50 protein-coding genes (1 of these 50 running past the window's edge) are annotated in these 57,671 nt (G+C 34.8%); 26 read left to right on the forward strand and 24 right to left on the reverse strand.

Features of this window, described 5'->3' with window-relative positions; all coding sequences use genetic code 11:
- Window positions 1–1,045 precede the first annotated feature (1,045 nt).
- From ybeY to CF599_RS04015, 5 genes are all read left to right on the forward strand, one after another.
- Window positions 1,046–1,465: an rRNA maturation RNase YbeY gene (gene ybeY / locus CF599_RS03995; RefSeq protein ID WP_121964756.1), complete on the forward strand. Its 420-nt coding sequence runs from the start codon at window positions 1,046–1,048 to the stop codon at window positions 1,463–1,465.
- Window positions 1,466–1,505: 40 nt separating this feature from the next.
- Entirely contained in the window at window positions 1,506–3,383 is a 1,878-nt protein-coding gene (gene mnmG, locus CF599_RS04000; protein WP_173835511.1) for a tRNA uridine-5-carboxymethylaminomethyl(34) synthesis enzyme MnmG, read from the forward strand.
- 546 nt (window positions 3,384–3,929) lie between these two features.
- Window positions 3,930–4,778 (forward strand): bifunctional 2-polyprenyl-6-hydroxyphenol methylase/3-demethylubiquinol 3-O-methyltransferase UbiG, encoded by an 849-nt coding sequence (locus CF599_RS04005; RefSeq protein ID WP_121964757.1) that lies wholly within the window; start codon window positions 3,930–3,932, stop codon window positions 4,776–4,778.
- A 268-nt stretch (window positions 4,779–5,046) separates the two neighbouring features.
- Window positions 5,047–5,637, forward strand: a complete 591-nt coding sequence (locus CF599_RS04010) for an OmpH family outer membrane protein (protein WP_121964758.1) — start codon at window positions 5,047–5,049, stop codon at window positions 5,635–5,637.
- Window positions 5,638–5,731: 94 nt separating this feature from the next.
- Entirely contained in the window at window positions 5,732–8,011 is a 2,280-nt protein-coding gene (locus tag CF599_RS04015; protein ID WP_121964759.1) for a helix-turn-helix domain-containing protein, read from the forward strand.
- Window positions 8,012–8,052: 41 nt separating this feature from the next.
- On the opposite strand, the gene CF599_RS04020 is transcribed toward CF599_RS04015, so the two are convergent.
- Window positions 8,053–9,201, reverse strand: coding sequence for a DNA polymerase III subunit delta' (locus tag CF599_RS04020; RefSeq protein ID WP_121964760.1), 1,149 nt, complete (start codon window positions 9,199–9,201; stop codon window positions 8,053–8,055).
- A gap of 503 nt (window positions 9,202–9,704) precedes the next feature.
- On the opposite strand from CF599_RS04020, the gene pgk reads away from it, so the two are divergent.
- From pgk to CF599_RS04035, 3 genes are read left to right on the forward strand one after another with little or no spacing between them, the layout of a single operon-like run.
- On the forward strand, window positions 9,705–10,895 hold the full coding sequence (gene pgk / locus CF599_RS04025) for a phosphoglycerate kinase (RefSeq protein ID WP_121964761.1): 1,191 nt from the start codon (window positions 9,705–9,707) through the stop codon (window positions 10,893–10,895).
- Window positions 10,896–10,951: 56 nt separating this feature from the next.
- Window positions 10,952–12,469: a lytic transglycosylase domain-containing protein gene (locus CF599_RS04030; RefSeq protein WP_121964762.1), complete on the forward strand. Its 1,518-nt coding sequence runs from the start codon at window positions 10,952–10,954 to the stop codon at window positions 12,467–12,469.
- 23 nt (window positions 12,470–12,492) lie between these two features.
- On the forward strand, window positions 12,493–13,476 hold the full coding sequence (locus tag CF599_RS04035; RefSeq protein ID WP_254050232.1) for a DUF4837 family protein: 984 nt from the start codon (window positions 12,493–12,495) through the stop codon (window positions 13,474–13,476).
- 73 nt (window positions 13,477–13,549) lie between these two features.
- On the opposite strand, the gene CF599_RS04040 is transcribed toward CF599_RS04035, so the two are convergent.
- The 8 genes from CF599_RS04040 to CF599_RS04075 form a co-directional block, all read right to left on the reverse strand.
- Entirely contained in the window at window positions 13,550–15,532 is a 1,983-nt protein-coding gene (locus CF599_RS04040; protein WP_121964763.1) for a KUP/HAK/KT family potassium transporter, read from the reverse strand.
- A 98-nt stretch (window positions 15,533–15,630) separates the two neighbouring features.
- The gene (locus CF599_RS04045; protein ID WP_254050233.1) at window positions 15,631–16,647 is read right to left on the reverse strand and encodes a tyrosine-protein phosphatase; all 1,017 of its coding nucleotides are present in this window, start codon (window positions 16,645–16,647) and stop codon (window positions 15,631–15,633) included.
- A gap of 145 nt (window positions 16,648–16,792) precedes the next feature.
- The gene (gene rnpA, locus CF599_RS04050; RefSeq protein WP_121964764.1) at window positions 16,793–17,200 is read right to left on the reverse strand and encodes a ribonuclease P protein component; all 408 of its coding nucleotides are present in this window, start codon (window positions 17,198–17,200) and stop codon (window positions 16,793–16,795) included.
- A gap of 120 nt (window positions 17,201–17,320) precedes the next feature.
- Window positions 17,321–19,216, reverse strand: coding sequence for a M1 family metallopeptidase (locus CF599_RS04055; protein ID WP_254050234.1), 1,896 nt, complete (start codon window positions 19,214–19,216; stop codon window positions 17,321–17,323).
- A gap of 69 nt (window positions 19,217–19,285) precedes the next feature.
- Window positions 19,286–20,899: a S8 family peptidase gene (locus CF599_RS04060; protein ID WP_121964766.1), complete on the reverse strand. Its 1,614-nt coding sequence runs from the start codon at window positions 20,897–20,899 to the stop codon at window positions 19,286–19,288.
- A gap of 76 nt (window positions 20,900–20,975) precedes the next feature.
- Window positions 20,976–21,836, reverse strand: a complete 861-nt coding sequence (locus tag CF599_RS04065; RefSeq protein ID WP_121964767.1) for an MBL fold metallo-hydrolase — start codon at window positions 21,834–21,836, stop codon at window positions 20,976–20,978.
- A gap of 111 nt (window positions 21,837–21,947) precedes the next feature.
- Complete coding sequence (locus tag CF599_RS04070; RefSeq protein ID WP_121964768.1) at window positions 21,948–23,084, reverse strand: DUF6266 family protein; 1,137 nt, start codon at window positions 23,082–23,084, stop codon at window positions 21,948–21,950.
- 903 nt (window positions 23,085–23,987) lie between these two features.
- Window positions 23,988–24,473 (reverse strand): hypothetical protein, encoded by a 486-nt coding sequence (locus tag CF599_RS04075; protein ID WP_121964769.1) that lies wholly within the window; start codon window positions 24,471–24,473, stop codon window positions 23,988–23,990.
- Window positions 24,474–25,131: 658 nt separating this feature from the next.
- Here CF599_RS04075 and CF599_RS04080 point away from each other — a divergent pair.
- The 4 genes from CF599_RS04080 (at window position 25,132) to sufD (ending at window position 29,193) form a co-directional block, all read left to right on the forward strand.
- Window positions 25,132–25,461, forward strand: coding sequence for an iron-sulfur cluster assembly accessory protein (locus CF599_RS04080; RefSeq protein ID WP_121964770.1), 330 nt, complete (start codon window positions 25,132–25,134; stop codon window positions 25,459–25,461).
- 106 nt (window positions 25,462–25,567) lie between these two features.
- Window positions 25,568–27,016 (forward strand): Fe-S cluster assembly protein SufB, encoded by a 1,449-nt coding sequence (gene sufB / locus CF599_RS04085; protein ID WP_121964771.1) that lies wholly within the window; start codon window positions 25,568–25,570, stop codon window positions 27,014–27,016.
- A gap of 61 nt (window positions 27,017–27,077) precedes the next feature.
- On the forward strand, window positions 27,078–27,830 hold the full coding sequence (sufC, locus tag CF599_RS04090; protein WP_121964772.1) for a Fe-S cluster assembly ATPase SufC: 753 nt from the start codon (window positions 27,078–27,080) through the stop codon (window positions 27,828–27,830).
- A gap of 43 nt (window positions 27,831–27,873) precedes the next feature.
- Window positions 27,874–29,193, forward strand: a complete 1,320-nt coding sequence (gene sufD, locus CF599_RS04095; protein ID WP_121964773.1) for a Fe-S cluster assembly protein SufD — start codon at window positions 27,874–27,876, stop codon at window positions 29,191–29,193.
- Between the two features lie 610 nt (window positions 29,194–29,803).
- Here the strand turns inward: sufD and CF599_RS04100 are convergent.
- Both CF599_RS04100 and CF599_RS04105 read right to left on the reverse strand, forming a co-directional pair.
- Window positions 29,804–31,498, reverse strand: a complete 1,695-nt coding sequence (locus CF599_RS04100; protein WP_121964774.1) for a ribonucleoside-diphosphate reductase subunit alpha — start codon at window positions 31,496–31,498, stop codon at window positions 29,804–29,806.
- 32 nt (window positions 31,499–31,530) lie between these two features.
- Window positions 31,531–32,508: a ribonucleotide-diphosphate reductase subunit beta gene (locus CF599_RS04105; RefSeq protein WP_121964775.1), complete on the reverse strand. Its 978-nt coding sequence runs from the start codon at window positions 32,506–32,508 to the stop codon at window positions 31,531–31,533.
- Between the two features lie 558 nt (window positions 32,509–33,066).
- Between CF599_RS04105 and CF599_RS04110 the strand changes: the two genes are divergently transcribed.
- Window positions 33,067–33,660: a hypothetical protein gene (locus CF599_RS04110; RefSeq protein ID WP_121964776.1), complete on the forward strand. Its 594-nt coding sequence runs from the start codon at window positions 33,067–33,069 to the stop codon at window positions 33,658–33,660.
- Window positions 33,661–33,680: 20 nt separating this feature from the next.
- Here CF599_RS04110 and CF599_RS04115 read toward each other — a convergent pair whose 3' ends face one another.
- From CF599_RS04115 to CF599_RS04130, 4 genes are read right to left on the reverse strand one after another with little or no spacing between them, the layout of a single operon-like run.
- Window positions 33,681–34,721 (reverse strand): hemin-degrading factor, encoded by a 1,041-nt coding sequence (locus CF599_RS04115; RefSeq protein WP_121964777.1) that lies wholly within the window; start codon window positions 34,719–34,721, stop codon window positions 33,681–33,683.
- 10 nt (window positions 34,722–34,731) lie between these two features.
- A complete protein-coding gene (locus CF599_RS04120; RefSeq protein WP_121964778.1) occupies window positions 34,732–35,508 on the reverse strand; it encodes a heme ABC transporter ATP-binding protein in 777 nt (258 codons plus the stop codon).
- Window positions 35,509–35,511: 3 nt separating this feature from the next.
- Window positions 35,512–36,543, reverse strand: coding sequence for an iron ABC transporter permease (locus CF599_RS04125; protein WP_121964779.1), 1,032 nt, complete (start codon window positions 36,541–36,543; stop codon window positions 35,512–35,514).
- Window positions 36,544–36,550: 7 nt separating this feature from the next.
- Window positions 36,551–37,408, reverse strand: coding sequence for a hemin ABC transporter substrate-binding protein (locus CF599_RS04130; protein ID WP_121964780.1), 858 nt, complete (start codon window positions 37,406–37,408; stop codon window positions 36,551–36,553).
- A 188-nt stretch (window positions 37,409–37,596) separates the two neighbouring features.
- Between CF599_RS04130 and CF599_RS04135 the strand changes: the two genes are divergently transcribed.
- The 5 genes from CF599_RS04135 to CF599_RS04155 are packed head-to-tail and all read left to right on the forward strand — an operon-like array spanning window position 37,597 to window position 41,015.
- Entirely contained in the window at window positions 37,597–38,811 is a 1,215-nt protein-coding gene (locus CF599_RS04135; RefSeq protein ID WP_121964868.1) for an aminotransferase class V-fold PLP-dependent enzyme, read from the forward strand.
- A 20-nt stretch (window positions 38,812–38,831) separates the two neighbouring features.
- A complete protein-coding gene (locus CF599_RS04140; RefSeq protein WP_121964781.1) occupies window positions 38,832–39,254 on the forward strand; it encodes a SufE family protein in 423 nt (140 codons plus the stop codon).
- An 11-nt stretch (window positions 39,255–39,265) separates the two neighbouring features.
- Window positions 39,266–39,586 (forward strand): iron-sulfur cluster assembly protein, encoded by a 321-nt coding sequence (locus CF599_RS04145; protein WP_121964782.1) that lies wholly within the window; start codon window positions 39,266–39,268, stop codon window positions 39,584–39,586.
- Between the two features lie 2 nt (window positions 39,587–39,588).
- Window positions 39,589–40,104, forward strand: a complete 516-nt coding sequence (locus CF599_RS04150; protein WP_121964783.1) for a DUF2480 family protein — start codon at window positions 39,589–39,591, stop codon at window positions 40,102–40,104.
- Window positions 40,105–40,160: 56 nt separating this feature from the next.
- Window positions 40,161–41,015, forward strand: a complete 855-nt coding sequence (locus tag CF599_RS04155; RefSeq protein ID WP_121964784.1) for a DUF3078 domain-containing protein — start codon at window positions 40,161–40,163, stop codon at window positions 41,013–41,015.
- A 56-nt stretch (window positions 41,016–41,071) separates the two neighbouring features.
- Here CF599_RS04155 and asnA read toward each other — a convergent pair whose 3' ends face one another.
- Window positions 41,072–42,076 (reverse strand): aspartate--ammonia ligase, encoded by a 1,005-nt coding sequence (gene asnA, locus CF599_RS04160; protein WP_121964785.1) that lies wholly within the window; start codon window positions 42,074–42,076, stop codon window positions 41,072–41,074.
- 263 nt (window positions 42,077–42,339) lie between these two features.
- Window positions 42,340–43,572, reverse strand: a complete 1,233-nt coding sequence (gene hflX, locus CF599_RS04165; protein ID WP_121964786.1) for a GTPase HflX — start codon at window positions 43,570–43,572, stop codon at window positions 42,340–42,342.
- 239 nt (window positions 43,573–43,811) lie between these two features.
- Between hflX and CF599_RS04170 the strand changes: the two genes are divergently transcribed.
- Window positions 43,812–45,221, forward strand: a complete 1,410-nt coding sequence (locus CF599_RS04170) for a hypothetical protein (protein ID WP_121964787.1) — start codon at window positions 43,812–43,814, stop codon at window positions 45,219–45,221.
- 1,108 nt (window positions 45,222–46,329) lie between these two features.
- On the opposite strand, the gene CF599_RS04175 is transcribed toward CF599_RS04170, so the two are convergent.
- The 3 genes from CF599_RS04175 to CF599_RS04185 form a co-directional block, all read right to left on the reverse strand.
- A complete protein-coding gene (locus tag CF599_RS04175) occupies window positions 46,330–47,118 on the reverse strand; it encodes a S1/P1 nuclease (RefSeq protein WP_121964788.1) in 789 nt (262 codons plus the stop codon).
- Window positions 47,119–47,124: 6 nt separating this feature from the next.
- On the reverse strand, window positions 47,125–47,637 hold the full coding sequence (locus tag CF599_RS04180) for an acyl-CoA thioesterase (protein WP_121964789.1): 513 nt from the start codon (window positions 47,635–47,637) through the stop codon (window positions 47,125–47,127).
- 79 nt (window positions 47,638–47,716) lie between these two features.
- Entirely contained in the window at window positions 47,717–48,661 is a 945-nt protein-coding gene (locus CF599_RS04185) for an SPOR domain-containing protein (protein ID WP_121964790.1), read from the reverse strand.
- 227 nt (window positions 48,662–48,888) lie between these two features.
- On the opposite strand from CF599_RS04185, the gene CF599_RS04190 reads away from it, so the two are divergent.
- Window positions 48,889–49,977, forward strand: coding sequence for a DNA-processing protein DprA (locus CF599_RS04190; RefSeq protein ID WP_121964869.1), 1,089 nt, complete (start codon window positions 48,889–48,891; stop codon window positions 49,975–49,977).
- Window positions 49,978–50,046: 69 nt separating this feature from the next.
- Here the strand turns inward: CF599_RS04190 and trpS are convergent, their stop codons facing one another.
- Window positions 50,047–51,024 (reverse strand): tryptophan--tRNA ligase, encoded by a 978-nt coding sequence (gene trpS, locus CF599_RS04195; RefSeq protein ID WP_121964791.1) that lies wholly within the window; start codon window positions 51,022–51,024, stop codon window positions 50,047–50,049.
- Window positions 51,025–51,161: 137 nt separating this feature from the next.
- Here trpS and CF599_RS04200 point away from each other — a divergent pair, with 137 nt between their 5' ends.
- The gene (locus CF599_RS04200; protein WP_121964792.1) at window positions 51,162–51,929 is read left to right on the forward strand and encodes a 1-acyl-sn-glycerol-3-phosphate acyltransferase; all 768 of its coding nucleotides are present in this window, start codon (window positions 51,162–51,164) and stop codon (window positions 51,927–51,929) included.
- A gap of 212 nt (window positions 51,930–52,141) precedes the next feature.
- On the opposite strand, the gene CF599_RS04205 is transcribed toward CF599_RS04200, so the two are convergent.
- Window positions 52,142–53,023 carry a hypothetical protein gene (locus CF599_RS04205; RefSeq protein WP_121964793.1) on the reverse strand — a complete coding sequence of 294 codons (882 nt, stop codon included), beginning with the start codon at window positions 53,021–53,023 and terminating at the stop codon, window positions 52,142–52,144.
- Window positions 53,024–53,513: 490 nt separating this feature from the next.
- Here CF599_RS04205 and CF599_RS04215 point away from each other — a divergent pair, with 490 nt between their 5' ends.
- Window positions 53,514–53,798, forward strand: a complete 285-nt coding sequence (locus CF599_RS04215; RefSeq protein ID WP_121964795.1) for a hypothetical protein — start codon at window positions 53,514–53,516, stop codon at window positions 53,796–53,798.
- Between the two features lie 75 nt (window positions 53,799–53,873).
- On the opposite strand, the gene recA is transcribed toward CF599_RS04215, so the two are convergent.
- Window positions 53,874–54,878, reverse strand: a complete 1,005-nt coding sequence (gene recA / locus CF599_RS04220) for a recombinase RecA (protein WP_121964796.1) — start codon at window positions 54,876–54,878, stop codon at window positions 53,874–53,876.
- 244 nt (window positions 54,879–55,122) lie between these two features.
- On the opposite strand from recA, the gene def reads away from it, so the two are divergent.
- The 4 genes from def to CF599_RS04240 all read left to right on the forward strand — a co-directional run bounded on the left by def (window position 55,123) and on the right by CF599_RS04240 (window position 57,335).
- A complete protein-coding gene (def, locus tag CF599_RS04225; RefSeq protein WP_121964797.1) occupies window positions 55,123–55,701 on the forward strand; it encodes a peptide deformylase in 579 nt (192 codons plus the stop codon).
- A 304-nt stretch (window positions 55,702–56,005) separates the two neighbouring features.
- On the forward strand, window positions 56,006–56,425 hold the full coding sequence (locus tag CF599_RS04230) for a lipocalin family protein (protein ID WP_121964798.1): 420 nt from the start codon (window positions 56,006–56,008) through the stop codon (window positions 56,423–56,425).
- Window positions 56,426–56,449: 24 nt separating this feature from the next.
- Window positions 56,450–56,869 (forward strand): lipocalin family protein, encoded by a 420-nt coding sequence (locus tag CF599_RS04235; RefSeq protein ID WP_121964799.1) that lies wholly within the window; start codon window positions 56,450–56,452, stop codon window positions 56,867–56,869.
- An 88-nt stretch (window positions 56,870–56,957) separates the two neighbouring features.
- On the forward strand, window positions 56,958–57,335 hold the full coding sequence (locus CF599_RS04240) for a VOC family protein (RefSeq protein ID WP_121964800.1): 378 nt from the start codon (window positions 56,958–56,960) through the stop codon (window positions 57,333–57,335).
- A 79-nt stretch (window positions 57,336–57,414) separates the two neighbouring features.
- Here the strand turns inward: CF599_RS04240 and CF599_RS04245 are convergent, their stop codons facing one another.
- Window positions 57,415–57,671, reverse strand: the 3' end of a protein-coding gene (locus tag CF599_RS04245; RefSeq protein ID WP_121964801.1) for a hypothetical protein. Its footprint extends 1,009 nt past the window's final position; 257 of the gene's 1,266 nt are visible here — the last part of the coding sequence; its start codon lies off the right edge, out of view; it ends in the stop codon at window positions 57,415–57,417.

The following is a 57,671-nucleotide window of genomic DNA, read 5'->3' on the forward strand; positions in this document are numbered from 1 at the left end:
AAGTTACATTTGTCATAGAGAGAGTGTTTTTTGGTGTGCAACTCAAAGATAATTTGAGATCCTTAATTTACTCTCTTTTTTTTTGCCTTTTTTTAAGCGTTTAGGACGCTATTGATTCATAAAAGTAAAATGTTCCTCGTGGAACATTTTGTTGTAACACCACTTTTTTTAGTTTACTTTATTTTCTTTTCGTAGTTTTTTACTGAAAAGTTTTTTTCGGTGGATTTTATCGTACCTCTTTAGTTTTTCAGAAAATAAACATCTTTTAGAACCCTCTGAGATTTTCATATTTTTTTTTGAATGGGACTTAGTCCGTTTTATCGAAATTATAGCAAGGAGATTAGTTTCTGAAAAAATGTGTGTTTTAATGTTTTTTTTTGTAATCGAAGTGTATGCCGTAGTTGTTCTATTTTGAAAAATCTTTTACACAAAATCTTTTAACGGAATTGTAATAGGGGTAAATCGTTTATACTTCTAGGTTTTTGTGATTAATCAAAGTACGCATCGTAATTGTTCTATTTAGAAAAATATCCTACATAGAATATTTTAAAGGAATAACGCAAGGAGTAATTAATAGTTCTCGATTTGTCTTTTTGTGGTTTAGCTCTCAGTTGTTGATCAAAGGATCTCTTATGATTGTTGTATTTTAAAAAATGTTTCACGTGAAATATTTTAGGGAAGTAGTGGAGGGGTATGGAAATTATTATTTTATAGTTTTCTCGTTTGTTAGTGTAAAGGGAAATGATTTGTGTAACTTTGGCATTCTAATTTTATCTGATTCCTTTACTAGTGGTGATTTTTATTGAAACTTCGCTTTGTGGTTTTGATATTTGAATTTCACTTCGTAGATGCGTAGAATATTGAAAGCTCACGGGGTTGTATTAACTACGACTAAGTATTTTGGTGCGTATTTAAAGGAGTTAAAGCTAATTCATTAGCTATCTGAGTTTTTAATTCGTAAGATTGATATTTTAAGGGCTTTTTAAGTTTATTTTTTATTTTTCCGTGTACCTTTGCAGCAATTATTTTTTAATAGAGAAAAAGAATGATATTTTTTAACTATGAAACTGATTTTCAATTAGTTGATATAACTAAATATGAAGATTGGATAGAAGAGATAGTAACTTCAGAAGGATTAATCTCTGGTGATATCAGTTATATATTTTGTGATGATGAGTTTTTACATGAAATAAATGTAAAATATTTAGATCATGATACATTAACAGATATTATTAGTTTTGATTACTGTGAAGGTAAAATAGTTTCAGGAGATATTTTCTTGTCTGTAGAAAGAGTTCGTGAGAACGCCAAGGAATTTAATGTTGATTTTGATGTTGAGTTACTGAGAGTTATGGCTCATGGTGTGTTACACTACTGTGGATATAAAGACAAATCACCAGAAGACGAGCGTTTAATGCGCTGTAAAGAAGAGGAGAAAATGGCTATGTTCCACGTGGAACAATAGTATTTTCTTAGTAATTTAATTTAATGTTTCACGTGGAACAATGAGTATATTCGCTGATAAATATGATGTAATAGTAGTAGGAGGAGGGCACGCTGGTTCAGAAGCTGCTGCTGCTGCTGCAAATATGGGTTCAAAAACTTTATTGATAACAATGAGTTTGCAGAACATCGCCCAGATGTCTTGTAATCCAGCAATGGGAGGAATCGCTAAGGGGCAAATCGTTAGAGAGATTGACGCTTTAGGAGGGTACTCTGGAATTGTCTCTGATAAAACAGCGATACAGTTTAAGATGCTTAACAAATCTAAAGGACCTGCTATGTGGTCACCTCGTGTTCAGTCGGATCGTATGCGCTTTGCTGAGACATGGAGACTGATGCTAGAGGGGACTCCTAATTTAGATTTTTACCAAGACATGGTACGCTCTCTTATCATTAAGAATCATAAGATAGAAGGAGTAGTTACTAATCTAGGTTTAGAAATAAAAGCTGAAACGGTAATTCTAACTAATGGTACGTTCTTAAATGGACTTATTCATATCGGTGAGAAACAATTCGGTGGAGGTAGAGCTGGAGAGAGTGCTGCTTATGGTATTACTGAAGACTTAGTGAAAGCTGGTTTTGTTTCAGGACGTATGAAGACAGGTACACCTCCGCGAGTAGATGGACGTTCTTTAGATTATAGTAAAATGGAAGTTCAAGGTGGTGATGTTAACCCTTCTAAGTTTTCGTATTTAGATGTAACAAAGCCATTAGTAGAGCAAAGAGATTGCTATATGACGTATACTTCGCCTGAAGTACATGATTTGTTACGTGAAGGATTTGATCGTTCACCGATGTTTACGGGGCGTATTAAAAGTATAGGGCCACGTTATTGTCCATCGATAGAGGATAAGATTAATCGTTTTGCAGATAAGGAAAGACACCAAATATTCGTTGAACCTGAAGGATGGAATACATGTGAGATTTATGTAAATGGGTTCTCTACATCATTACCAGAGGAAGTTCAGTTTAAGGCTCTACGTTCTGTTGCAGGATTTGAGAAAGCTAAAATATTTAGACCAGGTTATGCTATTGAGTATGATTATTTTCCACCTACACAGTTAAAGCATACATTAGAAACTAAATTAGTAGATGGTTTATTCTTTGCTGGGCAGATTAATGGTACTACTGGATATGAAGAAGCAGCTGCACAAGGACTAATGGCAGGTATGAATGCGCACTTAAAAGTACAGCAAAAAGGAGAATTAATTCTTAGAAGAGATGAGGCATATATAGGTGTTCTTATAGATGATTTGATTACTAAAGGAACAGAAGAACCATATAGAATGTTTACTTCTCGTGCAGAATATCGTACACTTTTACGTCAAGATAACGCTGATTTTAGATTAACACCTAAGTCATTTGAATTAGGTTTAGCGTCTGAAAAACGTATGAGAAGAATGGAGCATAAGCAAACTCAAGCTGAAAACTTCGTGCAATTCTTTAAAGAGACAAGTGTAAAACCAGAAGAAGGTAATCCTATATTAGAAGAAAAAGGATCTTCATTAATGGCTCAAGCTGATAAGATGTTTAAGGTATTTTCACGTCCACAAATAGAGTTAGAAGACATTCTTAAGTTTGATAAAGTGAAGACTTATGTAGAGGAACATGACTTAGATCAAGAGATTTTAGAGCAAGCTGAAGTACAAGTTAAGTACTCTGGATATATAGAGAAAGAGAAGAATAACGCTGATAAATTAACTAGGTTAGAGGATGTAAAGATCCCTGATAACTATGACTACGATAAGATAGTATCACTATCATTTGAGTCTAAAGAGAAGTTTAAAAAGATTAGACCTATTACTATATCTCAAGCGTCACGTATTAGTGGAGTAACTCCTACAGATATATCTATCTTACTTATCCATATGGGTAGATAATAGATTAGAAAAAGATTATTTTAGAACTCCTTATTTGTTCCACGTGGAACAAATAAGGAGTTTTTTGTTTAATATAGAATAGAGTTATATAAATATAAAGTAATCATATAAGATTGGTCTGAATTGACTTTTCGTTTATGTGTATATTGCTTATTCTGTGTTTAACTGTAAGTCCACTATTTCAACACCGGTTCAACATTGCTTCAACAATAGGACAATGAATAGGCTTATATGTGGAGTAATCTTAAAGAAGTGTTGAAGTAATTCTAACGATGACAGATTTACTTTATTATCATAGCATAGTATGCTGAAATCAATTTAAACCTATCTTGTGTAATTAATTTTTGCTAATATGTCTATCGTATAATCTAGGTTAAAGTAATTATTTAATAGTGTTCTGTTTTTTAAATCTCGCTTGAGTTTCTTGAAAATAAGTTAGCGTTTGAAATAGTAAATTTTTTAAAGTAGTGGTTATCCTTTTTTGCTTTTTTAGATGGGTGCCTGCTATATGTTGTTTATATTTGTGTGGCTTTTAAAACTACATGGATGGATATAAATGCAAATATTAAGTATATTGAAGTAGAGGATTTCTCTGTATCAAAAGAGAAGTTTGAACTTTATTTAGATGAAACTTATCAGTTGCTAAAAACTGAGCCTGTTCCAGAATTAGATAAATTAGGTTCATACTATGAGAGCCCAGAATATATTTCGCATACAGATAGTAAAAAAACTTTCTTTGATAAAGTGTATCAAATAGTCAAATCAAAAGCTATACAGAATAAGTTTAAAATATTAGAAGATGTACATCCTACTAAAGGATTACTTTTAGATATAGGTTGTGGTACTGCAGAATTTTTAGTTGAAGGAAATAATAGAGGTTGGACTACTTTAGGATTAGAACCTAATCAAAATGCTCGTCAATTAGGAATCGATAAGGGAATCACTATGATTGATAGTTTAGATAATATTAGTGATCATTCAGTAGATGCTATTACCATGTGGCATGTATTAGAACATGTAGTTAATCTAGATGAACAAATAAAATCTCTTCAACGAATCTTAAAAAAAGGTGGGACATTATTAATAGCTGTTCCTAATTATAATTCGTACGATGCTAAATATTATGGTAAGCATTGGGCGGCATTTGATGTACCACGTCACCTTTGGCATTTTAGTCAGTCATCTATTCCTTTACTTTTTAATCCATATCATTTTGAACTTGTAGAAACTTATCCAATGCTGTTTGACAGTTTTTATGTTTCGTTGTTATCTGAACAATATAAGACAGGTAAGAAAAATTGGTTTAAAGCATTTAGCATAGGATTAAAGTCAAATATAGAAGCACGCAATAATTTAGAATATTCTTCTTTGATTTATTACCTTAGAAAGGAATAGGAGGTATATAATCTAATCGGCAGAGGATTTAGAGCTCTAATTAGTTGTATTTCTTGTTTTAAAGCGATTTAAGAGGTTTTAGGTTACGGAGTGGAATGAATATATAGGTGTTTTTAGTTATTATCTAATTAGGTGTTTAAAAAGAGACTGTTTTGATTAAGATTATCTATTTTAATAATGCTTAATGATAGATTTTAATTATATAATAATTATTTTTAGTTAACTGTAAAAAGTTTATTACATTTACAACAGGTTTAAAAAAGCGAAAATGAAAAAAACAATTTTAATGCTAGGTATAGCAGGATTATTATTTTCTTGTAATAATACGGCAACTCCAACATCTGAATTCAAAACTGCTTACGTAGATTCTGCAAAATTGATGAAAGAGTATGATGAGATGAAAGATATGGAATCTAAATACAAGATTCAATCTGAAGAAAAAGGAAAAAGCTTAGAAGCAGAAGTTGCTCAGTTCCAAAGACAGGTTCAAGAGTTCCAAGCTACTGCTCGTCAAAAAGGTCAAGCATGGGCTGAACAAGCTGCTGCTGGTCTTCAAAAGAAAGAACAAGAATTACAATTTAAACAACAAACGCTTATGCAATCTCTACAAAAAGAAAGTGGAGAGGAAATGGAAGCTGTTGTGAAAAAAGTAAAGGAACACATTGCTGAGTACGCTAAGAAGAATAAATTAGAGTATGTATTCAATACTGAAGAAGCTTCTACTGTAATTTACAGTAAAGAAGGTAATGACATCACTGATGCCATGATTAAAGAATTAAATGCTAAGTATAAAGGTAGTGCAACTCCTGCTAAATTAGAGGAGACTAAACCTGCTGCTGCAACTGAAGATAAGAAGTAATTTATTTGAATTACTTTAGAAAAAGCCTCTGTTTTTACAGGGGCTTTTTTAGTTTAGAACAACTTTATTATCGTATTTTGTAAAAAAAATAGGAATGAATAATTTTTCAGCAGAAGCAGAATATGTACTTAAGTTTATTAATGAGACGAACAGGTCGATTTTCTTAACAGGTAAGGCGGGTACTGGTAAAACTACACTGTTAAAGGAAATCATTAACACGACGCATAAGAATGCTGTGATAGTCGCTCCGACTGGAATAGCAGCTCTGAATGCTGGTGGTGTTACGATACATTCATTCTTCCATTTGCCCTTTGCGGCTTTTGTTCCAGATACAAAGAACCCACCTATATTTACGGATACCATTAAGTTTGAGAATAGAGTATCATTAAGACGCCATATGCTAATGAATAATGCTCGTAAGGCCTTGTTTATTAGTATGGAATTATTAGTGATAGACGAGGTAAGTATGCTACGTGCAGACGTATTAGATGCAATGAACTTTATGCTACAGACTGTCCGTAAGAGTCAACAACCCTTCGGAGGAGTACAAGTATTATTTATTGGTGATCTATTACAGTTACCTCCAGTAGTTAATAATCAAGAATGGGATGTTCTTAAACGCTATTACGACGGAGTATTTTTCTTTCATTCTGAAGTAGTACGTCAGTATCCTCCATTGTATATCGAGCTTGAGAAGGTGTATCGCCAGTCAGATCAAGTATTCATTAATCTACTTAATAATCTGCGTAATAATAATGTGTCTAGAGAAGATGTAGCACTGTTAAATCAATACACAAATCCAACTTTTAATATAAAGGATAATCCGGGATATATTACACTTAGTACGCATAATGCTAAGGCAGATCAGATTAATATAGATGCCCTTAAAGGATTGACTACCAAAGAATATAGTTATATGTCTGAAGTAGTGGGAGAGTTTCCGGAGAAGATATACCCTATAGAGGCTAAGTTGTCACTAAAAGTAGGGGCACAGGTCATCTTTATTAAGAATGATCTTTCAGCTGAGAAGCGCTATTATAATGGGAAGATGGGGATCGTGAAGACCCTAACTAAGCACGAGATATTTATAGAGTTTGAGAATAAAGAAGTCATCGAAGTAGAACGCTATGAATGGCAAAACGTAAAATTTACAGTTGATCCTAATACTAAAGAGATCGTAGAGGAAGTTATGGGGACATTCAGTCATTATCCTCTTAAATTAGCGTGGGCTATTACAGTACATAAGAGTCAAGGACTAACGTTCGATAAGGCCATATTAGATGTATCTAAAGTATTCTTACCAGGACAGGCTTATGTCGCTTTATCTAGACTTCGCTCATTAGAAGGACTTGTTTTATTATCGCCTATTCAGATGAACGGCCTTGTCAATGATGGTGACGTAATGAGTTATGCGCAGAATAAAGCAGGAGTTGAAGAACTTAATTTACAACTGCGTTTAGAAACGAAGAACTTCTTAGGTAAGTTCTTAATAGAGACCTATTCGTGGTTTAACTTAAGTACACAGTGGCATTCACACCTACATAGCTATAATACAGAGACAGAACGCAGTAAGAAGAATAGTTTTAGAAATTGGGCTCAGAAGATGAATAACTCTTTAGATGAGATGGTTATACACTCTGAGAAGTTTGTTAATCAGTTGAGAGCGTTGTTTGCAGAAGAGCCATTTAGATTTGAATATACGAAAGAACGTGTGCTTAAGGCGTATGATTATTTCTTTCCTCGTATGGATCATATGGTATTCGAATTGTTGTTTACTATTGCTCAGGTTAAGACAGCTAAGAAATCAAAAGCGTTGTATGATGAGTTAGTACCTCTAGAGGAAACCTTATTAAAGACGGTTATACAAATGAAGAAAGCTTCTATAATGTTGAAACTTATAGAGGAAGATAAGAAGATATGTAAGGAGAATCTACGTTCACTAGAGATAAGTGAATATAAGATTAATCACTTGGTTAATATTGCTAATCTGATACGCAGTACTAAGCTTGGAGTAGAGGAGGAGGAAGATATAGAGATATATTCATCTACACCTAAAAACGGTACTAAGGAGAAGAAGAAATCTACCTTTGTAACTACTTTAGAGATGTGGAAAGAAAATCCAAACATTGAAGATATCGCATTGACTAGAAAGCTTACTACTACGACAATCTATTCTCATTTAGGTAAGTTGATAATGGATGGTCATATAGAACTAAAAGAAGTATTACCAGATGCTCGTATTAAGGAGTTAGAGCAACTTTTTAATAGTAATGAGGGGAAACCTTTATCAGAAATAAAAGCGAGTACAGAAGAGCAGTTTTCGTGGGAAGAGCTTAAACTCTATCAACGTGCTACTTCAGAGAAAAAAGAATAAAACAAAAGGCTGTCACGTATGCTTACGTGACAGCCTTTTGTTTATTTTTTATGGATCAACCTTGTCAGTTTTATAGACAAGTCTGTAAATATCATTTTAGCGTTTCCATTTCGTTCGATATGGTATATAGCATCACCTAGTTCTTTATAGATATCTCCTATATTTCCACCGTTTACGAAGGGTGCAAAGTTCTCAAGTCTAAACTTGTCTACTGTTGTTTTATAGTAGACTAGTTCTGGCGCTTGATAGTTAAGTAATAATGCCTGTCTAAATAACTCTATACAGAACTCTAAGAACTGCTTTTGTTGTTCTCTACCTAAGGCAGCTAACTCTTCACTCCATTCTATTAGTTCTTGTATTACAGCTGCATTTCCCTTAGCTCTAAAGGCTGCTCTAACCCACTGTACGAACCACTTTTCGAAAGGCAAAGCATTCGCTTTGTTATTCATTAAGCTAAGTGCTTTGTTATAACTACCTTGTGCTTGATTAGCTATTATTGCAGCTTCTTGAGGATCGCATTGTTCACGTTGGATTAGTGCTTCTTGTATTTCACTCGTATTTAATGGAGGGAATTTAAGCACCTGACATCTTGATAATATCGTCTGTAGGATGTTCTTCTCATTCTCTGCTATTAGTAAGAATACTGTTTTAGCAGGTGGTTCTTCTAATAACTTTAATAGCTTATTAGACGCTTCAGTGTTTAGCTTATCAGCCATCCAAATGACCATAATCTTATAGCCACCTTCATAAGACTTTAGCGATAGTTTTTTAAGTACTTCACTTGCTTCATCTACACCTATCTGACCTTGCTTATTCTGAATATCTATATGTGTGTACCAATCAAATAGACTACCGTATTTATTAGTCTTAAGAAAAGTACGCCATTGATCTGCGAACAGGTCACTAGTCGCATTTTTCTTTACAGCTTCAGTGTTTGCTACGGGATATACAAAGTGTAGGTCGGGGTGAGCTAGATTATTAAACTTGATATTACAAGCTTCATTTCCACCATTGTTTTCATTACCTACGTTTTTACATAGTAAGTATTGGGCATAAGCGATAGCCATCGGAAGTGTACCTGTACCTTCACCACCAATAAATAACTGAGCATGAGGTACTCTACCTGATGCTGCTGACTGTATTAAGTGATTTTTTAAGAAGGATTGCCCTATAATATCTGAAAATTGCATAAGGCAAAGATAAATTAATTATCAAGTGTTTAAAATATTCAAGGTTATAATTATGTAGGTTTTTATCTACTAAATAGCACCCAAGTTTTAGATTAGTTTCATGCAGAGATTAGTCTTTATTTTTATAGTAAGAGAAGTATATTTAGATTTTAGAAGGATGCTTTTTATAGGCATGGTTTGACTACCTGCAATCAAAAGTGTTATATAGACAGGGATTATTAATCGTTTATTTTGATGTTTTAAGTTGGAATATGTGATTTTACTTAAATATTTGTAAGTTCAGTATATTTTATATTTATGTGTGTAAATAGTTTAATTACGAAAACTTTACTTACATATTCTGAGTTTTTATTATAGTAAATGTATTTTATTGACGTTTTTATGGTATAGTAGCAAGTGCATATTGTTAAAATAATCTCTTAACAATATAATAATCAAGTACTCTCCTATCGAAAAAGATTTATATTTGTGTAACTTATGGTATAATATTTAAATACGTAAAAATGAAATCTATTGATAGTTTTGATTTTAAAGATCAAAAAGTACTAGTTAGAGTTGACTTTAATGTTCCCTTAGATGAGAATTTTAATGTTACAGATACGAATAGAATAGAAGCTGCCAAGCCTACTATCGATAAGATAGTTAAGGATGGAGGAGTAGCTATTCTAATGTCGCATTTAGGAAGACCAAAAGGAGAGCGAAATGACAAGTATTCACTACGTCATATCGTAAGTAAGACTGAAGAGATCTTAGGTCGTAAAGTTACATTCGTAGCTGACTGTGTAGGAGCTACAGTTAAGGATGCTATCGCAGCTAGTAAAGCAGGTGATATCATTTTATTAGAGAACTTGCGTTACTACGCTGAGGAGGAAAAAGGTGATGAAGCATTCTCAAAACAATTAGCTGATTTAGCTGACTTTTATGTGAATGATGCATTCGGTACTGCTCACCGTGCACACGCTTCTACTACTATCGTAGCTAAGTATTTCGGAGAGAAGAAATGCTTTGGTTACTTATTAGCAAAAGAAATAGACAGTTTAAATAAAGTACTTAACAGTACTGATAAACCTGTTACAGCAGTATTAGGAGGGTCTAAAGTATCTTCTAAAATTACGATTATTGAGAATATCTTAGATAAGATTGATCACATGATTATCGGTGGTGGTATGACTTTTACGTTTATTAAAGCGTTAGGTGGTAAAATCGGTAATTCTATCTGTGAAGATGATAAGATCGAACTAGCTTTAGAAATTCTTAAAAAAGCAAAAGAGAAAAATGTACAGATACACTTACCTGTGGATATTATAGCTGCTGACGCATTCGCTGCAGATGCTAATGTACAGGTGGTAGCTGCTAATGAGATTCCTGATGGATGCCAAGGACTTGACGTTGGACCTAAGACTCTAGAGAGCCTTAAGCCTGTGATCGCTGAGTCTAAAATTATCTTATGGAATGGACCATTAGGAGTGTTTGAGATGGAAAAATTTGCTAATGGAACTATCGAACTAGGTAACTTCATCGCTGAGGCTACTAAGAATGGTACTTTCTCATTAGTAGGAGGTGGAGATTCTGTAGCTGCAGTTAAGCAGTTTGGTTTAGCACCTAAGATGAGTTATGTATCTACCGGTGGTGGTGCAATGTTAGAGATGTTAGAAGGACAAGTATTACCAGGAGTAAAAGCAATACAAGAATAATAGTAGATCCCTGCGTTTATGTGTATAGACGCAGGGATTTTTTAATACATAGCGCGATGAATAACAAAGTATTTACTTTATTGGCAATGGGGTTGATCTCGTTCTCCTCGATGGGACAGACTCAACCAAGTACGCCGACCGAAGCTGCAAAGAAGGAGATGGATCCTGCAGTATATCTAGATTCTATCAAAAAGACATTCGTTAACCACGCTAATAGTGCTTCTATCGAGAAGCGTTGGCTTAATGAGTTGTTGAATCAAGATTTGTTTAATGAGTTAGAAAGTGAGTTGGCTGACGCAAACTTCGATGACGAAAATATTCGTTTAGATGAGTTACCTACTGAGCTTTTAAAAGAACGTTTAAAACGATTAAATGAGAAAACGCCATTTAATGTTGAGTACAATGAGACATTAGAAAAGGTGATTAACTCATTCTTAAAGAAGAGAAAACGTTCTTTTGAGAGGTTAATAGGATTATCTGAATACTATTTCCCAATGTTCGAAGAGCAATTAGCTAAACAGAATGTGCCATTAGAAGTAAAATATCTATCTATTGTTGAGTCTGCACTTAACCCAGTAGCTCGCTCTAGAGTGGGGGCAACAGGTCTATGGCAGTTTATGTATCCTACAGGGAAACAGTATAACTTAGAGGTTACATCTTATATAGATGATCGTATTGATCCATTAAAATCTTCAGAGGCAGCAGCTAAGTTCCTTTCTGATTTATATGGTATGTTTGGTGATTGGGATTTAGTGTTAGCATCATATAATGCTGGACCTGGTAACGTGAGTAAAGCTATCCGTCGTTCTAATGGATATACAAACTATTGGAATATTAGACCAAATCTTCCACGTGAAACACAAAACTATTTACCTGCATTCTATGCTACGATGTATATCTTCGAGTATGCTAAAGAGCATGGTATAGTGGCTAAAAAGACACCTATTAGAGTAGTAGAGACGGATACGATAGCAGTTAAGAAAACAATGTCTTTTGACCAAATAGCTAGCTTATTAGATGTATCTAAAGAAGAGATAAGCTTCCTAAATCCGACTTATAAATTAGGTGTGATACCTCATGATAGTGGTAAACAGAATTTCTTAAGATTGCCTATTAAGAAGATTGGTTTAATGGCGTCTAATGAAGCTAAGATATATGCGTATGTTGACTATGTTGATTCTAGAAAAGAGCAACCTAACTACAGCATCGTAGCAGAATCTATTGTTGAGAGTACTTCTGTTAATCCTAGATATCATACGATTAAGAAGGGGGAGAGCTTAGGTAGTATTGCTGGAAAGTATGGACTGTCTCAGACTGAGCTTAAGAAGCTTAATAATATGAAGAGTAGTGTCATCTATCCAGGTAAGAAACTTGTGGTTGGTAAGACAGCTGTAGCTCAAGCATCGGCCTCTAATAAAGGTAGCAAGAGCAACTTCTATACTGTACAGAGAGGTGATTCTTTATCTTCTATCAGTAAGAAGTTCGCAGGGACAACGGTGACTAAATTAAAGTCTTTAAACAATATGAAAGCTTCTGATGCTATCAAGCCAGGAATGAAGTTAAGAGTTAACTAGATTAAAAGTAAAACAAGATAAAAGTGAATAAACTAGGTTGTTATATAGTATTGTTACTTGCTTTAGTAGGTTGTAGAGATAGAACCGTTAATGACAAGATGAGTAATGGTGTAGAGGAACCTAGTCAAGTACTTGTAGTTATTAATGATAGGCTGTGGTATGGTGCTGTAGGAGATAGTATCCGTAAGTATCTAGCAGAGCCTATCGCTAGTATCTCTCCACCAGAATCTAAGTTATTACTAGAGCAGATATCACCTAATATATTCTCTTCTCGTACTAAGGGTAGGCGAAATATTATTGTTTTCTCTGACAATTATAATAGTAGTAGTTTTCAAATGGAGAAGAATAAGTTTGCTGACTCACAGATGTACTTTACTGTTAGTGGAGATTCTAAAGCAGGCCTAGTAAGTGAGTTTAAGAAGAATTCTGATTCAATCGTGAACGCTATTTTAAGCTCTGAATTTGATGTTATAACTAAGCGAATTAAACAAGGTAATGTTGTCGATCCACATTATCTTCAAGATAAGTTTAGAGTGAATCTTACTCTTCCGGCTACTTATAAACTAGTGAGCAATAATGATCATTTTGTTTGGTATAAGAAAGATGTAGCTTCAGGAAGTAGTAATGTACTTATTTATGATATTCCTTTAGCTAGAATAGAAAACAAAGAAAATACAGTTCTAAATAACCTTTTAGCAGTCAAAGACTCTGTTAATGGTAAGTATGTCCACTCTATAGAAGATAATTCATTTATGAGGCCTAATGAGGGATATATACCCACTAATAGAAATGTAACGCGACAAGGACGTAAAGTCTATGAGTTTACGGGTAACTGGGACATGCAGAACAGCTTTATGAGTGGCCCTTATATGAGCTATGCTTTTAGGGATACTGCAGCTAATAGATATTTATTCATCGAAGCTTTAGTCTACAATCCCTCTATGGGAAAACGAAGTATAGTAATGGAAATGGAAGCTATTATAAATACACTTACATTTGACAAATAAGGTATAATATATCAATAAAAAATGAGCGCTTAAACATTGTTTAAGCGCTCATTTTTTATAGTAGAAAGAGAGATTAATATCTTCTCTTAAGGGGGCATTCTTCTATTGGATTTATGATCATCGGGAAGCGTTCTATCGTAACAGCACTACTGTCAAGACCGAAGGCTTTCTCTTCTGATAGAGCAAGCTTTTTAAGCCACTCATACATCGTAAGAATAATCTTCTCATTCGCTGGTAACTCATTGTCATAAGATAGCTCTTTCTCTATCAATACATACTCAAAGTCGGTGTTGATATTGTTCTTTTGAAGAGAGGTATACTTACTAATCACATCTATTTCTCCTTTTTCAACTAGTTCTTTTAATACTAATTTAAGTAGAACACTAATTTTTTGATCGTTTCTAAAACCTAAGTAGAAGTCAACACGGATAATGTTATCAGCTCCCATCTTTTGTATTTTATACTCTAAGTTGTAAGGTTGATCACTTACATTAACGTGTACGAACCAATAGTTATCTGCTCTCTTAGGTCTGCGTTGTGTAATAGAGAATAAGGCTTTATACTCTATTTTAGAACAAGTATTTGAGTTAGTAAGGTAGATAAGATTAGAGGCAAACTTAGGGATGCTTGTATCAGAACTAATATCTACTAATACATCTTTATACTTATCTATAGGAACAAATTCAGTGTAGTTCTTTCTAATCTTCTTACCTAAGTAATTAATGACCATCGTACTAGCTAATAAGGCAGCAATGAATACAGTTACATAACCACCATGCGTAAACTTCTGCACGTTAGCGATGAAGAATGATATCTCTAAAGCTAGATAAGCTGCTTCTACTAATACGATAACAACGATATGTACTCGTTTTAGGTACATATAATATCCTAATAAGATAGTAGTCATAATCATACATAGTGTGATCGCTAGACCATACGCAGCTTCCATATTACCTGATTCTTCGAAATGTAAAACAACGAATACACATCCTAAAAATAGTAACCAGTTTATAGAAGGAATATATAATTGACCTTTTACGTTAGTAGGGAACTTCACTTTTACCTTAGGCCATAAGTTTAAACGGATAGCTTCATTAATTAGTGTAAATGATCCACTGATTAATGCTTGAGATGCGATTACAGCAGCTAAAGTTGCAATAGCAATACCAAATGGTAAGAACCAATCAGGCATAACTAAAAAGAAGGGATTTGCGGGATTAACTTTGTCTGGTGAAAGACTAAGTAGCGTCTGTCCAGAATAATCGATTAAATAAGCTCCTTGTCCAAAATAACACAATACTAGCATTGACTTTACGAATGCCCAAGTGATTCTGATGTTTTTTATCCCACAGTGACCTAAATCGCTATATAATGCTTCTGCACCTGTAGTACATAAGAATACAAAACCTAATACGAAATATCCCTCTGAATGAATAGATAGTAAGTGTACAGCATAATATGGATTTAGTGCTTTAAATACACCAGGATTATCTACTATATGTGTTAATCCAATCACACCGATCATTAAGAACCACAGCGTCATCATAGGGCCAAAGAACTTCCCGATGGCTTTAGTACCGAACTGCTGGATAGCAAATAGGATAAATATAATACCGATAACGATAGGGATAGTTTTAAGATTAGGCTCATAGATTCTTAATCCTTCTACTGCTGACGATATCGAGATAGGAGGGGTGATGATACCATCTGCTAATAGTGCACTACCACCGATGATAGCTGGTATGATTAACCAGCGTTTCTTAAGCCTTTTTACTAAAGTAAAAAGAGAGAAGATACCACCTTCACCATTGTTATCTGCTTTAAGAGTTAAGAAGACATATTTAATTGTAGTCTGTAACGTAAGGGTCCAAAACACACATGAGATAGCTCCTAGGACAATATCTTCACGAATAGTTTCTTTACCAAGAATTGCTTTCATTACATAAAGAGGCGATGTACCGATGTCTCCATAGATAATACCTAAGGTGACTAGTAATGTTCCCAATGTTATTTTACTCAATTGGGAGTGATTGCCATGCGATGAACTTGCTTGCATAAATTTGAGGGTTTAATACTTATAATTTGTAACTATATGGATACTAAAGTGTGACTGCTAGAGTACGTATTTTCATACATACTAACTGACAATATTGATTAGTAAAGATATTTTGATTTTAAAAGAGTGATATCTACTTCTAGTGCTTCTGTCAAAAAACATTCTACAGTACCATAATTCTGTTCTATCGTACTTAATGCTTTAGCTAGATATTGCTCTTGTACTGTAAGTAAAGTTAGTAGTACATTAGCTTGTTCTTCTGCTAGATTAAAGTGGTCTTGTACTTTCTGTAGACTTAGATTAACGAATTTATTAGTCAATAAATAATCCTCTTCTATCGTTTTTTGATCTACTCCTAAAGCAGATAATAGTAGAGCTGCTGCTAATCCCGTTCGATCTTTACCTGCAGTACAGTTAAACATTAATGGAGCTTCAGCTTGTTGTACTTCTTGGAAGAATGCCTTGTATTGGGGCTGATTATGTAAGATTAACTGTTCATTGATATCTATTAATAGTTGTGCAGCAGAGGTGTTATCTCCATCCATGACTATTTGCATTACCATATCTTTACTAAGATTACCAGGAGTAATAGGTAATAAAACTTCATTCAATACAGTGCTAGGCAACAGTGTTTTTTGTTCTTCACTCTCTTGTTCACTTCTAAAGTCTACGATAGTAGTCAGTGGAATAGTGGATAGATAGTGTAAGTCTTGATCAGATAGGCTACTTAGTTGGCCAGAGCGGAATAGGAGTCCCCATTTGACAGTTCTGTTATCAGTAGTAGTATAACCTCCTAAGTCTCTAAAATTAGGTTGACCATCTAACGGAAGCTGTCGTAAACCTTCTACAGTTACTTCTGTATCTGTTTCTAAAGCATAAAGCTCGAAAGTGTTATTTGGTTTACTAGAGATTGTATCTATTGTCTTCAATCCTTCGGCAATATTGATGTCTTTTCTTAAATTTTGCATAGAATTACCACTATATATCCTCCAATATTTCTCAGAGTTAATTATCACAATGTTTTTTGAATTCTCTCCGTCAATCTTTACTTCTAAAGACTGAGCATGCCCTATAGAGCAAACCATCATTAGAATACTTAGTTCTAAATAACGCATGTACATAAACTTATTCTCTAATAAATAGACAATAATTTCTCCGATGCGATGCCTAATTACTAGTATTTAGCGAATAACAGTAGAAACTATTAAGTTAAGTGTTATTCTAATCCGTTGCAAATATATTGTGTAAAATGATATTTATTTAAGAAAGCTCCTCTTTTTTTTCAGTAGTAGCTTCAATGAATTTCTCAAAAAGCTTGACCATTTTATGGTTAATTTCTTGAAATGTCAATCTGTCTTTTGATTGATAAAAGAGCATCATTGAATAAGGTTTATCTTCAGTAATATGATCTAAAAGCATATGCTTATTCAATCTATAAGCTTCGCGTAGTAACCTTTTAAAGTAATTGCGGTCAACTGCCTTTTTATAATGGCGTTTAGATACAGAAACACCTACTTTAAGTGGTAGGTTGTCATCATTAGCTATCTGGACATAGACCATTCTCAGGGGGTATTTAGTCACAGTCTTACCTGTAGTAAATAGTTCCTCAATAGCGATCCTGCTTTTTAGCTTTTCCTTCTTAGGGTATGTAAATTTCTTTTGTTCCATATCAGCGACAAAGGTAACAAAGGAATACGAGATATTTATAAATAAAATGAAAGTAGTGTTTACTGAATTGAGAACCTTTATAAAAGAAAAATGGCGACCCGATTAAGGTCGCCATTTAGCTTATTTATTATAAACACTATTTTCTTGATTTACATCAGCCATAAATTGGCTAGGGTCGATCATAATAGTTTTAATTGTATTCTTAGGTTTATTAATGGTGAATTTATACTCTGGTTGAGCCCATCCCCATCCATCTAGTACAGTTCTTTCGTATTGTACATAAGGGTTTGGTTTAATCCAATGCATTGAAGTGTAAGGAACATAGAATGTTTCTTTTGTTCCATCTTCATATTCAACTAAGATGTCTAATGGCATCCCCATTCTGCCGATTCTACCTAATGTTACTAAAGTTTGATTCTTTTGTAACTCTTCTACGAATAGGATAGAGTAGTCGATTGTATTATTTGTCTGTGTCCAGTCGATCATATATTGATCTAGTACAGCTCCTGATACTTTCTCAGCTACACGTTTAAAGTCATTCGGTGTAGGGTGAGTGAACTTGTACTCGCTGTAATACGTTTTTAGCGTTTTCATCATATTATCCCAACCGATTAAGTAGGCTAACTGAGTTAGGAAAATAGAACCTCTACTGTATGCTGAGATAGAGTAAGCTCTATTAGTCATATAGTGATCAGAATGAGTACTTAATGGCTCTTGCATTCCTTTAGATACTAAGTTATAGTAGCTCTTATATGATGAACCAAAAGGGTTAGTATCTTCCTGTTGATCTTTAGGTAGTACCTTAAGCATTGCTAAGTCTGAAATAAATGAAGTGAACCCTTCATCCATCCATTCGTGCTTAGTTTCATTCGTAGCTAATGCATGTTGAAACCAGCTGTGTGCTAACTCATGTGCAGTAACTCCAGCTAAGCTAGGGAATGAACGCTCTCCTGTGATAAGTGTACACATAGAGTATTCCATACCACCGTCACCACCTTGTATTACTGAATATTGACTGTAAGGGTAAGGCCCTACGTTCTCGTTAAAGAACTTCATTAAATCAGCAGTTACAGGTTGTAACTTTTTCCAGTTTTCTATGATTGATGGGTTGTTTTTGTACAGAAAGTGTAGTTTAACACCGTCTGGACCATTGTATGTATCGTGTATGAATTCTGGATCAGCTCCCCAAGTAAAATCTAATACATTCTTCGCTTTAAAGTGCCAAGTAAGTTCTTTCCCTTTTTTGATAGAGTTGTCATCTATACTTGCATCTTGGTATCCATATCCTACTTCATTGTTATTTACTATTTCTCCAGTACCACCTAAGATATAATTTTTATCTAAAGTAATCTTTACATCGTAATCTCCCCATACACTGTGAAATTCTCTACCTAAATATTGCTCTGCATGCCATCCTTCGAAGTCATACTCTGCTATTTTAGGGAACCATTGAGACATAGATAGTGCTACTCCTTCTTTAGAGTTTCTACCTGCTCTACGGATCATCACAGGAGCTTGACCATTAAAGTTAAGGTTAAATGTAGTAGATGATTTAGGTGCGATTGGCTTTTTAAGGGTTACCTGAAGCACAGTACCTACTTCTTTCGTATCTACTGCTTCACCATCTTGAGTCATTTTAGAGACCTTCATATATCCGATCTCGTTCTCTTTAAGTTTAGTGATTCTACTCTCAAATACCTTACGACCTCTGATCGTTTTCGTATCTACCATACGTGAATCTGGATCTGCTATATTAGATAATAGAGCGTCCATATCACTGTTCGGTTGGAATGCGTTGTAGTATAAGTGAAAGAAAACAGTCTTTAATGTATCAGGTGAATTGTTCGTATAAGTCAGTTTTTGTGTACCTGAATATTGGTATTTTTTTACATCCATCTTCACATCCATTTTATAGTCAACGCTTTGTTGCCAATAACCTGGATTAGGATTGTTTTGTGCCAGTGCATCTATAAGTGAGATAGAGCAAACAGCTAGTGCTAGTAATATTTTTTTCATAATGTGTTTGAAATCAAAACTCCACAAATAAGTGAATAAATGTGGAGTTATGTATTAGGGTTATTTAGTTTATTTCTTTGATTGAGATAATTTCTCTGCTAATAATAACGCATTATAAGCATTAACGAATTTACCTGAAGTAGAGATAGATTTGAAGTTTCTAACCTCTTTTTTACTACCAACTACTACATCGAAGTTTACTGCCACACCAGAGTCCATGATAATCTTCTTAACCTCTCCTGCTGTAAACTGTGGGTAGTATGCTCTTACTAGAGCCGCTACACCTGCTACATTAGGTGATGCCATAGAAGTTCCTTGCAGATACTCATAAGTATTAGTAGGTACTGTCGCATAAATCTTCACTCCCGGAGCGAATACATCTACATCATAGTGACCATAGTTAGAGAAACGAGCGACCATATTCTTACCAAATTCTGGGTTAAGCGCTCCTACTACTAAGAAGTTGTTAGAAATCTCTGGTCCCATTTTCACGTTATCATTAGGATAGCGCTCTACTCCACCTGGGATGTTTAAGTCCATCGCGTCATTACCTGCAGCTACTACGATAAGTACATCTTTCTCCTCAGCATATTTGATAGCATCACGTACCCATTGACTATTTTCTTCGAAGTATTTACCGAAACTACCATTGATAACTTTTGCACCGTTATCTACAGCATATCTGATACCTAAAGCGATGTCTTTATCATACTCATCACCATCTGGCACAGCTCTTACAGCCATGATTTCCACTACTTCAGAAGCCACACCATCACCACCTAAGTTGTTATGACGAGACTGAGCGATAATACCAGCTACGTGTGTACCGTGCTTAGCTTCTTCTCTTACAGGACCGATAACATTGTTATTACCATAGATTCTGTCGTTGATGTCAGCAGGATTATCACCTACTATTTTTCTACCATCAAACTCTAAGTTCAAATGGTGTTTTCTCTTGCTTTCTACACTGTTTTTGTAAGATTCTAACCAAGATAACTCTCTACCACCAGCTAAGATGTTATAAATAACATTTTTAGAGTGAGTGATTTCTTCTGGAGCATCTAATGAGATCTTGTTTAAGTCCTCTATTGTGTAGTCTTTTTTGTCTAGATATTTAGCGATACGTTCGTTAGCACGTAATAACATATCTACACGAAGTTTACTCTCTTGATTATCTTTTATCTCTTGATCGTATTCTTTGACAGCTCTTTTGTATTGTGCAGAACCATCATCTCCTCTGCGGATTACACGTACCATCTCTACATTCTCATATACTGCTTCTCCTAAGAAGTTCCATCCGTGAATATCGTCTACATAACCATTGTTATCATCATCGATACCATTACCAGCTACCTCTTTAGGGTTAGTCCACACTTGTGATTTTAAATCATCATGATCGATCTCTACACCAGAATCTACTACTCCTACGATAACTTTCTTAGGTAGTTTTTTTCCTTTTAGAATCTCTTCATATGCTCTGTCTACAGACATTCCTGGAACAGTATCATTAATGATGTCTAAATGACTCCATCTTCTAAGTTGTTCTTCAGTCAGTTTCGTTGTTCTCTTAGGTAAATTATCTACCCCTTCGATAGGAGTACTTACTACCTTAGATACAGTACCACAGCTAGTTAAAGCTAATGCTAAAGCAGCCGAAAGGTATAAAGGTTTAATCAATCGCATTCTAGTTAATTTTAAATTGTCTATGTTATTCGTGCTAAAAATATAAATAAGTTACATCTTAACGGTGTACTTAACACTAAATTAAGATATCATTAGCTTTTAAATTGTCATTTAATCGCACTCCTTTTTCAGTGTGTTGCACTGTGATTATTTCGTTGTGCGCATCGTGTTCTAAGAATAAATACCACTGCTCATCTGCAGCCATCTTTAGAAACTTCTCTTTCTCACCTAAAGTCAACAATGGTCTAGTATCGTACCCCATTACATAAGGTAAAGGGATGTGACCTACAGTAGGAAGTAAGTCTGCTACATAGGCAATCTTCTTACCGTTATAATTGATAATAGGAATCATCTGTTTCTCAGTATGTCCATCTGCAAAGAAGATATCAAAGCCAAGTTCTGAGTTATGTAACAAGTCAGTATTAGGTCTATTTATAAAATTAAGTGCTCCACTCTCGTGGATAGGTAGAATGTTTTCTGATAAGAATGACGCCTTCTCACGAGCATTCGGCTTAGTTGCCCATTCCCAGTGATTCTCATTTGTCCAGTATTTTGCATTCTTAAACGCATTGACGTATCCTGTTTTATCTGCATTCCAATCTACTGCACCACCTACGTGGTCAAAGTGTAAGTGTGTCAAGAATACATCTGTGATGTCATCTCTGTGAAACCCATGCTTAGCCAGTGACTTGTCTATAGTATGGTCTCCCCATAAATTATAATATCCGAAGAACTTTTCAGACTGCTTATTTCCCATTCCTGTGTCTATAAGAATCAGTCTGTTCCCATCTTCTATTAATAAAAGTCTAGCGGCTAGATCTATTAGGTTATTTCCATCAGCAGGGTTAGTCTTATCCCAGATTACTTTAGGAACCACTCCGAACATAGCACCACCGTCTAGTTTAAAGTTGCCACTTTCTATAGCATATAATTTCATAATTGATTTAGTTTATTTGAGTTAGGTGCAAATTACATAATTAATCAGAGAAATTAGCGATTTATCCTAAAAACCCAACTAAATAAAGGATGTTTTTACATTTTATATTTCTCATTCTTTCTGTTCTTCACTGATATTAGAAAGTTCTAAAATAGAGCGCACTTCATCGAATACTCCCTCATTAGGTTGATCAGCCTTTACGGTGGATTTTGGCTCTAGAGATTGGTTGATAATCTCTTTGTTTACTTTTCGGATATAGCCTGGTGGAGTCCATTTTTTCAATTTCTTTTCTTTATCAGAAGCATCTATTGAAGATAGGGTAGTTTTATCTTCAGTAGAAGATTTCTCTGAATCTATAGTTAGATTTAGCTCTGTAGAATGTACTTGATCTACTGCCTGCTTTTCTTTGAACGGTGATATAAAGAGAGATATAGCTTCTATTTCAGTACTTGTATCAACTTCTTTTAGAAAGTCTTTAAGAGAGATCTCTCTAGCTTGTTCTATAGGTACAACCTCAGAAAATGTCTGCTGTCTGTTTTCGGCTTTCTGTTCCCCCTTTTCTACTTCCTTTTCTCTGATTTTTGTTTCCTCCTCTGCGCTTTCTAGTTCTATAATTCCGTGAAAACAGCTTGTACTGTTGACACTACCATCAGCGGCTTTCCACATACTCCAAAAGTAAACAGTACCCTTATCCCAATCAGCGGGTATGCTAAAATGAGCATACTTATCTACGCGATTTCCCACATCAGCTATTGCAATGAATTGGTCTAGGGTTTCGTTATACAGCATCATCGTCAGTTTATCTGTATTTAGTGTAAGAGCATTAATCAATCCATTTTCCCATTGCACTTTAAACTTACCTGTCTTTAGGCGATTAATCTTCTTGATTACTGCAGGAGCAAGGTTTCCGATAGATAGTAGAGCTTCTTCTACTTTGATATGTTGTTCTTCATTGCTTACCCCAATCCCTTGCGTCATTAACCTAGAGATCATTTGTTCTTTACCTGTAATCCACTTTTCTCCATTATGTACAGCAGGACAATTCGCATTGACAAAATCCTTAAACTTACTAGCAAACGTTGATACTAGGCTCATCTTATCCCATTGTAGCAATTGCTTCATTGATGGTTTTTTTCTTGATTTGCGAGGTTTAGCGCGGATGTAATTTACTCCTCTCCACGTTGCCCCAACTACTGTTCCTACTTTACCATTTACTGGACCTAGTATACCCTGTTTTATTTCTGCCATAACTTATGTTTTTTTGTGTTTTTGGTTTTTTGTGATTTTGTTTTAATTCACTGTCATCTAATGTATGTTATTGTATATGAGCTGATTATTTTTTGAATTTGTAATATAAAAAAATCAGCATACCTAGTACATAAGTGGTAAGAAAAATTTTAATGTTGTTCAGCCCTTAGTCACTCTACCTTGATGGCTGAATGCGAATTAATTAAGCATTAAAAACACTGAAAATTATTTCGTTTTTAGTCAGATTTTGCCGTATGGTATTGTAATTAAGAGTTAGATTGAATTTTGGATTGGAGTAGAATAGCAGAAGAATAAAAGCAGTATTATTGGGCAGAATATTCTCAGCCCAATGATTGTTCTATCATTCTCCAAGTATTGTCCTAGGATTTTACAACATAGCCCTAATTTGTTGGGATTGAGGAGGGTATTAGAGAAGGAGCATAATTACGGTATTTTAGTTAAATTATTGTTTATTAGATTGTTATGTTTAAATGGGTTTCAAAAAAATGAAAGAAAAAGCAATCTTGGGGCTTACTAGAAGGCTTGTAGAAGGGGAGGGGGAAAAAAATGTAGTATTTTGGTGTATTCAATTCTATTTTTTATGGTTTATCAATTAGGGTTGAGTAAAAAAATGATTGTAAAAAAGATTGGTTAAGGAGAGGTTATTATTGTGAGGATCATCATTTATATTACTTAGAGCTAACAAAAACTTGGTACGCAATCTATATAATGCATTTGTATCTGTAGAGGATCGCGTGCTGTCTGTTTTAAAAAGATAGTGTGACATGCATAATAATGCGTCTGTACCTGAAGTGGATTGTGTGAGGTTTAATCGTATAAAAAAAGCTGCTTACAGAGACATTGTCTCTGTAAGCAGCTTTTCTTGTTTTATGTATGTACTTATTAGTATCGGAAGTAAGAATATGCGATGTAATAAGTTCCTTTTGGATATCCCTTGTTTATGGCTTCTTGTTCACTTACGTGGTATCTAACGTCCATTTGACCACGGGTTATTTTGTCAATAGTGTAAGTCTCCATATCACCTAAACCTTGTTTTTTATCTATTAGAACAAGCTGGTCGCCCTTAACTCTATAGTCAAACTTCCATTCGTTAATAACTCTTTCATTTTTATTATTGTATACGAACTTCGTTTCTAATCCGTCGTAATTTCCAAATATAATTTCTGTTGCTTGCCAATTATAAGTATTGACAGGTGGTAATAGATCAGTTATTTTTTTTTGGTTTCGATCTAAGTACGTTATTGATACCTGTCTCCAAGTGCCAATTATCCCTTTTTCATTAACTAAAGGAGTATCGTCGCTTTTAGAACACGATGTAGCTGTTAGCCCTAGTACGGCAACAAGCATTAGTAAAAATGTCTTTTTCATAACAATTATTTTTGTACAAATTTACTAGAAGTACTAATGATATGTTCACTGTATCAGTACAGTACCTATTTATTTAGAGGGAATAATTGGGTTTGTTACTGATAATAAATTTTAAAAAGGCTATTCTTTTTAATGATGCATTGGTGTTGTGTAGGAATAGTAGTGACAATGTTTAATAGTGTAGGTTAAACATTGTAAACTAGATAAAAGATGTCTTATTGGTGATGATCATGTTATTTTATCCCAAATGGATACTTGTCTTAGGTAAATATGGTCAGTTTTGTATAATTTATACGATAATATTTTGGTGTTTTATTGATAAGGGATAACTTTGTCTTTTAATAGAGGTTATTACTTTTTCCTTTAATTGTTCAATACATTCTTTTAAATGTCCTTGAATTTTAGCGTTAAAGTTGCAATCTTTGTGATGTGATTAGAAATTGAAGTTAGAGGTGATGATTAAGTGATTAGTTATTAGTAGGTATTTTACTAAAGTAATTCGAAAAGAATAGCAAAAAACAACATCTAGCGATAGTTTTTATTGATATTAGTATTAAAACTTCTAATCGTTATAAATATGTTAGTTAGCGTAAGAAACCATTTTTTTATAATACCTTTGTGGCTTACATTTTAGAACTAATCTATTTTAAAAAAAGGTATGATAAAAGTTTCAGATATAGCAAGTAAACGCGTAGCCCTGATGATGGAAGATGAAGGGTTTAACTCTGGTACAGATTATGTACGTGTAGGAGTGACAAGCGGAGGATGTTCCGGACTTTCGTATCAATTAAAATTTGATCGTGAAGTAGGTGAGGATGATAAAATCTTCGAAGATAATGGTGTGAAAATCGCTGTAGATAAGAAGAGTTTTTTATACCTAGTAGGAACAACTTTAGAGTATTCTGGAGGATTGAACGGAAAAGGGTTTTACTTCAACAATCCAAATGCAAGTAGAACTTGTGGATGTGGAGAGAGCTTTTCATTATAAGACCTCAAGGTAGAAAGACGGGCTTATGTCCGTCTCTCTTTCCTTTTGATAATTAGTTGAATTTAAAGAAGCGTACGAGAAAGTAGTGGCTTTTAAGTATAAATATATGAGTAAGTATACAGAAGAAGATTTAAAGAAAGAATTAGAAACCAAGGAATATGAATATGGATTCTATACAGATATAGAGTCTGAGACATTTCCTGTTGGACTAAATGAAGATATTGTTAGAGCGATCTCTGCTAAGAAGGGTGAGCCTACATGGATGACTGAATGGAGACTAGAGGCATTCCGTATATGGAAGACTATGGTAGAGCCTGAATGGGCGAATGTAAATTATACTAAACCGGACTTCCAAGCGATCTCTTATTATTCGGCTCCTAAGAAGAAGGATTCATATAAGAGTTTAGACGAGGTAGATCCTGAATTACTTGAGACATTTAGTAAATTAGGTATATCACTGAATGAACAAAAGCGTTTATCTGGTGTAGCGATGGATATCGTGATGGACTCTGTGTCTGTAGCGACTACTTTTAAAGATACATTAGCTGAGCGTGGTATTATATTCTGTTCTATCTCTGAGGCGATCAAGAATCACCCTGAGTTAGTGAAGAAATATTTAGGATCGGTAGTGCCACAGACGGATAACTTCTATGCAGCGTTAAACTCTGCTGTATTCTCTGATGGATCGTTCTGTTATATTCCTAAGGGCGTTCGTTGTCCGATGGAATTATCTACATATTTCCGTATTAACCAAGCAGGTACAGGTCAATTCGAGCGTACGTTAGTTATTGCTGATGAGGGTAGTTATGTTTCTTACTTAGAGGGATGTACTGCACCATCACGTGATGAGAATCAATTACACGCTGCTGTAGTAGAACTTATCGCTATGGATGATGCTGAGATTAAGTATTCTACTGTACAAAACTGGTTCCCTGGAGACAGTAATGGTAAAGGTGGGGTATTTAACTTCGTGACTAAACGTGGTCTATGTGAGAAGAATGCTAAGATATCGTGGACACAAGTAGAGACTGGATCTGCGGTAACGTGGAAATATCCATCTTGTATCTTGAAAGGGGATAACTCTATCGGAGAGTTTTACTCTATCGCTGTGACGAATAACTTCCAACAGGCAGATACTGGTACTAAAATGATTCACTTAGGTAAGAATACAAAGTCGACAATTATTTCGAAAGGTATTTCTGCTGGTAAATCTCAAAATAGTTATAGAGGATTGGTTCACATGGGACCAAGAGCTGAGAATGCTCGTAACTTCTCTCAATGTGACTCTTTATTAATGGGTAATGAGTGTGGTGCTCATACGTTCCCTTATATCGAGGCGAAGAATACTACTGCTAAGATAGAGCACGAGGCGACTACTAGTAAGATCGGTGAAGATCAGATCTTCTACTGTAATCAACGTGGTATTCCTACTGAGAAAGCTATTGCACTTATCGTTAACGGATTCTCAAAAGAGGTGTTAAACAAGTTGCCAATGGAGTTCGCTGTAGAAGCACAAAAATTATTAGAGATTTCTTTAGAAGGAAGTGTGGGTTAATCTACCACTGACTAAAGAATAAAAATCAGATTACCTCAACAAAATTAAACAAGACAATCTTATGTTACAGATAAAGAATTTACACGCAAGTGTTGAAGATAAAGAAATATTAAAGGGAATTAACTTAGAAGTGAAAGCGGGTGAAGTACACGCTATCATGGGGCCTAACGGTGCTGGTAAGAGTACATTATCATCTGTAATCACAGGTAATGAGGCATTCGAAGTAACAGAAGGTGAGATCATCTTAGAAGGTGAGGAGTTAGGAGAATTAGGACCAGAAGAGAGAGCACATAAAGGAGTTTTCTTATCGTTCCAATATCCAGTAGAGATCCCAGGTGTTTCTGTAACTAACTTTATGAAAACAGCAATCAACGAATCACGTAAAGCACAAGGTCTTGAAGAAATGCCTGCTAGTGATATGTTGAAAAAAATTAAAGAGAAAGCAGAGTTATTAGAGATCGATAGAAAGTTCTTATCACGTTCTCTTAATGAAGGATTCTCTGGTGGTGAGAAGAAGCGTAATGAGATCTTCCAGATGGCTATGTTAGAGCCTAAGTTAGCGATCTTAGATGAGACTGACTCAGGATTAGATATTGATGCACTTCGTATCGTAGCTAACGGAGTTAATAAATTAAAAAGCAAGGATAATGCAGTAATCTTGATTACGCACTACCAACGTTTATTAGACTATATCGTGCCAGATTTCGTACACGTATTATACGATGGAAAAATCGTTATGACAGGTGGAAAAGAATTGGCATTGGAATTAGAAGAAAAAGGATACGATTGGATCAAAGCTTCTTTAGAGAAGTAGTCAAGAGAATCAATCATTTTAATCTAATTGCAAAGAAAGAATTATGGAGCTTAAAGATAAATTAGTTACGTCTTTTGTAGCTTTTGAACAAGGGTTAGTAGGTGAGCACGAAGGGCTACACAACATCCGTTTAGAGGCATTAAAGACATTCGAAGATAAAGGTTTTCCTACTAAGAAGGACGAAGCGTGGAAATACACATCATTAAATTCAGTTTTAAAGAATGAGTTTCGCGTACTTCAAAAAGAGGAAACAGCGATAGAATATAAAGAAGTTAAAAGGTATTTCTTAAGTGATTCTGATACATATAAATTGGTGTTTATCAATGGAGTATTCAGTTCTCACTTATCATCTACTACACACGATGGACTAGATGTATGTCTGATGTCGTCTGCTATGACTAAGCCTAAGTATAAAATGGTAATTGATGCCTTTTATAACAATTCGGCTGATAAGTCTGATAGTATGACTGCTTTAAACACTGCATTCGCTACTGAAGGGGCGTTTATTAATGTTCCTAAAGGTAAGGTAGTGGCTAAGCCTATCGAGATTATATACTTATCTACAGTAGAAGATAAAGCGTTATTAGTACAACCGCGTAACTTAGTGGTAGTAGGTGAGAATGCTTATGTTCAAATAGTAGAGAGACACCAGTCTCTTAATGAAGAAGTAGTATTAACGAATGCTGTAACAGAGATCGTAGCGCAAAAACGTGCTATAGTAGATTTCTATAAATTACAGAATGATAAAGATACGGCTACTTTAGTAGATAATACTTATGTGACACAGAAGCAAGAGAGTAGAGTATCTGTACATACGTTCTCATTCGGAGGGAAGTTAATGAGAAATAACTTGAACTTCTATCAAGATGGTGAGCGTATCGATAGTACACTGAAAGGTGTAACGCTGATAGGTGCTAAACAACACGTGGATCACTATACATTAGTATCTCATAATCAACCGAACTGTGAGAGTCACCAGAACTATAAAGGTATCTATGACGATAACTCTACAGGGGTGTTTAATGGTAAGATCTATGTAGATAAAATAGCACAGAAAACAGATGGTTTCCAAAAGAGTAATAACATATTACTAAGTGAGAAAGCTACTATCTATGCTAAACCACAGTTAGAGATCTTCGCTGATGATGTGAAGTGTTCACATGGATGTACTATAGGACAGCTGAATGAAGATGCGATGTTCTATATGCGTCAAAGAGGTATTCCTCAAAAAGAAGCGAAAGCATTACTAATGTATGCTTTTACAGATGAAGTAATGGAGTCTGTAAAAATACCTGAGCTAAAAGCAAAAGTAGCTAAGGTTATTGCTAATAAGTTAGGAGTATCAATGGGATTTGAAATTTAATTTCACGTTTTTTATACTTGGTCAAATAAAAAAGAGACTGCCGATAGGTAGTCTCTTTTTGCATTTATATAAATGCGTTTGGTTGTTATGGTGGTGTATATCTTGTTGTCTTATGGGTTTAAATTAAAACGACCTAGCTACTTGGGGATAGTTAGGTCGTTTAAGAAAAAGAATGTTTGTTGTTTTTGTTGTACTATGTCTATTACATATACCGTGCCAAAAAAATAATGCTTATCTTATTTTAATATCTATATAGGGAGTTTTATTATGTATTTCAACTAATTAAGGTGTGTTTTATTTCTTTAATATGTTAATAAAGTGATGTAAATATAAAATATTATTTAGTCTATTGTATAGGTGCTGAGATAGTTAGCTCCTTCAGTTATTAGGTCGTGGTAGCAATATGTGTAGTTTTGAGGGGTTTTAAGCTTGTTTAAGCTTATTTAGTAGATTAGGAGTTGTACAGTGTAATTAAAGAGTAATATCTGCTTAAAGCTATTTATTTAAAAGGAATATATGCAAGAAATAAAACACACGGAGTATAGGAAACAAAAAAAGAGAACCTCCGTAGAGATTCTCTTCATAGATATAAGATAATAATCGATATTATTTACGATTCACAACTGCTACAAGTAACTAAGTTAGTTACCATTTCTTTAGATACACTTTGACTGCGTTGGTAGTAAAGTGTTTTAACTCCTAATTTCCACGCTTCGATAAGAAGATTATTTACTTCTTTAATAGGAAGGGCAGAAGGGATGTTAAGGTTTAAACTTTGTGCTTGATCAACATATTTTTGTCTAACAGCTGCCTGTTGTACAATCTCTAGTTGACTAATCTCTTTAAATGTTTTGAAGACTGCTTTTTCTTCTTCAGTTAATCCTTCTATCGTTTGGACACTACCACCGTTTAGCATAATAGTTCTCCATGTCTCTTCGTTATCTAGACCTTTTTGTTCTAGAAGTTGCATTAGATATTTGTTCTTACGCATGAAGTTCCCTTTAGATAATCCAGCTTTGTAGTAGTTACTACTAAATGGCTCGATACCTGGAGATGTTTGTCCTAAGATAGCTGATGAAGATGTAGTAGGAGCAATAGCCATCGTAGTGGTATTACGTCTTCCGTATCCTTTTAATATCTCTGGTTCTCCGTAGATACGCGCTAACTCTTGAGAAGCTTTATCTGCTTTGGCACTGATGTTTTGGAAGATAGAGTTTGTTAGCATTTTAGCTTGTAACCCTTCGAATGGGATCATATTCTTCTGTAAATATGAGTGCCATCCTAATACTCCTAATCCTAGTGCTCTATGACGTTTAGCAAAGCGATTAGCTGCTGCTAAGTAATAGTTACCTTCTGTCTTCTCGATGAACTCCTGTAATACAGCATCAAGGAAGAATATAGCTAACTTCACTGCTTCTGTGTCTTTCCACTCATCATATAGCTCTAAGTTCATAGATGATAAACAGCAGATGAATGATTCGTCATCAGATGAAGGAAGCATAATCTCAGAACATAAGTTACTTGCGTTCACACGCATATTAAGGTCTTTATATACTTGAGGTTTATTACTATTCACGTTATCAGAGAAGAATAAATAAGGCATTCCTTTCTGTTGACGGCTTTCTAATACTTTAGCCCATAACTGTCTTTTATCTCTGTCTCCATCGATCATCTCCTGCATCCAGTAGTCTGGTATACAAACTCCGTAGAATAGATTCTGAATAGGGTTACCGATATTTTTAATATTTAAGAATTCCTCACAGTCAGGGTGATCGATGTCTAAGTAAGCTGCAAATGCCCCACGACGTACACCTCCCTGAGAGATAGTATCCATAGCCGTGTCAAATAGCTTCATGAAACTTACTGCACCACTACTTTTACCATTATCAGTAACTGCACTTCCGCGTTCACGTAGTGTACCAAAATAACCAGAAGTACCACCACCAATCTTAGTTTGCATAATCACTTCACCAAGTTTATGTGTAATACCTTCTATTCCATCAGGTATATGTACGTTAAAACACGAGATAGGCAATCCTCTCTCAGTTCCCATATTAGCCCATATAGGAGAGCTTAAGCTCATCCATCCACGTTCTATCATCTCTTGGAAAGATTCTTTTAATTCTGGTTTATATAAACGTTTAGCAGCAGCAGTCGTAATACGATCAATAGCTCCTTCAACAGTCTCTCCTTTTAGTAAGTATCCTCTGTTTAGGATTTGCTCGCTTTCAGAGTTTTTCCACCATAGTTTAGGCACTAGGTTATCGTTATCTTCAGTCTGTAATGGTAATGAGAAATTATTCATAGAATTCTTTGTGGTTTTTGTAGTAATGAGATTTAGAATAGGTCGTCAGCTGAGAAACTCTTATCGTGTTTCGTATAATCTACTGGTCTTTTAGCGAAGAAATCGTCTAAGCTATTAGCGAATACTTCTTCTTCGAACCATGCCATAGGAGTGTATTGTTCAGTTGTAATGTTGAAGACTTTCTTAAGTCCAATCTTCTCCATACTTTCGTCTACTCTAAACTTCATGAAGTTTAATAAGTCACCTTTATTTACTGTTTCGATCTCACCATTGCTAAAGATCCAATCTAGTATTTTTGCTTCGATATCTATTGATTTATGGATAACTTCGTTCACATGATTAACAAGGTCTTCATCGAAGAAGTCTGGAAACTCTTGTCTAATAACATTTACGATGTAGATACCTGCATTAGCGTGTACTTGTTCATCTACAGATGTCCAGTTAATAATGTTACTTACATTCTTCATTAGCCCTTTAAAACGAGCAAATGATAGGATGATAGCAAACTGGCTGAATAAAGAGACATTCTCTATAAGTAAAGAGAACAAGATAAGAGATACTACATATTTCTTGCGATCTGTGTAGTTACCAGAGTTCTCTAATACTTCTGTTAAATACTCTACTCTTTCTTTGATAACAGGCACAGTTAATAAGTTCTCAAACTCATCATTGTATCCTAAGACATCTAACAATCTAGAATATGCTTCAGAGTGTCTGAATTCACACTCAGCAAATGTACTTCCTAGTCCATTAAACTCTGGTTTTGGGAAGTGTTGATATAAGTTTCCCCAGAATGTCTTAACTGCTACTTCGATTTGAGCAATGGCTAATAAACTGTGTTTAATAGCTAGCTGTTCTTCTCTCGTTAAGTGTGAATGGAAATCTTGTGTATCTGCTGTGAAGTCAACTTCACTGTGTACCCAAAAAGATTTATTAATAGCATCCGTGAATTGGTATATACCTGGATATTCAAAAGGTTTGTAGTTTACTCTTTTATCAAAAATCGACATAGCTGTATTTTTTTTGGTTTGTAAGGTTTTGTCGGATCCTTCTACTTAAAAACGACTTGTTTTATACATAGCTAATTGTTTTAAACTAGCTAAAACACTGTGATAAGTGCCTAAAGCAGTGTAGGAAACTGACAAAGTTATCTTAGCTAATTTACTGTTTACTAAGGACTAAATCAATAAAAAATATTTGAAAAGTGTAATTAGTTATTAAATAACTGTTGATAACTATTCTTTGAATAAATGTTGTGATTATCGAATTTTAGGTGAGACTATTTATATTTTAATTTATTGCTATTAGATTATCCTAATCCCGTTTCGCTATTCCTGCTTTTTACAGAAAGGAGGTGAAAAATATGTAATTTGTGTTTTTGGAGATGTAGAAGGTGGTCTACTTATTAGATGATTTTATAGAAGAGTATCGTATAATTTTTTAAGTCTATATCGATCTAGAATTTAATTATAGAAGGATATTTAGGTGCTAATAGGGGTATATTTAGATTAGTTGTATAATGATTTGATTTTCTTATATTTATATCTGTTTTTAATTAAATAACTATTATGGAGTATAAAATATATGGAACATTACTTAAAAAGATGATTCTGTTTATAGTGGGAATATTATTGATTAGTTCTTTATTGACTTTTTTGCTATTTAGGTGGCTTTACTATAGTAGTGATGTTTTTATTTTAGATAGAGTCGACTCAAGATTAGGATTATTTATTGTATGTATAATTGGATTGATTATCGCTTTTTTGGTTTCGTTAATTATGGAACCTAAGATATTTGGTTACTTTTTAATTAAATTGAATGAAGAGGGGATATATGTGTGTTTCAAATCTGAAACTTGGACTTTCTCTATGGAAGAAATTCTTAGTGTTAGAGTATTAGGTTCCGTTGGTGTTCTAAATATTACTCTGAAAAATAAGAATGAAGTGGTTAAGATAAGATTAGAGGCTTTTTCTCCTTTGCAATTTTTCTCTTTTAGGAATGTGAAGTTTGATCAAAAACAAACAGTAACTGACTTTGTACTTGAATTAAAAGAAGTGTTTGGTAAAAGTAATCTTAGGACAATAGATAAAAGTAGATTGTTTCAATCACAGGAGATATTTGATATTATGTACCTTAAGAAATTAAAAAATGCGGAAGAATAATCTCCCGCATTTAAAATATATTAAGCTAGTTTAGCTACTAATTCTCTCCACTGTTCTAATTCTGGTATTCCTGGTTTTCTCTTACCAAAGAATTGAACGATGATTTCTCCTATCTCATTAAAGACTTCAATAGAGGTAACAATACCATCTTCAGTAGGCTTACGTACTATCCAAGTCTGTGCGATCTTATCCATATCTAAGTGCATATTGAAGTCTGGATCAAGAACATTGTACCAATTCTGGTGCCACATAGTTCTCTTAACTTCACCTGTATGGATTTGGATATTTCCTCTGTTACCTACGAACACCATGATAGGCGTTTGAGATTCAGAAGCTCCTTCTAACATAGTTATGATTGCATCCTTAGTGATTTGTTTCGCATAGAATTCATCTGGTGCAAGTCGTAATGCTTGTGTACGAGTCACATTAAACTTTCTTAATAACATAAAGAAATCATGTGTATCCTTTAATTCTTTCCAAGCGCTTCTGAAACCTTCTACATCAATCTCCTCATCTAATCTCTCGTCAAGATTATGTAAGTAAGCTTCTGTAGTTTCTTCTGTTGATTGGTCATCAGAAGTATATTTCTTTACTAATGTGTGAAATGCCTCTTCATTACTCTGTGGTACTAAATATATTTTGTGAATAGCTTCTCCATCTTTACCAAAGAACTGTAAGCTCATTCTATCTTTATCACCTGTTTTCTCTACTACAGCAAAGACTTTTTTCCAATGGCTTAAGAAGATTCTTAAGTCAATATCAGGATTGACAAATAACCCTGCATGAGGGCTGCTAAAGTCAGGATTAGCATACACTCCTTTGCGTTCGTGCACACATTCGTCATTGCGTGTTAACGCCATCACTTTACCTAAAGTTTCTACTTCAGATAGCATAGCTTCAAATTCAGGTCTTAATCTAGTAACAGAATCACCTATTTGAGTAGCTAATAGCTCCATTTCACTAACGTTAAGTTCGTTAGCAGCGTTGCGTATTCTAGTATGAGGATTGGTCGCTTTTAAAGCATCCCAACGTTCTTTTAAAGTCTGAGTGTTTGTATTCATAGTTGTTGTTTTATGTTCCAAAGATGATTAGAGGATTATTACTCACTGGGTTTTTAGCCACTACACAAGGGAAGTTATATACTTTAGTAATAATTTCTTGTGTTAGTACTTGTTCAGGAATATCATATATTACTTTCTTACCTTTTTCTAAAAGCAATATCTTATCTGCATATTGAGCAGCTAGGTTTAGATCGTGTAATACTACAATGGCAGTGTTGCCTTTAGCAGTAAATTCTTTTATGATATCCATGATGCGATGCTGATGCAAGACATCAAGATTGTTTAAAGGCTCATCTAAGAATAACAGTTTATTTTCTACATTATTGTTTAATTGCGATAGAACTCTGGCTAAATGTACACGTTGTTTCTCCCCACCTGACAAGTGATTATATTCTCTGTGTTGTAGAGGGCAGATATCTATGCAGTCCATACTCTCCTTTACTGCAGTTTTATCTTCCTCAGTAGGAATATGATCAAAGTAAGGGTATCTTCCCATCATCACTACATCTTCTACATTAAGCGGAATATCACCATTGTGATGTTGTGAGAACTTCGCTTTGTGCTTAGGTAGTTCTTTTGTACACCATTTAGGATATTCACATGATTTAAGAAGTACTTTGTTACCTTTCTCATGTATTTCGTCAGCTAGTATACTTAAGAAAGTTGACTTACCTGCTCCATTAGGCCCAAGAATAGCGATAAACTCACCTTCTTTACATTCGAAGTCTATATCATTGATTATATAACTTCCTTTCGCTAAGTAGTTTATTTTATATGCTTCAATCATGGTTTAGAGTGATTTTTTAAACTTTATCAATATAGCGATAAATACTGGTGCTCCCATGATAGAAGTTAGTATTCCGATAGGTATCTCTGATGGAGGTACTAATGTTCTACTTATTGTGTCTGCTACTAGAAGTAAGATACTACCACATAATGTAGATAAAGGCAGAATAAAGTAATAATTAGACTTAAATACTAGACGTAAAATATAGGGAACGATAAGTCCTACGAATCCAATAGTACCTGTGAAAGCTACGATAGTCCCTACCATTAAAGCAGATAGTAAGACGATCATTTTTTTAGTTCTTTCAACAGGGATCCCTAAGTGAGTTGCATCTCGTTCACCTAACATCATTGCGTTTAAAGCCTTGCCCTTATTGATAAGCAAGATAATAGAAGTAAGTACTACTGCAGCCAGAATACCTACTTTAGTCCATGTGGCTCCTGCCAAGCTACCTAATGTCCAGAAAGTAAGATTTCTTAGTTCTTCATCACTAGATAGGTAGGTAAGTAAGCCTGTTGCTGCACCTGTAAGAGCTGTAATAGCGACTCCTGATAATAAAAGGATACTTACATTAGTTTTACCACCATTCGTAGACATTTTATAAACGAATGTCATCGTTATAATCGCTCCTACGAAACTCATTATACTTAGTAATGAGTAGTGTATTACCTCTGGAATTAGCGGTTTAATATGTGCTCCTAACACGATAGTCAGGGCAGCGAATAATACCGAACCTGCTGTTATACCAATAAGGTCTGGGGATGCCAAGGGATTCTTGAACATTCCTTGTAAGGTTGTTCCTGCAAGAGATAGTCCGGCGCCCACCAAGATTGCCATTATAACTCTGGGAAGTCGAACATCAAAAAATACATAATGGTCGCTTGGATTTACCTCTTGCGTTGTGAACAATATTTTATATAATGTCTGAAACGTACCCGCTTCGAACTGGTAAACTCCTATAAATATAGACACAGTGGCTATTACAATTAAGATAATAGATAATAGCAATGCGTAAAAAGAGAGTTTGGTTTTCATTCTGTGATTATTCTGATAGTAGTTTGTTTAATTCTTTTGCCGCTTGACCTACTCTTGGTCCGAAACCATTAAGTAATTGACCATCCATAGCAATTATCTTTTTGTTTTTACCTGCATTAGTTTTGCTGATACCGTCTATTTTTAGAACACCATCTACACCACCCATACTTTCTAATCCTGTTGTAAACATTAAGATATAATCTGGATTACTGTTTAGAAGTGACTCTGGAGTCAGAGGTTTGAAATCTTCAAACTCAGTTACTGCATTTTGTCCTCCTGCTAAGTTGATGATGCTGTTAGCTGGTGTTTTATCACCTGCTACTAACAATGTAGCAGCACCGCGAGCATAGATAAATAATACTTTAGGAGCTTTCTCAAACTTAACTACACCTTGTAAGTCTTGGTCTATTTTATCCTGAAGTTCTTTGTAATTGTCTTTGTTTAAAGATTTAGCTACAGCTTCGATTAATTGTTTAGATCCTTCTAATGTAAACTCTTGTTTAAGGATTTCTAAACGGATGTTTGCTTTTTGAAGAGATGCTTTAAAGTCATCTTTTAGGTCTTTCTCTGTTGCATAGATAACAGTAGGCTTTAAAGCCATAATGCTTTCTACAGATATCTTAGAAGTATGACCTAGATCTTGTGCTGTTTCTTTTAAATCTGTAGGGTAAGTACTTGTTACGTCTACAGCGATGATATTTTCTTTTTCTCCTAAGGCTACTAACGTTTCTGTAATAGCTCCATTTAGTGAGATAATTCTTTCTTTGACTTGAGCAGTTTCTACTGGTGTAGACTCTTGTTCTTTTTTGTTGTTACAGCTTACTACTGCTGTTACGATTAGAAATAATGCGACTAGTTTTTTCATAAAGGTTGATTATTTGAAATAGTTCTAAATTATGGCAAAAATAGAATGTTTTTTATGTGATACAAAACATATTTAGATTAATTTTAAATAATTATTTAGTAGGCCAAAGTATAGTAATGCTTATCTTTGCTACTAAATTTTATAAGTGTTAGAGCGAATAAAGGATTTTTAATTAAATGAAAAGTAATATGTTAGATATAAAGGCGATACGTAAGGATTTTCCTATCCTTACTCAATCAGTAAATGGGAAACCGTTAGTTTATTTTGACAATGCTGCTACTGCACAGAAACCTAAAGTGGTAGAGGATGCTATTATTCATTACTACGAAACTATCAACGCAAACATACATAGAGGGGTACATACACTAAGCCAATTGGCAACTGATGCGTATGAAGAATCTCGTAAAAAGATACAAGCTCATCTTAATGCTAAGCATGATTATGAAGTGTTGTTTACCGCAGGTACTACTTTTGGTATTAACCTTGTAGCAAGTGGTTTTGGTTCGTTGTTAAAAGCGGGTGATGAAATACTTATTTCGGCGTTAGAGCACCACTCTAATATTGTGCCTTGGCAGTTCGCATGTGAGCGTTCAGGCGCGACTCTTAAAGTGATTCCTATGAATCTTGAGGGAGAGTTAATTATGGAAGAGTTTGATAGATTATTGACATCAAATACTAAAATAGTTGCTGTAAACCATATTTCGAATGCATTAGGAACAATCAATCCTATTAAAGAGATTATCGAGAAAGCACATAAAGTAGGAGCAGCTGTTCTAATAGATGGGGCACAAGCTACTCCACACGTTAGACCTGATGTTCAGGATTTAGACTGTGATTTTTATGTATTCTCTGGACATAAGGTATGCGGGCCTACAGGAACAGGTATCCTTTATGGTAAGGAAGAATGGTTGAATAAATTACCTCCTTATCAAGGTGGGGGAGAGATGATCAAAACAGTTACGTTTGAGAAAACTACGTATGCATGTTTACCTCACAAGTTTGAAGCTGGTACTCCGAATATCGCTGGTGGTATTGTATTAGGAGTTGCTTTAGATTACTTAAATGAGTTAGGGTTTGAGAATATTGAAGCCTATGAGCATGAGTTGTTAGAGTATGGAACGAAGCGTTTACTTGAGATCGAAGGGCTTAAGATATACGGTACAGCGAAAGAGAAGACATCCGTAATCTCTTTTAATCTAGAGGGAATACACCCTTATGATGTTGGAGTTATTGTAGATAAACTTGGTGTAGCAGTACGTACAGGTCATCATTGTACTCAACCGATTATGGATTTCTTCGGAATACCAGGTACAATCAGAGCTTCTTTTGCTTTCTATAATACAAAAGAAGAAATAGATGTGTTAGTAGAGGCAGTGAAGAAAGCTCAAATGATGTTATCATAATTAAATAAAATTATAACGATATGACAATTAAAGAAATTCAAGATGAGATAGTTGATGATTTTTCAATGTTCGACGATTGGATGCAACGTTATGAATATATTATAGAATTAGGGAAGTCACTTCCTCTAATTGATCCTCAGTATCAGGTAGAACAAAACCTAATTAAGGGATGTCAATCGCAAGTTTGGTTATATGCAGAATTAGAAGGGGATAAAATATTCTTTACAGCGAATAGTGATGCTATTCTAACGAAAGGGATTATTGCTATTTTGATTCGTGTATTCTCAGGACAGAAAGCTGAAGATATTTTGAATGCAGATATGGCTTTTATAGACGAGATCGGTCTTAAGGAGCATTTATCTCCAACTAGAGCTAATGGTCTAGTTTCGATGATTAAACAAATTAAAATGTATGCTTTAGCTTATCAAGCAAAGCAAGAATAAAAAATAATAGTATGGAAGAAATAGATGTACAACAATTAGGAGAGAACATAGTTAAAGTACTTAAGACTATTTATGACCCTGAGATTCCAGTTGATATATATGAGTTAGGACTTATTTATGATGTATTCGTAAACGAGAGTCATGATGTGAAAATATTGATGACACTAACGTCTCCTAACTGTCCTGTGGCTGAGACATTGCCAATGGAAGTAGAAGAGAAGGTGCGCTCTATAGACAACGTTAAAGGTGTGGAGATAGAGTTGACTTTTGATCCTTCATGGACAAAGGATTTAATGAGTGAGGAAGCTCAGTTAGAGCTTGGTATGCTGTAATTATGGAAGGAGAAATCGTAAATAAGGTAGCTAATAGTGCTTTAAAAGTTTTTGATCTAGAAGATATATATCCTACTAATCCACGTATGGATATAGATATCGCACAGTGGTTATATGAAGGTTTTGTTCTGAGAGAGAAAGACTTTAGAGCTGCTCTTAAAGAAGTTGATTGGACTGTTTACCAAGATGCTTATGTGGGACTTTTTTGTTCGACTGATGCTATCTTGCCAGGATGGGCTTATATGTTATTGACGAGTCATTTACAGCCTGTAGCGAAGCGTATTTTCTTAGGAGATAGAGCTCACTTAGAGAAGTCTATCTACCAAGAGTTGTTATTTTCATTGGACTATTCTCAATATGCGGATTTACCGGTTATTATTAAAGGTTGTTCTAAGAAGGAAATACCTGAAGAAGCATATGTTTTAGCAACCCAATTAGTGATGAACCACGCGCGATCAGTGATGTTCGGAGAAGCGTGCTCAGCAGTACCTGTTTATAAAAAGTCAATTAAAAAGTAGTTCATTTTTTGTGATTTTAACTTATTGTTATTATTTTTGCTTAAAATTTTAACATTATGAAGAAACTAATTGTAGGATTATTTAGTGTATTAGCGGTGTATTCTGCTCAAGCTCAGGAAACTGAAGCTACTGCAACAGCAGAAATGGCTAGCCCATGGACGAAGACAGGTAACTTTACTTTTTTATTGAATCAGTCTAGTTTTTCTAACTGGCAAGCTGGTGGAGATAACAACGTCTCAGGAAACGTAAAAGTAAATTATGATTTCAATTACAAAGAAGGTGATTGGAACTGGGATAACAAAGTAATAGCTAGTTATGGTCTTACAAAGTTACAAGGACAAGATCAAAAGAAAACAGATGATAGATTTGAGTTCAACTCAATAGTTGGTAAGAAAGCTCAAGGTAACTGGTTTTACTCTGCTTTCTTGAACTTTAAAACACAGTTTGATACAGGAATTGATAAGAAAGGATTTAAAAATTCTCACTTCATGTCTCCAGCTTACTTACAAGTAGGTCCTGGTATGTTATGGAAGAAGAGCGATAATTTAAAAGTGAATATTGCACCTGCTACTTCTCGTTTAATATTCGTTCATAATCACTTCACTGAGTTTGGTGATGCTTTCGGTGTTGAACAAGGTAAATCAATGAAGTACCAACTGGGGATGTCTATTAATGGATACTACAAATTCGACGTTATGGAGAATGTATCTGTTGAGAATATCTTAAACTTATATTCTAACTACTTAAAGAAACCTGAGAACGTAGTTGTAGATTACCAATTGAATATAGTAATGAAGATTAACAAATATCTTTCTACTAACTTCACTTTCCAAACTATCTATGATGATCTTGCATTCCAAGGTTTCCAAATTAGAGAAATGGTTGGTGTAGGAGTTAATTATAATTTCTAATTAGTGCCAAATATATAAAAAGCAAAAGCTCGGTGATTTCACCGAGCTTTTGCTTTTTATAATAGATTGATTCCTTCTAATTCTGTTTGCTTTCTTACATCTTCAGGCCAGATACTTGCCTGTACTTCACCGATGTGTCTTTTGCGCAATAGGAACATACAAATTCTTGATTGTCCTAATCCACCACCGATGCATAGCGGTAGCTTTTCCGCTAGTAATAAGCTGTGATATAACAGTGTTTTCTTATCTGATGCACCAGCTAAATCTAATTGATGTTCTAAAGCATCTTTATCTACTCTTATTCCCATTGAAGATAGTTCTAGAGACTTCTCATGCACAGGGTTCCATACTAATAAATCCCCGTTTAAACCCTTATATCCTTCTTCTGTAGGTGTAGTCCAGTCATCATAATCAGCAGATCTGCTATCATGTGCCTCACCATTCGATAGTTTACCTCCGATACCGATGATAAATACAGCTCCATAATCCTTCGCTATGGCGTGTTCTCTTTCTTTTGGAGATAGAGTAGGGTATAGCTGTAATAATTGCTCAGAGTGAATAAAAGACAGCTTTTTAGGCAGGATAGGTTCTATCCCTTGATCTTTGTACACTTGTTCTTCTGTATCTAATAAGGCTTGGTAGATTTGACGTACTATATTTTTTAAATAACTAAGTGTTCTATCTGTTTTTTCTATTCTTAATTCCCAATCCCATTGATCAACATAAATAGAGTGGATAGGACTACTGTCCTCATCAGGACGCAATGCTTTCATATCCGTTAGAATCCCTTCATGAGCATCTAATTCTAGTTCTTGTAGTCTGATTCTTTTCCATTTTGCCAAAGAGTGAACTACTACGCCACGATTGTTATTTAGAAATTTTACAGGAAATGATACTGGACGCTCTATCCCGTTTAAATCATCGTTAATACCAGTCCCCTCATTTACGATCATTGGTGATGAAATAGGGAATAAGTTAAGTGCATCACATAGGCTTTTAGAGAATTGTGCTTTCACTAAAGCGATGGATTTTTCTGTCTGTAAAATTTCTTTTTTGCTCATGATTTTTTGTTTTTGAAAATGTTTTAAAATAAAAAAAGGCTCCTCAGAGAGGAGCCTTTAAACGGATAATGAAATAATATATAATTAACTTAAATCAATGCCAATAGGATTCCTCTTCGAGTCGTAGATACGATTCAAATTATTATTAGAGAAATTATTATTCATTGATAGATACATATAATCAGCTTTTTAGCAATACTGTAAAAATAGAAAAATATTATTACATACAGTTATTTTGTTAATTTATTTTATGAACAAATATTCTATTCTTCTTCCGAAGGCTCCATTAAGTGTTCATAATCGGGGAACAGAAAGTTGTTATACGGGAAGCGCGTAACGTGTATTTGACGTACCGTCTCGTATATTTTCTTTCTAAATTCTTCGAAGTTTTCCTTCTCTGTAGCAGAGATAAATATGGTGTTATCTTCTCCCACTTTACTCATCCACGTTTTCTTCCACTCTTCTATTGTGTAGTGTTTAGAAGTACGCTCTGTCATTAAATCATCTTCTTCTATAGTCTCTGCTTTATAAGCATCGATCTTATTAAAGACCATAATTGTTGGCTTGTCGTTACTCTTGATATCCTTTAGGATCTCATTTACAGATTCGATATGCTCTTCAAAATCGTGATGTGAGATATCCACTACGTGTAATAGTAAATCTGCCTCTCTCACCTCATCAAGTGTACTTTTAAATGACTCAACTAATTGAGTAGGTAGCTTGCGGATAAATCCTACCGTATCTGATAATAAGAATGGCAAGTTACCGATTACGATCTTGCGCACTGTAGTATCTAGCGTTGCGAATAGTTTATTCTCAACGAATACTTCACTCTTACCTACAGCATTCATCAGGGTAGATTTACCTACGTTAGTATACCCTACTAGCGCCACACGTACCATTGCACCGCGATTTCCACGTTGAGAAGCCATCTGTTTATCGATAACCTTTAGTTTCTCTCTAAGTAGAGTGATACGGTCACGTACGATACGTCTATCCGTTTCGATCTCTGTCTCTCCTGGTCCTCTCATACCGATACCTCCACGCTGTCTCTCTAAGTGAGTCCACATACCTGATAGTCTAGGTAGTAAATATTGGAACTGTGCTAACTCCACTTGCGTACGTGCGTATGAAGTCTGTGCTCTTTGAGCGAAGATATCTAGGATTAAGTTCGTACGGTCTAATACCTTACAATCTAATTCTCTAGAAATATTTTTTTGTTGAGCTGGTGTCAACTCATCATCGAATATTACCGTATGAATATCGTTCTCTACAATGTAACTATGGATTTCTTCCATTTTCCCTGTACCTACGAAGGTCTTAGGATTTGGCTTATCCATTTTTTGTGTAAAGCGCTTATATACTTCTCCTCCTGCTGTAAATGTCAAAAACTCTAGCTCATCTAGATACTCTTTAAGCTTCGACTCATCTTGATTTTGTGTAATGATTCCTACAATTACAGAACGTTCAAAATTTATTTCTTCTCTTTCAATCATATAAACTTATATTATACTACAAAATTAATAAAATTGTCAGACTAAATGAGAATATACAGTAAATAACTGTTTATTAATTTGTTATCAATACCCCTAAATGAACAAATATTATGAAAACATTTGCGTTTTTTATGATATCGTGAATGTTTTACTTCTTGTTTTTCAGTACCTTGCTATAGATTGTTATGGTACGTTTATTGCCATTATAAAAGACAGATAACCTCTTACAATTAATTGAAATGAAAAAAATACATTATATATCACTTATACTTCTGACGCTATTCACTACACTAAGTTTTGGACAGCGGGCAGTCGTAACCGCTAATAGCTATGACATTAGCGACAACTTAGACCTTCAGGCAGTAGCTTCAATCTTCGGAGAATCTAAAGATCTTGCAGACTTTGAGTTTAGGTTAAATGATCCTAATCTACGCATTAATAACCTTGATCTGAATAGAGATGGGTATGTAGATTATCTACGAGTTGTGGAATTAGTGGAGGGGAGAACACACCTTGTGGTGATACAAGCTGTGTTAGGAAAAGATTTATTCCAAGATGTTGCAACTATTGAATTAGAGAAAGATAGCAGACAGAATGTAGTGCTAATGCAAGTAGTAGGAAATTCATATTTATATGGGCCTAATTATATTTATGAGCCAGTATATATAAGTAGACCGCCTATGTTTACGCTATTTTGGACTAATAATTATAGACCGTATTATTCTTCTTGGGGATGGAATTATTACCCTGATTATTACTATGGTTATTCTCCTTATGCTACAGACCGTTATATGAGTCACGTTAACATTCAGATTAATCACTATAACAACTATTATTATTCTAATAATCGTTATAGTACAAGGGCTCAACGTATGCATTACGATGTAGCACAAGACTATTATGAACGCCAAAACCCGAACCAATCTTTCAGAACGAGATATGGTGAAGATAGTTTCTATAACCGCAATGATCTAACTAGTTCAAGAGGTAATACTAGCTCGCGCAGTAGTTATTCGCGTGATAGTTATTCTAGTTCTACTAATGGTCGCGCTGCATATACTGATAACAGTTCTCGCAGTAGCTATAGCAGAGGAAATAGCACGAGCGACAACAGTAATTCGTCTTATAGCAGAGATAATAATACAAGTGGATCGAGTAGAAGCAGTTACTCTAGAGGTAGCTATACTGGTGATGGTTCATCATCTAGTAGTAACTCAGGTAGCAGTTATAGCAGAGGAAGTAATTCAGGGAACTCTTCGTCGAATAATTCATCTTATTCAAGATCTAGTTATAGCACTGGTAGTTCTACGACGCCAAGTAGTTCTAACAACAGCTCAAATAATTCGTCATATTCAAGATCGGGTTATAGTTCAGGTAGCTCATATACTCCGAGTAGCTCTAATAACAGTTCAAATAACTCGTCATATTCAAGATCGGGTTATAGCTCAGGTAGTTCATATACTCCAAGTAGCTCTAGCAGTTCTTATGGCAGATCATCTAGTAGTTCTTCTTATCCGAGTAGTAGCTCTTCTTCATCGAGGTCTAGTTACAGTAGTGGAAGTAGTTCTTCAGGAGGTTCTGGATATAGCAGAGGAAGCAGCGGTAGCTCATCTTCTTCATCTTCATCGAGATCAAGTTATAGCAGATAATATAATAAAGCGGAGTACACAGTATTTCGCTTTTTTTATGGATTTAATAATAGCAAAGAGGATACATTATTCTAATATAGAATAGTGTATCCTCTTTTTTTATTTACCTAATCGAGTGTTCTTGTTTAACCCAGAATAAGTGATAGGCCGATAAACGAAAAGTAATTATACAAAATAGGTCTGAATTAGTGACAAAAGCATACTATAGTATGATTGAGAAACTAATGAAAGAGTTATAAAGTAGAATTGCTTTGTAGTATTTGGCTAACGCTAATTCTGGGTTTAAGGACTATTGTAGCCTTTTTTTAGCGGGAAGTACTATTTGTGTCTTTTCTATTCATTCATTGCTTAAATGGGAGTTTCTATGGTTTTTTAAGGGATGTGTATATCAGATGAAGATATTATTTGTTTAGAACTCAAATACAACTGCGTTGACTAGAAACTATATTTATATTGAATGACCTTTAGCTGAAGAATGACAGAAGAATAAGAGGAGTATTGTTGGGCATAAGGTCTTATTACCCAAGTATTGTCCTAGTATTCTCCAAGAATTGTCCAAGAATTGTCCTAGTAAAGGCAAATAGTGCCTGTGATTACTAGCGTTAAGCTGTGTTTTTGATATTAGTCTTTCAAGTGTTATTTTTATTATATTACTAAAAATCTGATAATTAATTATATTTTGTGTATAAAAAAAATGATAAAAAAACGCCTTTTAGCCACTTTATGGAAATATATAAAGGGTATAGCCCTAAAGAGATAGTTCCATAGGTAGACTATTTTGCTTTTTATAGTTGTTTTGCGGAAGATATTTAAAAAATGAAATAAAAAAAATAGGGTGTAGCAGGTAGTAATCTTTGTTGCTATTTTTTGTTTTGAAGTTGAATTTATAGCTTCAAACTACTATAAATTGTTTTAAGAAAAATACCAATGGGTTGATATTGGTGAAAAGTGTTGTTTTAAAAGGAATGTCAATGGGTTGGGATTGGTGAAATGAGTTTATTTAAGAAAAATGCCAATGGGTTGGGATAGGAGGGGGATGTTGATTAAGGGAATGAAAAAAGGGAAAGCACAGTGTACTTTCCCTTTGATATATGTGATAAAAATTAGATTATTTGAAGATGTCGTTTAACACTTCAGCAAGTCTTAATCCACCTTTTAGCAATTGTGCTTCGATAGTGTCTTTTTGATCAAAATGATAACGGTAGCTAAGAGATTCTTCTGGCTGTACGCTATCATAGATTTTGTTAGCCATCGTGTATGAATCAAACAACCAGTCTTCTAGTGTACCAGCTGTTAGCTTTTGGTTATAAGCCTTACCATGTACATCTAGTACAGTAGCATATTCTGTATAGCTATATTTGTCAAAATCAATTAGAGATGAATCCCAAATACTGTGTAGGTTAGTTGGTTTTTTAAACCATTCTAATTTCACTCTATTTCCACCTAAGTCTTCTGCTCTACCGATGTGTAATGGTTGGTGAGCATCACCGATAATGTGAATTAGGAAGTATAAGTTCTCTTGTTTCTTCGCTAATGGAAGGTTCTTATCTTTTAATTCTTCGATTAAGATAAGTGCTCTTTTATATAAATTAGCATCTGTAGTGTTGGCTAATTCTTTGTCAAAAGCAGCTCTGTCTAGATTCCCAGGCAAGTTGATATAATGCCAGCTATCTGAGAATTTCCAAGTTGGGTCAGACTTTAAGAAATCAGGCCAGTTCGCCCAATATGCTAATTGTTGATCTCCGATGATTTCTTTAAGTTGTTTCTTTGCTTTTTTGCTAAGGTTTCTCTCAGCTAATTCAGCAACTACTCTGTGTCCTGTAGTACCCCACGCAAACACATTAGCTGTCTGTAAGGCGAAGAACGCTACTACTAATAGTGATAATAATTTCTTCATAATGTATTAATCGTTAAATAGAGCTTTAAGCTCTGTTGCATCAGCAGGTTTCATTTTACCAGCTATGACTAAACTCAATTGTTTACGTCTTAAAGCACCCACATATCTTTCTTTTTCTAAGTCAGTTTCTGGGATTAATTCAGGTATAGAAACAGGGTGTCCTGTGTCATCCACTGCTACGAATGTATAGATAGCTTCGTTTGCTTTCTTCTTAGTTCCTGATTCTCTATCCTCTATCCAAACATCTAAATATACCTCCATAGATGAATTAAATGAGCGAGATATCTTTGCTTCTACTGTTACTACACTACCTAGTGGAATAGGTCTATTAAAAGCTACGTGGTTAACTGATGCTGTAACACACACTCTACGTGAATGTCTTCTGGCAGCGATACCAGCAGCTCTGTCCATACGAGCCAAAAGCTCTCCACCGAACATATTGTTTAGAGGGTTAGTCTCTCCCGGTAGTACTAAATCAGTCATTAAAGTTGCTGATTCAGATGCTAGTTTTCCTTCCATTGTGAATGTTTTTGGCAAATATAGAGACATTAAACAAAAAATCCCGAACTTTTAAGGTTCGGGACTAATGTTTAACTATTTATTGTACTAAAATCCAAGCGTCGATATTAATCGTATTGTGGATTTTTCTCATTTCAGTTTGTGCTTGAGTTTGTGTTGTATAACCTCCGTAAGATACAGGATAAACACCATATTTAGTTCGAGGTAAGGCTACAGCATTCTCAAATCCTTTTTTTCTTAGCTTCAGCGCTTCAGCTTCAGAAGTACGTTCTGCTCTAAAAGCACACGCGATGATGTGGTAAGGAGTGTTATTCACTACAGGAGCTTCTTCTATTACTTCTTCTTTCACTGGGATAGAGATAGTCGTAGCAGCAGGTTCTATGATGAAAGTTGCTTGTTGTATCTTGTCTTGTACTTTAGACTGTACGTTTTTCTCTACGATATATGATTGATCATTTAAGTAAGCTTCATACCCGTGGTTTACTAATACACTAGCTGTGCTAACGAATATAGCTACGACAGCGGCATACTTTAAATAAGTAAATGCTTTGTTTTTCTTTGCTACAGGTACTGCTACTGTCTCTATAATAGGGACGATAGGCGTACGAGTGATCATATTAGCAGTTACTGTAGACAGACCGAAAGATGTCGTTAAGTAGTTACTATTAGATACAGGTTCGAATACTAAGCTACCCTCACTATTGGTATTGAATACACCTACATTAGCTAGTTCTAGTCTAGATACATTACTCAGTTCGTAGTTCCATTGCTTAATATCTTCAGCAATAAGAAGAACAGCTTCATCATAAGTGATGTTCTCGGATACAGCGATATGGTTAGCTAGTAACCCATCATTATGTTTGATATTAACATTGAATGAAAGACTCTTCTGCGGTGGGAAGAAACACTGCTTCTCCTCACTGTAGTAAGATGACTTAATCTCTGATAATAATGCTCCGAAACCTGGTATGATCACACACTGGTATCTATAAAGTAACGCTGATATGTATTTTTCGATCTTCATAAGGACAAAATTACATTAAACAATAGCTCAATCAAAAAAATATTCACAATTATTTTTGATAACTCTTAAGTTTTTTAATTTAAGTGAGTTAACCCTAAAAAAGTTTTAGTAGAAAATCGTGTAAAACTGCTTAATTGGATAGGTTTTTGTGGCTATACGGTGAAGATACAAATAGTTATACTGATAAGCAATTGGTTTTTTATATGGAAGAAGAAAGTTTGTTTTATATGTTGGCATTACAGACCACAACTAGTGTTGGTCCAATCACGGCTAAGCGATTAATAGAATATTTTGGGTCGGCTAAGGAGGTCTTTTTGGCTAAAGAGAAGGAGATAAATGCGGTGCATCGGATTGGCCATACGCTGTATAAGAATCTCCAACAAGTAGATGTGATGCATAGAGCAGAATCTGAGTTGAAGAATATAGCCAAATATGGTTTGTCATGTTATACCTATCAGTGTGCTGATTATCCAGCGTTATTAAAAGAGTGTGTGGATAGTCCGCTGTTATTCTTTAGTACTTCATCTTCGTTCAACTTCTCTGGTAGAAAGATTTTAAGCTTTATCGGAACGCGTAATCCAAGTAAACAAGGGGTCGCTATTTGTACAGAGTTAATCAAGGATCTTAAGGCATATAACCCTATTATTGTTAGTGGGCTAGCGTATGGAGTAGATGTGACTGCGCATCTAGCCGCTCTTGATAGTGGGTTAGATACGTATGCTGTGTTGGGACACGGGCTAAATCGCATTTATCCTGATGCGCATACTTCTGTCGCTAAGAGAATAGTGGATAATGGAGGTGGATGTATTTCGGAGTTTTGGATTAATAGCAAAGTAGATAGGGAGAACTTTATCCAGCGCAATCGCATCGTAGCAGGGATGTCTCAAGCGACGATAGTAGTCGAAAGCGCTATAAAAGGAGGGTCTATGACTACAGTGACATTTGCTAATGATTATAACAGAGATGTGTTTGCCGTACCTGGTAGAGTAGGTGATCTTATGAGTGCTGGATGCAATCAAATCATCAAGAAGAATAGAGCGCAACTGTTGACTTCAGCGAGTGATATTATAGAAACACTGAATTGGGATAGTGCTGTAAAATCGCCTAAGGTCATTCAACCACAGTTATTTTTAGACTTGAGTCCAGATGAGGAGTTAATCGTGGAATGTCTACAAAAGTGTGAGCGAGAATTGTTAGATATGATAGCGTTAAGTTGTTCACTTCCGATTTATAAAGTCAGTAGTGTATTGCTTAATTTAGAGATGCTAGGGGTGGTGAGGCCATTGCCAGGGAAGTATTTTGAGTTGGTTCGATAAAGAAGGATATGTAAAAAGCCCCATACAACTGTATGAGGCTTTTCTATTTGATGAAAATAGGAAAATCGATTACTTCGTACCGTATCCTAGTTTTTCTCTTACTTTATTTAATGTTCTTGTAGCGATAACAGAAGCTTTGTCAGCTCCGATACCCAATAGACGATCTACTTCTTCTAAGTTATTGATATAGTATTCGTACTTCTCGCGGATATCTTTAAATTTCTCCACGATAAGTTCGTATAATTCTTGTTTTGCGTGCCCGTAACCGTAGTTTCCTCCTAAGTATTTAGCTCTAAGCTGCTCTGTTTGTTCTGGAGTAGCAAGTAGTTTATACATAGTGAATACGTTACAAGTATCAGGGTTCTTAGGTTCTTCTAGTGGTGTACTATCTGTCTCTATACTCATCACTTCTTTTCTCAATACTTTATCCGTTTGGAATATGTTGATCGTATTGTGTCTAGACTTACTCATCTTGTTTCCGTCCGTACCAGGTACTACCATTACATCCTCTTGGATTTTTGCTTCAGGTAATACGAATGTTTCACCCATCTGGTGGTTAAAACGAGACGCTACATCACGAGTGATTTCTAAGTGCTGTAATTGGTCTTTTCCTACAGGTACGAATTCTGCATCATATAGTAATATATCTGCAGCCATCAACATCGGATAAGAGAATAAACCCGCATTAACATCAGCTAACACATCAGCTTTATCCTTAAATGAATGCGCTAAAGTAAGACGTTGGAATGGGAAGAAGCAACTAAGGTACCAAGTAAGTTCAGTTGTTTGCGGTACATCTGACTGGCGGTAAAAAGTTACGTGACTAATGTCTATACCACAAGCAAGCCAAGTAGCCGCAACGCTATAGGTGTTTTCTTGTAAAGTTTTAGCGTCTTTAATTTGCGTTGCAGAGTGCAAGTTCGCAATAAATATAAAAGACTCATTTTCTTTTTTGTTCGCCATTTCTACTGCTGGTAGAATAGCACCTAAAAGATTTCCTAAGTGTGGAGTTCCTGTACTCTGAACTCCTGTTAGAATTTTAGCCATTGCGTGATATTAATTAATTTAAAAGAACAAAGATAAGGGAATTAGATTTTAGTTGCCTTGTTTTTATAGGTAATATGCTTATTAGGCGTTATAATTGTGTATTTTTGAAGTTAATAAAAGAAAGTATAGAAGTCAGTATGATGAAAGTAATACGCGTGTTTTTTAGTTCACTTTGGCGGTTGTGGTTTTATTTGTGGATGGTAATTGTGATTTTGATTTTGTCTCCTGTACTGTTGTTTACAATACAATCAGAGAAGACCTATCCTGCGTTCTTTAAAGTAGCGCGTATATGGGCTATTCTTACTTTTTATGGGATAGGGATGAGGTATCATATCGAAGAAGAGCATCCCTTGGAGAAGGGCAGAAGCTATATGTTTATTGCTAATCACACGTCGATGTTAGATGTTATGATGATGTTGATCTTAGTAAAGGATAATCCGTTTGTATTCGTTGGAAAGGCAGAGTTAGCGAAGATACCAGTATTTGGATATTTCTATAAGCGCACGTGTATTTTAGTAGATAGAAAAGATGCTGCAAGTAAAAAACGAGTTTTTGACAGTGCGCAAGAGCGTCTAAGTAGAGGACTTAGTATTTGTATATTTCCAGAAGGAGGAGTGACAGACGATAGAAGTATCATCTTAGATACCTTTAAAGACGGGGCATATAGATTAGCGATAGATCATCAAATACCTATAGTGCCGTTAGCATTCGGGCGACTGAGACATTATTTTCCTTTCGTCTGGGGGATAGGACATCCAGGAGTAGTGCCTGTGAGGATCTATGAGCCTATAGAGACTACAGGATTGACTATGGCTGATAGGAAAGAGTTAAAAGATAGTACATTTGACCTACTTTATGAGCCAGTTTTGGCTTGGGAGGAGGAGTATAAAAAAGGGAATCCTTAAAGCTACTCTATCGTTTACTGTGAATGTATTTTACTTTACATAGCTTCAATTAGCTCATAAACCACACTATAGTGTGCTTTAATCACTAATCTTGCTCTGCTTTGTAAAATTCATTCTCGTTTAAACGTTATCTGTAGATTTAAGGATAAAGCAAAAAGCGATGAGGTACAGAGTACTTCACCGCTTTTTTAGTTATATATGGTTTATGGGTATTAAAGGGCAATGATTCCAGCTCCTGATATTCTACCACTCGCAAGAACAAAGTCGTTCATAGATTGGTTTTGTTCAGTAGTATATGTGTTGTAATTGATGTCTATTTTCGAGCGACTCATCGCCAGGTCAAATAATTCTTTTTGGATATCCTTTTGTTTGCTTGCATCAGTGGAAGTGCGGAACTCAGCTAGTAGTTCCATCTCTTTCTTATATGAGTTAAGCATTTCTTGGTTATCTATAGCTGGTAGTTTTAATTCTACAGTATTGGGTTCAGTGATCGTGCACTCGCCATTAGCTTCTTTATTTTGTGCGTGATATCCTTTGTGTTCTGCAGGCATATCTTCATCGTAGAACGCTACAAACTCTCCTTTAGTAAAGAATTTATTATAGAAGTTACCTACTGCATTTTTGTTGCTCGTAGTTAGTTCTTCAGGATATTCTTCTCCTAGATAATAGGTGCATCTATAAAGGTTGTTGTCTATAAACAGTGCATTAGTAGATTTGATATTATCAGTATACGTCACTCCGTCGATATTAACTTCTCTATTAGTAGAACCAAATTTGTCAAAGTTACCCTCTGTTGCGTACACCATAGAGTAGATGTAGTGAGGTTCTAAGGTTGGGTTAATGATACCCCCAGTGTTTTGTTTTAATACGTTAAACTTATTTTTTTGACCGTTGTATTCTAATTCGTGGTTTCCATTATCTAGCTTTAATACTTCGAAAGTATTAGGAGCTAGTGTATATTTATTATCATCTATAGATACTGAAATCTCCTTATCAGTAGGGTTAGAAAGATAGAAGTCGTGTCTCTTAAAAGGGTCATCACAACTAATTAAAGTTGTAATGGTTAGCAGCAATGCTAATAATCGTAATCTCATTGTATTGTTTCGTGTTTTTATATAGTACAAAAATAAAGCATTCTGCTTAGGTTGGCTAGTAAGAATAGAGTTTTATATAAAAGGCGTTGGTGTTGAGGATATACTAAAAGAGTGGTTTTAACGTTTTGATTTAGTAGCGTAATGTTTATGGATAAATATAAAGTTATAAGAGCAGGAATAATAAAGTATATGCTTTATACCATCTTTGGTGTGTTAGGGTTATTACTTTTTAGTGCGAGGGACAATGGGTGGGAGGTAATATATTGGTGTTTTGGATTTCTGATATTTTATGTAGTGTCTTTGTTGATTATAACATATATTCAACTACAAGGAGTTACTGATCGAAATGAACTGAAAGCTGGGACACTGAGTTTTATGCTTTCTGTAGTGACATGCTTTGGAGTATTCATGGTTATTTTGAAGTGTTGATGGCTATTTTGAGGTAGTTAAGTATAGCTTATTAAACTAATGATTTTTTAGTAAGTATTGTATGCAGAGAAGAGTTGTTATTAGAGGAGTATTTAGTAGTTTACCTGTTCTACTTGTTTTAGTATGTTTATTTATCTTGGCAGATGGTAAGGGTGTTTTTCTGATACCTTTTTTTGGACTTATCACTTTTGTAATCTACACATTGGTTTACGTGATTATTTTAGGGGTTAGGTATTGTTTCTTTAATACTGTTAAAGAAGAGAATACTGTAGATAGACAAGGTTTTTGGTTCTATTTGGTGATTATGGCAATAGTTGCTATTATGATGGCTTTTATATTTGTGTGAAGTTAGGCATTGTTCAAATAAAAAGCCCCCTAACAACTTTCGTTATTAGAGGGCTACGTATAAGGATAGAATATATTATGCTTCTTTAGACTTAATGACTTCCTTGATAAGTTGTTCAAGTTCTTCCATTAACTCAGGGTTGTCTTTGATCACTGATTTAACAGCATCACGTCCTTGCCCTAGTTTAGTATCACCGTAGCTGAACCAAGAACCGCTTTTCTTTACGATTTCATAGTCAACAGCCATATCTAATACTTCACCTACTTTAGAGATACCCTCACCATACATAATGTCAAACTCTGCAGTACGGAAAGGAGGAGCTACTTTATTCTTAACGATCTTCACTTTCGTTCTGTTGCCGATTACGTTCTCACCATCTTTGATTTGAGTTGATCTACGGATATCTAAACGAACAGAAGCATAGAACTTCAATGCGTTACCACCAGTAGTTGTCTCAGGGTTACCAAACATAACACCAATCTTATCACGAAGTTGGTTAATGAAGAACACAGTACAGTTTGTTTTACTAATTGTAGAAGTAAGTTTTCTCAATGCTTGAGACATTAAACGAGCGTGAAGTCCCATTTTAGAGTCACCCATTTCCCCTTCGATCTCACTCTTAGGAGTCAAGGCAGCAACAGAGTCAATAACTACTAAGTCGATAGCACCAGAACGGATTAAGTTCTCAGCAATCTCTAAAGCTTGCTCACCATTGTCTGGTTGAGATATAATTAAATTATCAATATCTACACCTAATTTTTGTGCATAAAAACGGTCAAACGCGTGCTCCGCATCAATGAAGGCAGCAATACCACCTGCTTTTTGAGCTTCTGCAATAGCGTGTAACGTTAAAGTCGTTTTACCAGATGATTCAGGACCATAGATCTCTATGATTCTTCCTCTAGGAAACCCTCCTACACCTAACGCAAGGTCAATACCAAGAGAACCAGAAGAGATAACCTCTACTTCTTCTACTGCTGTATCACCTAACTTCATCACAGTTCCTTTACCATAAGTTTTGTCTAACTTATCAAGTGTAAGTTGTAACGCTTTTAATTTTGCTTCTTTATCTGCACTCATTTTTTTAAAAATTAGATTCTTACTGATGTAAAAGTAATATAAAATAATTACAGTCCAAGAGTGTTAAGGTATTATGCTATGAATTATAGCAGGTGGAGTGGTCTCTTTTGCTATGATATAATTTATAGCAATACTGTTGGTTAATAGGTTTATTTAATAACGTTGAGGTATTGTAAATTATTTAGCCTGAGTTTATTGTGAGTTTTCTAACTTATAGCGACTTTTGTAGTCAAATAAGACAATAATGAAATTAGCAATATTAGCATACGGTAATAAGAAGCTTACCGTTGATTGTGAGCCTATAGAGAAAAACACAGCAGAGTTAAGTACTCTTATAGATAGTATGTGGGAGACAATGGAAGGAGCCTATGGATGTGGGTTAGCAGCTCCACAAATAGGAGAGGTAAAACAATTATTCGTTGTGGATAGTATAGTGATGTATGAGAATGCTGAGGATGATGAACGCAAAACTAACTTCGTAGATGGAGATATGGGAATGCGTGAGACGTTTATTAATGCGCGTATCATCGGTAAGTCTGATGAGACTTGGGATGAATTAGAAGGATGTCTGAGTATTCCTGATATATTTAAACGAGTGACTCGTCCATGGTCTATTACTATAGAGTATTTAGATCGAGACTTTAAACCTCATACAAAGACGTTTTACGGAACTACGGCACGTATTATTCAGCATGAGTATGATCATACAAGAGGAGTGTTATTTACAGACCGTCTAAGCTCTTTAACAAAGAAGCTTATCTCTACGAAGCTAAATAAGATTATGACCGGTAAAGTCTTTACAGATTATAAAATGAAGTTATAGTAAGATATTTAAAAAGCCCTAATAACAATAGATGTTATTAGGGCTTTTTGGTTTTAGAGAGGTGTGGTTTATTGCTATTTTAGCATAGTTGTATTATTCTTTTTTATAGTTGTAAGACTTTGTAAGAATATTTTGAAAAGCCTCTTGTTATTATTTAACTAAAAAACGAATTATAGTAGAAAAGTTTATTTGTAATTAACTGTATTTATGTTTGTTATAAGCTTGGTTAAATTATTCTTAAAATAAAATTTTCACACTCTACTGATATACATTTGATCCATCAAAAGAAAACATTTTATCAGCTATGAAATTAACAAAAATGACTTTAGCTATTGCATTTATGGCTATCACTTTCGCTTCATGTAAGGACCAAAAAGAAACTCCTGTGACTGAAGAAACAACTACAACAGAAGTAGTAGAACAACCTGTAACACCTGTAGATACTAAGGTATTAGTAGGATCATGGACTCAACCAAATCCTATTAATGACAAGGAAGTACAAGGGTTCGAATTAAAAGAGGACGGTACTGCTGCCTCTATCAATATGGCTACTTTAAAAACAAACAAGTGGTGGGTAGAAGGTGATAAGTTATTCTTAGCGCAAGAGAGTATTGGTAATGGTACATCTAGTGTAGATACTGTATCATATCAATTCCAAGTAGTAGATGGTGCTACTCTTAACCTTGTAAATGGGGAATTAAAAGACACATTTACAAAGAAATAATCTAGTAAAGATTTAGAATTACAAATGAAACAAACTGTATTCGCTTTAGCCTTTGTAGCTATTGCTTTCGCTTCATGTAAAAATCAAACTGAAGCTCCTGTAGTAGAAGAGACTACTACAACAGAAACTGTAACAGAACAAGCTGCTCCTGTAGTTAATACTAATGCTGAGTTAGTAGGTACGTGGACACAACCTAACGGTGCAAAACCTGAGTTGTTACAAGGATTCGAACTTAAAGCTGATAGTACTCTTGTGGCGGTTGAAGACCCTGCAATGATGTTTACCAAGTGGAAAGTAGTAGATAATACATTGGTATTTGAAAGTGAGGTTGTAAATAACGACCCTTCTACAGCGAAGGTTAGTATCTTCAAATTCGAAATAGTAGATGGTAAAACATTGAAATTAGACGTAGATGGAGTAATCGAAGAGTTTACTAAACAATAATAACGTTAGAATTTATACATAGAAAGCTACCTCAAAAGGGTAGCTTTTGTTATTTTTGGTAGAGTAATAATGTATTAATCAGATATCGATGAACAACCAAGCGCTTAATCTATCCGTCGTAGAGTTAAAACCATTTGTACCCTGTAAAGACTTTGAAGTGTCTATTGCATTCTATACAGCTCTAGGCTTTAGGATTCTATGGCAAAGTGAAGAACTGTGCTTATTATCTTTGGGTACAGAGAAGTTCTTTTTGCAAAACTTTTATAATCAAGAAGCAGCTGAGAATTTAATGCTTCATTTACAAGTGGAGAATGCTGATGATTGGCATACACATATAGAGGATCTTAAGTTGGTCTCAAAATATGGAGGGCAAATAACAGCAGTGGAGGATCGGGAGTGGCTAATGAGAGACTTTGTCCTTATTGATCCATCAGGTGTATTATGGAGAATAGCCCATAATATATAAGACTATTTTATCTTGAGCTATTTAATTTAATAAGTAAAGCTACCTGATAAGGGTAGCTTTACTTATTAAATCACTTTATTTATTGGTCTTTCTCCATCTTCTGAAAGGACTTATAACACAGTAGCGCTATAAATAAGCCTATTACTATAAGTACAATCCACAAGATATTTTGTAGACTTTCTTTATCTTGTTTTGTTTCTTCTTTATTAGATTTGGGCTTGTCTGTATTATTTGCTTTAGAGACAGCGGGACTAAGTGAAGTCTTTGTGATGTTTAATGTCTCTATAGTTGGTAGATCATCTTGTATCTTGTCTTTAAAATAGATAATATCGTAGT

It is taken from the genome of Myroides sp. N17-2, assembly GCF_002286775.1.
Classification (GTDB): Bacteria; Bacteroidota; Bacteroidia; order Flavobacteriales; family Flavobacteriaceae; genus Flavobacterium.

Coding starts and splice junctions, on each gene's coding strand:
- CF599_RS04185 (WP_121964790.1), bottom strand. CDS start 48,661: ATGAAGATCGAAAAATACATATCAGCGTTACTTTATAGATACCAGTGT.
- CF599_RS04135 (WP_121964868.1), top strand. CDS start 37,597: ATGTTAGATATAAAGGCGATACGTAAGGATTTTCCTATCCTTACTCAA.
- CF599_RS04140 (WP_121964781.1), top strand. CDS start 38,832: ATGACAATTAAAGAAATTCAAGATGAGATAGTTGATGATTTTTCAATG.
- CF599_RS04175 (WP_121964788.1), bottom strand. CDS start 47,118: ATGAAGAAATTATTATCACTATTAGTAGTAGCGTTCTTCGCCTTACAG.
- CF599_RS04005 (WP_121964757.1), top strand. CDS start 3,930: ATGGATATAAATGCAAATATTAAGTATATTGAAGTAGAGGATTTCTCT.
- CF599_RS04205 (WP_121964793.1), bottom strand. CDS start 53,023: ATGAGATTACGATTATTAGCATTGCTGCTAACCATTACAACTTTAATT.
- trpS (WP_121964791.1), bottom strand. CDS start 51,024: ATGGCTAAAATTCTAACAGGAGTTCAGAGTACAGGAACTCCACACTTA.
- CF599_RS04155 (WP_121964784.1), top strand. CDS start 40,161: ATGAAGAAACTAATTGTAGGATTATTTAGTGTATTAGCGGTGTATTCT.
- CF599_RS04240 (WP_121964800.1), top strand. CDS start 56,958: ATGAACAACCAAGCGCTTAATCTATCCGTCGTAGAGTTAAAACCATTT.
- CF599_RS04020 (WP_121964760.1), bottom strand. CDS start 9,201: ATGCAATTTTCAGATATTATAGGGCAATCCTTCTTAAAAAATCACTTA.
- mnmG (WP_173835511.1), top strand. CDS start 1,506: ATGAGTATATTCGCTGATAAATATGATGTAATAGTAGTAGGAGGAGGG.
- sufB (WP_121964771.1), top strand. CDS start 25,568: ATGAGTAAGTATACAGAAGAAGATTTAAAGAAAGAATTAGAAACCAAG.
- ybeY (WP_121964756.1), top strand. CDS start 1,046: ATGATATTTTTTAACTATGAAACTGATTTTCAATTAGTTGATATAACT.
- CF599_RS04200 (WP_121964792.1), top strand. CDS start 51,162: ATGATGAAAGTAATACGCGTGTTTTTTAGTTCACTTTGGCGGTTGTGG.
- def (WP_121964797.1), top strand. CDS start 55,123: ATGAAATTAGCAATATTAGCATACGGTAATAAGAAGCTTACCGTTGAT.
- CF599_RS04040 (WP_121964763.1), bottom strand. CDS start 15,532: ATGCAAGCAAGTTCATCGCATGGCAATCACTCCCAATTGAGTAAAATA.
- CF599_RS04125 (WP_121964779.1), bottom strand. CDS start 36,543: ATGAAAACCAAACTCTCTTTTTACGCATTGCTATTATCTATTATCTTA.
- CF599_RS04105 (WP_121964775.1), bottom strand. CDS start 32,508: ATGTCGATTTTTGATAAAAGAGTAAACTACAAACCTTTTGAATATCCA.
- CF599_RS04180 (WP_121964789.1), bottom strand. CDS start 47,637: ATGGAAGGAAAACTAGCATCTGAATCAGCAACTTTAATGACTGATTTA.
- CF599_RS04030 (WP_121964762.1), top strand. CDS start 10,952: ATGAATAACAAAGTATTTACTTTATTGGCAATGGGGTTGATCTCGTTC.
- CF599_RS04150 (WP_121964783.1), top strand. CDS start 39,589: ATGGAAGGAGAAATCGTAAATAAGGTAGCTAATAGTGCTTTAAAAGTT.
- CF599_RS04170 (WP_121964787.1), top strand. CDS start 43,812: ATGAAAAAAATACATTATATATCACTTATACTTCTGACGCTATTCACT.
- CF599_RS04070 (WP_121964768.1), bottom strand. CDS start 23,084: ATGGCAGAAATAAAACAGGGTATACTAGGTCCAGTAAATGGTAAAGTA.
- CF599_RS04120 (WP_121964778.1), bottom strand. CDS start 35,508: ATGATTGAAGCATATAAAATAAACTACTTAGCGAAAGGAAGTTATATA.
- CF599_RS04235 (WP_121964799.1), top strand. CDS start 56,450: ATGAAACAAACTGTATTCGCTTTAGCCTTTGTAGCTATTGCTTTCGCT.
- hflX (WP_121964786.1), bottom strand. CDS start 43,572: ATGATTGAAAGAGAAGAAATAAATTTTGAACGTTCTGTAATTGTAGGA.
- recA (WP_121964796.1), bottom strand. CDS start 54,878: ATGAGTGCAGATAAAGAAGCAAAATTAAAAGCGTTACAACTTACACTT.
- CF599_RS04215 (WP_121964795.1), top strand. CDS start 53,514: ATGCAGAGAAGAGTTGTTATTAGAGGAGTATTTAGTAGTTTACCTGTT.
- CF599_RS04190 (WP_121964869.1), top strand. CDS start 48,889: ATGTTGGCATTACAGACCACAACTAGTGTTGGTCCAATCACGGCTAAG.
- CF599_RS04145 (WP_121964782.1), top strand. CDS start 39,266: ATGGAAGAAATAGATGTACAACAATTAGGAGAGAACATAGTTAAAGTA.
- CF599_RS04110 (WP_121964776.1), top strand. CDS start 33,067: ATGGAGTATAAAATATATGGAACATTACTTAAAAAGATGATTCTGTTT.
- CF599_RS04115 (WP_121964777.1), bottom strand. CDS start 34,721: ATGAATACAAACACTCAGACTTTAAAAGAACGTTGGGATGCTTTAAAA.
- CF599_RS04060 (WP_121964766.1), bottom strand. CDS start 20,899: ATGCGATTGATTAAACCTTTATACCTTTCGGCTGCTTTAGCATTAGCT.
- CF599_RS04010 (WP_121964758.1), top strand. CDS start 5,047: ATGAAAAAAACAATTTTAATGCTAGGTATAGCAGGATTATTATTTTCT.
- CF599_RS04075 (WP_121964769.1), bottom strand. CDS start 24,473: ATGAAAAAGACATTTTTACTAATGCTTGTTGCCGTACTAGGGCTAACA.
- rnpA (WP_121964764.1), bottom strand. CDS start 17,200: ATGGAACAAAAGAAATTTACATACCCTAAGAAGGAAAAGCTAAAAAGC.
- CF599_RS04100 (WP_121964774.1), bottom strand. CDS start 31,498: ATGAATAATTTCTCATTACCATTACAGACTGAAGATAACGATAACCTA.
- CF599_RS04045 (WP_254050233.1), bottom strand. CDS start 16,647: ATGCGTTATTTAGAACTAAGTATTCTAATGATGGTTTGCTCTATAGGG.
- CF599_RS04055 (WP_254050234.1), bottom strand. CDS start 19,216: ATGAAAAAAATATTACTAGCACTAGCTGTTTGCTCTATCTCACTTATA.
- sufD (WP_121964773.1), top strand. CDS start 27,874: ATGGAGCTTAAAGATAAATTAGTTACGTCTTTTGTAGCTTTTGAACAA.
- CF599_RS04230 (WP_121964798.1), top strand. CDS start 56,006: ATGAAATTAACAAAAATGACTTTAGCTATTGCATTTATGGCTATCACT.
- pgk (WP_121964761.1), top strand. CDS start 9,705: ATGAAATCTATTGATAGTTTTGATTTTAAAGATCAAAAAGTACTAGTT.
- CF599_RS04065 (WP_121964767.1), bottom strand. CDS start 21,836: ATGAAATTATATGCTATAGAAAGTGGCAACTTTAAACTAGACGGTGGT.
- sufC (WP_121964772.1), top strand. CDS start 27,078: ATGTTACAGATAAAGAATTTACACGCAAGTGTTGAAGATAAAGAAATA.
- CF599_RS04130 (WP_121964780.1), bottom strand. CDS start 37,408: ATGAAAAAACTAGTCGCATTATTTCTAATCGTAACAGCAGTAGTAAGC.
- asnA (WP_121964785.1), bottom strand. CDS start 42,076: ATGAGCAAAAAAGAAATTTTACAGACAGAAAAATCCATCGCTTTAGTG.
- CF599_RS04015 (WP_121964759.1), top strand. CDS start 5,732: ATGAATAATTTTTCAGCAGAAGCAGAATATGTACTTAAGTTTATTAAT.
- CF599_RS04080 (WP_121964770.1), top strand. CDS start 25,132: ATGATAAAAGTTTCAGATATAGCAAGTAAACGCGTAGCCCTGATGATG.